The organism is Aquimarina rubra (assembly GCF_042684305.1).
Classification (GTDB): domain Bacteria; phylum Bacteroidota; class Bacteroidia; order Flavobacteriales; family Flavobacteriaceae; genus Aquimarina; species Aquimarina rubra.
The window spans coordinates 2,128,677-2,186,347 of record NZ_JBHULE010000019.1 but is presented as its reverse complement, the minus strand read 5'-3'; the positions used below and the strand labels follow the sequence as shown (position 1 = coordinate 2,186,347).

48 protein-coding genes (2 of these 48 cut by a window edge) are annotated in these 57,671 nt (G+C 33.2%); 18 read left to right on the top strand and 30 right to left on the bottom strand.

Features of this window, described 5'->3' with window-relative positions:
* The 11 genes from ACFSR1_RS18210 to ACFSR1_RS18160 all read right to left on the bottom strand — a co-directional run.
* On the bottom strand, positions 1-1,584 hold the 5' portion of the coding sequence (locus ACFSR1_RS18210) for an amidohydrolase (protein WP_378294445.1). Its footprint begins 48 nt before the window's first position; the window shows 1,584 of its 1,632 coding nt (coding positions 1-1,584); it begins with the start codon at positions 1,582-1,584; its stop codon lies beyond the left edge, outside the window.
* Between the two features lie 185 nt (positions 1,585-1,769).
* A complete protein-coding gene (locus ACFSR1_RS18205) occupies positions 1,770-2,381 on the bottom strand; it encodes a BglII/BstYI family type II restriction endonuclease (RefSeq protein WP_378294444.1) in 612 nt (203 codons plus the stop codon).
* Positions 2,381-3,943 carry a DNA cytosine methyltransferase gene (gene dcm / locus ACFSR1_RS18200; RefSeq protein ID WP_378294443.1) on the bottom strand — a complete coding sequence of 521 codons (1,563 nt, stop codon included), beginning with the start codon at positions 3,941-3,943 and terminating at the stop codon, positions 2,381-2,383. The genes ACFSR1_RS18205 and dcm overlap by 1 nt, the downstream gene beginning before the upstream one ends.
* Before the next feature lie 391 nt (positions 3,944-4,334).
* On the bottom strand, positions 4,335-6,041 hold the full coding sequence (locus ACFSR1_RS18195; protein WP_378294442.1) for a serine hydrolase domain-containing protein: 1,707 nt from the start codon (positions 6,039-6,041) through the stop codon (positions 4,335-4,337).
* Between the two features lie 231 nt (positions 6,042-6,272).
* A complete protein-coding gene (locus ACFSR1_RS18190; protein ID WP_378294441.1) occupies positions 6,273-7,085 on the bottom strand; it encodes a helix-turn-helix domain-containing protein in 813 nt (270 codons plus the stop codon).
* A gap of 262 nt (positions 7,086-7,347) precedes the next feature.
* Positions 7,348-7,938 (bottom strand): SRPBCC family protein, encoded by a 591-nt coding sequence (locus ACFSR1_RS18185; protein ID WP_378294440.1) that lies wholly within the window; start codon positions 7,936-7,938, stop codon positions 7,348-7,350.
* A 116-nt stretch (positions 7,939-8,054) separates the two neighbouring features.
* Positions 8,055-8,867 (bottom strand): M23 family metallopeptidase, encoded by an 813-nt coding sequence (locus tag ACFSR1_RS18180; RefSeq protein WP_378294439.1) that lies wholly within the window; start codon positions 8,865-8,867, stop codon positions 8,055-8,057.
* 96 nt (positions 8,868-8,963) lie between these two features.
* Entirely contained in the window at positions 8,964-10,718 is a 1,755-nt protein-coding gene (locus ACFSR1_RS18175; RefSeq protein ID WP_378294438.1) for a TonB-dependent receptor, read from the bottom strand.
* Positions 10,719-10,744: 26 nt separating this feature from the next.
* Positions 10,745-13,762 (bottom strand): tetratricopeptide repeat protein, encoded by a 3,018-nt coding sequence (locus ACFSR1_RS18170; protein ID WP_378294437.1) that lies wholly within the window; start codon positions 13,760-13,762, stop codon positions 10,745-10,747.
* A 179-nt stretch (positions 13,763-13,941) separates the two neighbouring features.
* A complete protein-coding gene (locus ACFSR1_RS18165) occupies positions 13,942-14,838 on the bottom strand; it encodes a hypothetical protein (RefSeq protein ID WP_378294436.1) in 897 nt (298 codons plus the stop codon).
* A 32-nt stretch (positions 14,839-14,870) separates the two neighbouring features.
* Positions 14,871-16,094, bottom strand: a complete 1,224-nt coding sequence (locus ACFSR1_RS18160; RefSeq protein WP_378294435.1) for an MBOAT family O-acyltransferase — start codon at positions 16,092-16,094, stop codon at positions 14,871-14,873.
* A gap of 328 nt (positions 16,095-16,422) precedes the next feature.
* Between ACFSR1_RS18160 and ACFSR1_RS18155 the strand changes: the two genes are divergently transcribed.
* Together ACFSR1_RS18155 and ACFSR1_RS18150 are read left to right on the top strand one after the other, a co-directional pair.
* Positions 16,423-17,106, top strand: coding sequence for a cell division ATP-binding protein FtsE (locus ACFSR1_RS18155; RefSeq protein ID WP_378294434.1), 684 nt, complete (start codon positions 16,423-16,425; stop codon positions 17,104-17,106).
* A gap of 20 nt (positions 17,107-17,126) precedes the next feature.
* A complete protein-coding gene (locus tag ACFSR1_RS18150; RefSeq protein ID WP_378294433.1) occupies positions 17,127-18,107 on the top strand; it encodes a class I SAM-dependent methyltransferase in 981 nt (326 codons plus the stop codon).
* Between the two features lie 4 nt (positions 18,108-18,111).
* On the opposite strand, the gene ACFSR1_RS18145 is transcribed toward ACFSR1_RS18150, so the two are convergent.
* Positions 18,112-18,942: a 2OG-Fe(II) oxygenase gene (locus ACFSR1_RS18145; RefSeq protein ID WP_378294432.1), complete on the bottom strand. Its 831-nt coding sequence runs from the start codon at positions 18,940-18,942 to the stop codon at positions 18,112-18,114.
* A gap of 59 nt (positions 18,943-19,001) precedes the next feature.
* Here ACFSR1_RS18145 and ACFSR1_RS18140 point away from each other — a divergent pair, with 59 nt between their 5' ends.
* Together ACFSR1_RS18140 and ACFSR1_RS18135 are read left to right on the top strand one after the other, a co-directional pair.
* The gene (locus ACFSR1_RS18140) at positions 19,002-19,886 is read left to right on the top strand and encodes a glycosyltransferase family 2 protein (protein ID WP_378294431.1); all 885 of its coding nucleotides are present in this window, start codon (positions 19,002-19,004) and stop codon (positions 19,884-19,886) included.
* Between the two features lie 4 nt (positions 19,887-19,890).
* Positions 19,891-20,835, top strand: a complete 945-nt coding sequence (locus tag ACFSR1_RS18135; protein WP_378294430.1) for a glycosyltransferase family 2 protein — start codon at positions 19,891-19,893, stop codon at positions 20,833-20,835.
* Here the strand turns inward: ACFSR1_RS18135 and ACFSR1_RS18130 are convergent.
* Positions 20,818-21,213 (bottom strand): sugar 3,4-ketoisomerase, encoded by a 396-nt coding sequence (locus ACFSR1_RS18130; protein ID WP_378294429.1) that lies wholly within the window; start codon positions 21,211-21,213, stop codon positions 20,818-20,820. The genes ACFSR1_RS18135 and ACFSR1_RS18130 overlap by 18 nt on opposite strands.
* Before the next feature lie 6 nt (positions 21,214-21,219).
* A complete protein-coding gene (locus ACFSR1_RS18125) occupies positions 21,220-22,065 on the bottom strand; it encodes a glycosyltransferase family A protein (protein ID WP_378294428.1) in 846 nt (281 codons plus the stop codon).
* Positions 22,066-22,154: 89 nt separating this feature from the next.
* Here ACFSR1_RS18125 and ACFSR1_RS18120 point away from each other — a divergent pair, with 89 nt between their 5' ends.
* On the top strand, positions 22,155-23,057 hold the full coding sequence (locus tag ACFSR1_RS18120) for a glycosyltransferase family 2 protein (protein ID WP_378294427.1): 903 nt from the start codon (positions 22,155-22,157) through the stop codon (positions 23,055-23,057).
* Here the strand turns inward: ACFSR1_RS18120 and ACFSR1_RS18115 are convergent.
* The 6 genes from ACFSR1_RS18115 to typA form a co-directional block, all read right to left on the bottom strand.
* Positions 23,038-24,459 carry an ArnT family glycosyltransferase gene (locus tag ACFSR1_RS18115; RefSeq protein WP_378294426.1) on the bottom strand — a complete coding sequence of 474 codons (1,422 nt, stop codon included), beginning with the start codon at positions 24,457-24,459 and terminating at the stop codon, positions 23,038-23,040. The two genes, ACFSR1_RS18120 and ACFSR1_RS18115, sit on opposite strands and share 20 nt — an antisense overlap.
* An 83-nt stretch (positions 24,460-24,542) precedes the next feature.
* Entirely contained in the window at positions 24,543-26,021 is a 1,479-nt protein-coding gene (locus ACFSR1_RS18110) for an oligosaccharide flippase family protein (protein ID WP_378294425.1), read from the bottom strand.
* A gap of 1 nt (position 26,022) precedes the next feature.
* Positions 26,023-27,039, bottom strand: coding sequence for a hypothetical protein (locus ACFSR1_RS18105; protein ID WP_378294424.1), 1,017 nt, complete (start codon positions 27,037-27,039; stop codon positions 26,023-26,025).
* On the bottom strand, positions 27,027-28,136 hold the full coding sequence (locus tag ACFSR1_RS18100) for a DegT/DnrJ/EryC1/StrS family aminotransferase (protein ID WP_378294423.1): 1,110 nt from the start codon (positions 28,134-28,136) through the stop codon (positions 27,027-27,029). The genes ACFSR1_RS18105 and ACFSR1_RS18100 overlap by 13 nt, the downstream gene beginning before the upstream one ends.
* Positions 28,133-29,080: a GNAT family N-acetyltransferase gene (locus tag ACFSR1_RS18095; protein ID WP_378294422.1), complete on the bottom strand. Its 948-nt coding sequence runs from the start codon at positions 29,078-29,080 to the stop codon at positions 28,133-28,135. Before ACFSR1_RS18095 ends, ACFSR1_RS18100 begins: the two co-directional genes overlap by 4 nt.
* A gap of 550 nt (positions 29,081-29,630) precedes the next feature.
* Positions 29,631-31,430 carry a translational GTPase TypA gene (typA, locus tag ACFSR1_RS18090; RefSeq protein ID WP_378294421.1) on the bottom strand — a complete coding sequence of 600 codons (1,800 nt, stop codon included), beginning with the start codon at positions 31,428-31,430 and terminating at the stop codon, positions 29,631-29,633.
* Positions 31,431-31,713: 283 nt separating this feature from the next.
* On the opposite strand from typA, the gene kdsA reads away from it, so the two are divergent.
* Positions 31,714-32,532 carry a 3-deoxy-8-phosphooctulonate synthase gene (kdsA, locus tag ACFSR1_RS18085; RefSeq protein WP_378294420.1) on the top strand — a complete coding sequence of 273 codons (819 nt, stop codon included), beginning with the start codon at positions 31,714-31,716 and terminating at the stop codon, positions 32,530-32,532.
* 321 nt (positions 32,533-32,853) lie between these two features.
* Complete coding sequence (locus ACFSR1_RS18080; protein ID WP_378294419.1) at positions 32,854-34,254, top strand: insecticidal delta-endotoxin Cry8Ea1 family protein; 1,401 nt, start codon at positions 32,854-32,856, stop codon at positions 34,252-34,254.
* Between the two features lie 27 nt (positions 34,255-34,281).
* Here ACFSR1_RS18080 and ACFSR1_RS18075 read toward each other — a convergent pair whose 3' ends face one another.
* A complete protein-coding gene (locus tag ACFSR1_RS18075; RefSeq protein WP_378294418.1) occupies positions 34,282-34,644 on the bottom strand; it encodes a DUF1801 domain-containing protein in 363 nt (120 codons plus the stop codon).
* Positions 34,645-34,697: 53 nt separating this feature from the next.
* On the opposite strand from ACFSR1_RS18075, the gene ACFSR1_RS18070 reads away from it, so the two are divergent.
* The 8 genes from ACFSR1_RS18070 to ACFSR1_RS18035 all read left to right on the top strand — a co-directional run bounded on the left by ACFSR1_RS18070 (position 34,698) and on the right by ACFSR1_RS18035 (position 40,983).
* Positions 34,698-35,969, top strand: a complete 1,272-nt coding sequence (locus tag ACFSR1_RS18070; protein ID WP_378294417.1) for a PD-(D/E)XK nuclease domain-containing protein — start codon at positions 34,698-34,700, stop codon at positions 35,967-35,969.
* Positions 35,970-36,028: 59 nt separating this feature from the next.
* On the top strand, positions 36,029-36,634 hold the full coding sequence (locus ACFSR1_RS18065; RefSeq protein WP_378294416.1) for a hypothetical protein: 606 nt from the start codon (positions 36,029-36,031) through the stop codon (positions 36,632-36,634).
* 30 nt (positions 36,635-36,664) lie between these two features.
* Positions 36,665-36,958 (top strand): winged helix-turn-helix domain-containing protein, encoded by a 294-nt coding sequence (locus tag ACFSR1_RS18060; protein WP_378294415.1) that lies wholly within the window; start codon positions 36,665-36,667, stop codon positions 36,956-36,958.
* A 124-nt stretch (positions 36,959-37,082) separates the two neighbouring features.
* Positions 37,083-37,550 (top strand): hypothetical protein, encoded by a 468-nt coding sequence (locus ACFSR1_RS18055; RefSeq protein ID WP_378294414.1) that lies wholly within the window; start codon positions 37,083-37,085, stop codon positions 37,548-37,550.
* Positions 37,541-37,843, top strand: coding sequence for a hypothetical protein (locus tag ACFSR1_RS18050; protein WP_378294413.1), 303 nt, complete (start codon positions 37,541-37,543; stop codon positions 37,841-37,843). The genes ACFSR1_RS18055 and ACFSR1_RS18050 overlap by 10 nt, the downstream gene beginning before the upstream one ends.
* A 12-nt stretch (positions 37,844-37,855) precedes the next feature.
* Positions 37,856-38,509, top strand: coding sequence for a DUF1361 domain-containing protein (locus ACFSR1_RS18045; RefSeq protein ID WP_378294412.1), 654 nt, complete (start codon positions 37,856-37,858; stop codon positions 38,507-38,509).
* Positions 38,510-38,539: 30 nt separating this feature from the next.
* The gene (gene creD / locus ACFSR1_RS18040) at positions 38,540-39,901 is read left to right on the top strand and encodes a cell envelope integrity protein CreD (RefSeq protein ID WP_378294411.1); all 1,362 of its coding nucleotides are present in this window, start codon (positions 38,540-38,542) and stop codon (positions 39,899-39,901) included.
* Between the two features lie 587 nt (positions 39,902-40,488).
* Positions 40,489-40,983 carry a DUF192 domain-containing protein gene (locus ACFSR1_RS18035; RefSeq protein WP_378294410.1) on the top strand — a complete coding sequence of 165 codons (495 nt, stop codon included), beginning with the start codon at positions 40,489-40,491 and terminating at the stop codon, positions 40,981-40,983.
* Positions 40,984-41,086: 103 nt separating this feature from the next.
* Here the strand turns inward: ACFSR1_RS18035 and secDF are convergent, their stop codons facing one another.
* The 6 genes from secDF to gyrB form a co-directional block, all read right to left on the bottom strand.
* Positions 41,087-44,110 carry a protein translocase subunit SecDF gene (secDF, locus tag ACFSR1_RS18030; RefSeq protein WP_378294409.1) on the bottom strand — a complete coding sequence of 1,008 codons (3,024 nt, stop codon included), beginning with the start codon at positions 44,108-44,110 and terminating at the stop codon, positions 41,087-41,089.
* 227 nt (positions 44,111-44,337) lie between these two features.
* Positions 44,338-44,958 (bottom strand): hypothetical protein, encoded by a 621-nt coding sequence (locus tag ACFSR1_RS18025; RefSeq protein ID WP_378294408.1) that lies wholly within the window; start codon positions 44,956-44,958, stop codon positions 44,338-44,340.
* A 92-nt stretch (positions 44,959-45,050) separates the two neighbouring features.
* Positions 45,051-46,004 carry a SecDF P1 head subdomain-containing protein gene (locus tag ACFSR1_RS18020; RefSeq protein WP_378294407.1) on the bottom strand — a complete coding sequence of 318 codons (954 nt, stop codon included), beginning with the start codon at positions 46,002-46,004 and terminating at the stop codon, positions 45,051-45,053.
* 76 nt (positions 46,005-46,080) lie between these two features.
* Positions 46,081-47,007: a malate dehydrogenase gene (mdh, locus tag ACFSR1_RS18015; protein ID WP_378294406.1), complete on the bottom strand. Its 927-nt coding sequence runs from the start codon at positions 47,005-47,007 to the stop codon at positions 46,081-46,083.
* Positions 47,008-47,198: 191 nt separating this feature from the next.
* Positions 47,199-48,200, bottom strand: coding sequence for a DUF6588 family protein (locus ACFSR1_RS18010; RefSeq protein ID WP_378294405.1), 1,002 nt, complete (start codon positions 48,198-48,200; stop codon positions 47,199-47,201).
* Positions 48,201-48,381: 181 nt separating this feature from the next.
* Positions 48,382-50,322: a DNA topoisomerase (ATP-hydrolyzing) subunit B gene (gyrB, locus tag ACFSR1_RS18005; protein ID WP_378294404.1), complete on the bottom strand. Its 1,941-nt coding sequence runs from the start codon at positions 50,320-50,322 to the stop codon at positions 48,382-48,384.
* A gap of 511 nt (positions 50,323-50,833) precedes the next feature.
* Here gyrB and ACFSR1_RS18000 point away from each other — a divergent pair.
* Positions 50,834-52,000: a M12 family metallopeptidase gene (locus ACFSR1_RS18000; RefSeq protein WP_378294403.1), complete on the top strand. Its 1,167-nt coding sequence runs from the start codon at positions 50,834-50,836 to the stop codon at positions 51,998-52,000.
* A 122-nt stretch (positions 52,001-52,122) separates the two neighbouring features.
* Here the strand turns inward: ACFSR1_RS18000 and asnB are convergent, their stop codons facing one another.
* On the bottom strand, positions 52,123-53,808 hold the full coding sequence (asnB, locus tag ACFSR1_RS17995; RefSeq protein WP_378294402.1) for an asparagine synthase B: 1,686 nt from the start codon (positions 53,806-53,808) through the stop codon (positions 52,123-52,125).
* 256 nt (positions 53,809-54,064) lie between these two features.
* Between asnB and ACFSR1_RS17990 the strand changes: the two genes are divergently transcribed.
* A complete protein-coding gene (locus ACFSR1_RS17990; protein ID WP_378294401.1) occupies positions 54,065-54,598 on the top strand; it encodes a DUF2911 domain-containing protein in 534 nt (177 codons plus the stop codon).
* 1,368 nt (positions 54,599-55,966) lie between these two features.
* Here the strand turns inward: ACFSR1_RS17990 and ACFSR1_RS17985 are convergent.
* The gene (locus ACFSR1_RS17985; protein WP_378294400.1) at positions 55,967-56,596 is read right to left on the bottom strand and encodes a 7-carboxy-7-deazaguanine synthase QueE; all 630 of its coding nucleotides are present in this window, start codon (positions 56,594-56,596) and stop codon (positions 55,967-55,969) included.
* 128 nt (positions 56,597-56,724) lie between these two features.
* Positions 56,725-57,180: a RidA family protein gene (locus tag ACFSR1_RS17980; RefSeq protein ID WP_378294399.1), complete on the bottom strand. Its 456-nt coding sequence runs from the start codon at positions 57,178-57,180 to the stop codon at positions 56,725-56,727.
* Positions 57,181-57,334: 154 nt separating this feature from the next.
* On the opposite strand from ACFSR1_RS17980, the gene ACFSR1_RS17975 reads away from it, so the two are divergent.
* Positions 57,335-57,671 carry the 5' end (the start) of a helicase HerA-like domain-containing protein gene (locus ACFSR1_RS17975; RefSeq protein ID WP_378294398.1) on the top strand. 1,199 nt of this gene lie beyond the right edge of the window, so the window shows 337 of its 1,536 coding nt (coding positions 1-337); the start codon lies at positions 57,335-57,337; its stop codon lies beyond the right edge, outside the window.

The following is a 57,671-nucleotide window of genomic DNA, read 5'->3' as shown; positions in this document are numbered from 1 at the left end:
GATATTCGGAATCTTATCTTCCTCGATTTCCATTATATTTTCTTCCAGAATCACAAAGTCTGCAAATTTACCTTTGGTAATACTTCCCTTTTCTGTTTCCTCGAAGTTACTGTAGGCTGCCCAGATCGTCATTCCTTTAAGCGTTTCTTCTCTGGTTAATGCATCTTCTTTTTGGAAACCTCCTTCTGGATATTGTTTTAGATCTTTACGAGCCACCGCAGCATAGAAAGTATAAAACGGACTTACATTTTCTACAGGATAATCGGTTCCCAAGGCTAATTTACCCGTTTTATTCAATAATTGTTTATACGCATAGGCACCTTTGATACGTTCTTCACCCAATCGCTCATCTGCCCAGTACATATCACTGGTGGCATGTGTTGGTTGTACACTCATCACCAAATTGTCATTGAGCATTTCAAACTCTTCCGGAGCCACTACTTGTGCGTGCTCCACCCGCCATCTTCTGTCGGATTTATCTTTTAACACCTCATAATAGGTATTCATCACCACTGCATTGGCAGAATCACCAATCGCGTGGGTATTCATCTGAAAAGGAGAACCTGCCAGTCGTTTTGCTAAGGCTTTAAACTCTTTAACGCCAATTACCATTGCTCCGTGATGATTCTCCTTATCAGAATATGGTTTTTTTAATACCGCTCCCCTAGATCCCAGCGCACCATCTGCATATACTTTAAAAGAAGATACATTAAGTTTGTCGGTTTTATGAACTCCTTGCTTTAGATACTGATCTACATACGCAGGTACATTGCTCACCATCGCATACATCCTGATTTTTAACTGATCTGCTTTTTGTAAGCTATCAATAACCGTGATTACATCCGGACTTAATCCGGCATCATCTACAGTTGTTAATCCATAACTAAAATTAATCTTTTCTGCATCTTTTAGTGCTGCCACTTGCTCTGCAACCGTAGGTTGCGGAAAGATGGCTTCTACCAACTCCATTGGATTATCGATCAGCACTCCTGTTAGTTTTCCATCTTTTTGAATGATTTCGCCACCGGACACCTTCGTGTCTACCGCTATTTTAGCAAGATCTAGTGCTACCTGATTCACCAGCATCGCGTGACCATCTACTCTAGTTACTGCCACAGGAGTTTCTGGAAACAAACTATCCAGTTTTTCTTTGGTTGGAAATTCTTTGATCTCCCAATCATTCTGATCCCAACCACGACCGGTGATAAAAGATACTTTTTTCTTGTTCTGAAAATCAACGATACGCGCCAATACTTCATCATAACTGGTAGTACCGGTTAGATCTACTTTTTGTTGTTGTAATCCTAATCCATAAAAATGACAATGCGCATCAATCAAACCGGGTACAATAGTTTTGCCTTCTGCATCCACAGAATCTGTAAATGTATAAGTTTTGCTTAGCTCTCCTAAACTACCCACCGAAATAAATTTATCATCTTTGACAGCAAAAGCTTCTGCTTTGGGTTGTGTATCATCTACGGTATATACATTGGCATTAAAAACCAGTAAGTCTGCTGTTTCTTTAGGTTTTTGACAAGAAATGAATAGGAGTGTACTAAGACTAATAAAAAGTACTTTTTTCATGAGGTGTTGAGTTTGAAATGTGTTTACCCAAAATTAAAGATAAAAATGATGATATCAGGTTTTTATCTTTTTCTTAACTTTTTGGATGGATTGTGGGGTGGTTTTTTGGGACGTTTCATGTATGTTGCGTTTGCTTCCTGAAGGGGGAGAATTTACAATGTCTACATTGTTAGAATTGGTTCCTATTATGGTTCGATCCCAACAAGAACAAGAGGAACTGCCGGTACTCCTCTTCCTTGTCTTGCTAGATCATACAAAGCTCCTTCATAATAACCAGGTCCTGAAGACATTTCGGTTTGCATTGATTTCATTGGCAAAATTTCTATCCCTACATCAATAGTATCTCCCACATAAAAAGCTAGATGTTTAACGAACAAGTCGTACGCAATAAAACTGTATTTACCGAACTGCACTTCTACTGCTATTCTATTTTTTACAAAATCTGTTTGATTATATGATCTAATAGGAGTTTTTCCTTCTTGTTCCATTATATTTTTTTGATCTTCAGCTTTAAGATGCATTGTACGACTGATTAAATTGTAGTCATCAGTTACCCAGTAGTTTGTTCTACTTTCATACCAACCTAAAGTTTCAAAATCATCCTTCATTTTCTTGTTCAAATCAGTTGGGCTGAAAAGTTTTTTACCTTTCATTGTCTTTTCTTTGCTAACTTTAGTTCTATAGTCTTCGGCTTTTATTGTATTAATTATCTGTTCTAGTTCATCCCACATGGCTTTCTGATGGTATTGAATCCATTCAAAGCCGTTGAGATGAGAATACATTGCACCTATTTTCATTAATTAAAAAGTTTATTATTTATACTTGAAAGAAAATAGAAGCCAGTCAAAACACTTTGATGATGTTCTTTAAGTTTCTTATTGTCTTCTCGAACTATTGCACTAACTAGACTAGAATCGACATCACTAAAATCAGCTTCGTTTAAGATTTTTTCTACACAGTTACCAATCTCATCTAAAAAATCAAAAACACTATTATTTAATTCTGAAGAAGTCCATAATTCTTGGAGGTTTGATGAATCTATAGAATTGAATGATTTCTCAATATCATTTATACAATCATTAAATATTTCATTTTTTGTTGTATTTACAATTGGAGCTAAGGTGTTTTTAATATCTGAATTTAAAGGTATTTCTTTTATACTTTTTGAATTACCATAAAAGAATTTAAATGACCAAGGTATATTATCCATTTTTGGATCATTTGAAAGTTCAAATCTAACACCACTTCCATATCTCAATGATGGAACTGCAAATTTAAATTTTCTATTTGCTGGAAACTTCCTTTTTGGCAATCCCAAATTTGAGTCATATGCCTTGAACGGGGGATGGTTATGATAGTAGTCAGATTCTTTAGGGTGCTTTAATTCATCAAGCGGGGTTTCTAACATACTTTGGAATATATAATAAGTTAAAATAGGGGGTACCGCATTACCTATCATTTTGAACTTAGCATTTAAAGTTCTTCCGTAAAACTGATAAGTTATTGGAAACCCTTGAATTACACCTCTCTCTCTAACATTTAGTCTTCTAAAACCATTGTTAGACTCAACAATTATACTTTCACGGGAAACTCTAGTACAAGTAGCTGTAACAGTTCTACTTGGCCTATCCAATCTATCAGGGAATGACATTTTATTATAAATTGGATGAAATGTTTTAGCATCTCTATTTATACGTTCTTCTTGTGAAGTCAAATTCACCTCGTTTTCAAGTTCTGTTATATCATTACGAGAAATAGAATAACCATAATTTGGATCAATAATTACTTCTTGCTTTAAAGAGTTTAAAATTTGTCCAAATGTGACTTCATTAATTTGTTCTTTATATGATTCAAATAAATCTAAAGGAAAATCACCAGCGATCATTCGTTTTCTATTTTGAGGAACGCCGTAATCTGCTGAGTCAACAATTTTTATAACCTTAACTAGTTTCTTAAATTTTTTTAATGCACCTCCATTAATTTCCTTTTCTAAAATACTTGCAACTCTAGGAACATTTTCCATTGCCCAATATTTTGGTTTTAAATGCTCTACTATTTCAAGAAACTTATAAATATCAACTAGGCCATCTTTTAAATCTCCATTACCTCCTTTATTTGCAAATGAAAATTGTGTACAAGGAGGACTTCCTACAACAAAATCAATTTTATTTTCAAAGTCTAAATCATTAGGATTAATTTGTCTTATATTGATTTCCTTATGATTTGTATTGAAATTTAAATTATGAGTTTGATTAGCCTCATTCCACCATTCATACGAAGCTACATTATTTATTTTTGACAATTTCATTCCCATTGTCCACCCTCCTATACCACTATATAAGTCTATTGCATATTTCATAATAAACAAATATAGTATTTGTCATTTAGATTTTATTTTTGATCAATATCTTTTATCAAAAACATATTAACTTTTAAGATGATGTTAGACAACGTTGAGCAAATGAAAGCCGACATGCTCGCATTATGAACGTATTATATTATTTCTATACTTTAATTTTACGTTTGTTACTCCACCACCAAACCCTAGCTTAAACAAATTCCAACTACAAACGAGCCTTAAAAAAACGTAAATTTCCCCAAATAAAAAAACCAGCAAGATGTGTCTTGTTGGTTTTGGTGTGTGACTCACCCTTTGAGCACTTCGACAGGCTCGGTGTGACACCTCAGGGTTCGGGATGTCCGAGAACTGTACTTCGACAAGCTCAGCAATCGCGGAGTCGAAGTCCGATTTATTTGATGATTGCTGGAAGAACGTATCGCTCCAGAATGTTTTCGGGTTGTTGTAATAGTTTTCGGTTTCTGTAATTACCGGAAGTGATTACTACCACGGACTCCAATTCTGGAATCACACAAATATATTGACCACCTGCACCTCTTGCTTCGATCGATGCAATCTTTTTACTTCCTACCGTATAGGTTTTATGCCACCACAAATAACCATATTCATTTTTATCTTTTGCATCTTGCAGTCGTCTGTATTTTTTAAAGGATGCTTCTACCCAGTTTTCAGAAATGATTTGTTTTCCTTTCCACTGACCTTTATCCAAATATAATTGTCCAAACTTCAGCATATCTCTTGGAGTTAAATACATACCGCCTCCAAAATAAGGTGTAGTTGCTGTATTCTCTGTCTGGATGATATAATTGGTAATACCCAACGGAGCAAATAATTTTTCTTCCATATACAATTCTAATGGAGATTGTAACTTTTGATCTAAACTTACACCCAATAAAAATGGATTAGCAGATCCATAATTAGCATATGTTCCCGGATCGTGTATCATTTTTGCTTCCAACGTAGTTTTTAACCAATGATCAGAACTCTGATAGTTATTCTCTGATGCATCACCATCCACATCTAATCCAGAACTCATGGTCAATAAATCTTCAAAATTGATCTTTGCTTTTAAAGAATCTTTGGTATAGTGAAATTCCTGAGGTATACAATCATATAGTTTTTGGTCTACACCTGCTAAGATCTTATCATCAATCGCAATACCTATCATAGCAGAAGAAATACTTTTGGATGCGGATCGCTGATCGTGAGAAATATCTGGATTGTGTCCATCAAAATAAGCTTCGAAGATCAGTTTCCCTTCTTTGGCAATAAGCACACTATGAGTATTTGGCAGTACTTTTTTATTTACTTCATCAATCAACTTGGATAGCGAAACGCTTGATGCCCCAACATCTTCAATACTTGCAGTAGCCCAACCATCATTCAGCTGCACTGGTCTATTTGCATTCTGATTTTTAGGACCACTAGGTTTTAAGGATGACAAATCAATATCAGAACGTTTAAAATTAGTGACCGTTACTGTTTGCTTGCCTAATAAAGTTTCTAGTTCAATAGTATCTTCCGTGAGCTTAGCTCTAAATCTAAGACCTGTTTTATAATCTTTAAATACGATAACATTCCCTTCTTTTTCACTACCATTCACCCAAGTTCCTGTGAATCGTTGATCCCCAAAAAACGGATACATATCAAGACTACCATCTCCATTATTTTCTACACCTAAATACATAGCTTGTGATTGCAAGTTATCTACCATAAAAGGATTCCAAATACCTTTATATACCTCATCAGTCTTTCGTAAAATAACCTGATACATTAAAATACCGGATTTTATAAATCCAGTGACTGCCGTTTTATCCTCTGTAAAAGAAAGATCTATATGAATATCATTATCAATACTTCCCTCCAGACGATTAGTATTGGTCACAGTTAGCATTTCGCTTATCGTTGACTCAGGATTCGTAATTGTGAGCTGACACAAATTAGAAGGCAACTCTTCTAAAACGAGATCAAAGTTTAAGGTATTTGTATGTGCTAATTTGCCTTCCCAGTTTCCTTCATAGGTGCTCACTCCTTTTTGCGAGCAACCTGTTAGTATGGCTGCAAAAAGAAGCACTACCGTCATTACATTTTTAAACATAGTTTTTTACTTTTTATGAGATTCAAAAGTACTTCCTTACTCCTTCAAAAAATTGTATCAGATTAACATGATACCAATTTTATTATAAAATAACGTATTCATGCTTGTTCATTCTTCGCGCTATTTTCTTATTCTAAATTTCCCTAGCTAAGGCTATGCAAATTCATCACGGCGGCATAGCACAAAAAAGCAGCTTCGTTTTCTATACGACATTTTACAAATAAATTGGTATTACAAATTTTTATTCAGGTTTTTTCTATAAAAACTGGGATTCATTTCAAAATAGGATTTGAACACACGATTAAAGTGACTCTGGTCAGAAAAGCCTGTTTGATAGGCAATCTCGGTTAAGGAGTTTGACGAATCCAAGATCAGAGGAATTGCTTTTTTGATTTTATGTTGCCTGATATATTCGCCAAGACTAGCGGAAAGGTATTTTGGTGCTGCTCTGGAAATATGTACCGGATGTACATTTAATTGATCAGAAAGATATTGAAGACTAAGCTCCGAAGTATCGTAATGTAACAATTCTTGTAATCTAATAATCCAATCAGGAATGTTTTTGGAGTCGCTTTCTTTTATTTCTCCTAACGCTTCACTGATTTGTAACAATAATAACTCTACCGAGACTTCGCTATATTGATCTGAAAGTACAAATTCACGGTATAGTTTTGCAAAAAGGAAATGTATTCTTGGGTTTTCGATTCGTTGACTTCCTTCTAAGAGATTGATAGTTATTCCATTATTTTGGAACCAGTCCTTCTGAAACTCTAAATGAAATCCACTTGCTTTTTCAGAGTGTTTAGATCCGTAATGAGGTTCTTGCCAATTATTAAACATTATGCTTCCGGATGGACATAAGGTTTTTGTTTTGGTATTACAATCCATCATATTACCTTGTAGCACAAACATAAAATAAGGATTCTCGTGATAGTGCCAGGCTGTTTTTTCTACAGTATACTTATATTGAGATAGTAGAATACCATTAAAGGAAACTTCTGAATTTTGTTTTCCATAATATGTTCCCTCTTTTAATATTTTCATTAATTGTTAGACTTTCTGGTCAGGTTATATCTCAGTATATAGAATACAAAATTCTGTAAAATTCTAAGATAGCAAATTACGCCGAACTCAGCGCTTATTATAAAAGAAGAATCTATTCATGCTAGTTATAAACCATTGAGAACACCAAACCCTTCAACTTTACTCAGGGTTCGGAATACACGAGGGCTGTACTTCAACTGCGCTCAGCATTCGTGAAATCAGAGGACTGAGGCTCTCGAAGTCCGGTTTATGATTCTTATTGTTATTCCTCTAAAGAAACTGCTGTGGTATCAATTACAGTTTGAGTTTCTATTTCCGGCTCAGGAAAATAGTTCTTGGTGTTTTCTTCAATTACTCTTTTCAGATTACTTAAGTTCTTATCCTCTTGTTCCTTCATAAATCCTTTCATAAAAGAAATCAAGGATTTAGAAAAAATACCATTTCCCATTGTGGTTGATTTAGAAGAGATGTTAGTTTTTCCGTCGTTTTCTTTAAAAAGTATTTCATAGTCCATATCCATAAAATCCATGGTAAAGGTCATTGCCATATGTTCATTGGGCTTCAGCGCTGTGATGGTCTCTTCCATCATCATTTCCTGACCGTTATCTTCTACATATACATTAGAAATGGCTCCGACCGTATTTGCAGTACCACTTACTAATTCGGTTCTTTTATATCCTTCAATCCATTTTGGTAAATTGGATTCATCAGACATCACTGCCCAAGCTTCATTGGCAGGTTTATTGACTACTATTTCGCTTTCATAAGACACCGATGGTGTTAACATTCCTTTTCCAAAGAATATCAGTGCGAGTACTATTATTAAAAACAGTAAATACTTTAAATATTTCATGATTAAGAAGTTTTGTGTTCCTATAAATTTAATAATTTTCTCCTAAAGAAGAAACAGTTTTTATTTGGAACAAAACCAACCAAAAATATTAAGACACACTATTTACACGTAAAATATTAATAGGATTTATTGTACCTTTTCTTTTCTTCTAGCCGGGTGAGCTGTTTACCATTACCCACCAGGAACTTTGTCGGTAATGTCTCTCGATCATTAAATCGCTGTAGAAATACGATGAAATGCAGATGTGGACCTGTAGACCATCCAACATTACCGCTATATCCAATATGTTGACCTTTTTTTATAACATCACCTGGCTGTACTTTAGCACTATCTTTTTTGATATGTGTATATTCTGCAAAGGTTCCATCAGAATGGTATACCAGAATATAATTATTGAACTTAGCGCAATCAGCATCTGTACAAGTTTTATTAAAACTTTGTTCTACCAGCACTACTTTGCCATCTCTGGATGCGTATATAGGTGTGCCAACCGGCATTCTAAAATCCAGCGCATACTCATTGGCATGTGAAATCTTACCATTATATCCTTGGGTCACCATATGCTCTGTTCCTTTTTTAAAAGGTAAATGATATGCATAATCGGTATCATAGGATTTCTGTAAATGATTGCCGTGATTATAGCGCACACTAAATCCTAATCTGATGGCTTTTTTTCTATCGACTACGGTTAGGTCTGCAATATAGAATTTGGTCGTCTGTTCCGGAACTTCTATAATTTTGATATCACCAATACTAGAGGTAAGATTCTCAATTTTGAAATCAATCTCTACAGAAACCGGGCAAAACTCACCATTATCTGCATAGATGGTATATCCGTTATCCGTTTCTTCATAATATACCTTAAAGTTTTCCTGGGCAAAAGTGGATACTGTTAGTAGACCTAACATCCAAAAAATAACGCTCTTCATGTTCAATGCATTTCCAATTACAAGGATAAAATAGGGTTTTTTAATGTATTATCCTTAACCAGAAATATTTTTAACTAAATCTCCTTATAAAACTTGTTAATAATTAAACTTATACGTCACACCACCTAATACTTGTATTCCCTGTACCGGGAAGTTTGCCCAGCGTTCGTAGTTTTGCCCGGCAAGGTTATTTCCTTTTAGAAAAACAGATAACTTATCATTAAATCGATATCCCAGGTTTACATTGGCATCAAAATAACTATCCAAGGTTATCGTTGCTTCCGGAGTTGGTGGTGCAAAAGCAATAGTTGTATCGATATCATTTCGTTCTCCTACATAAAACAATTGAGCACCGGCAAACCATTGATCTGTGATCTGATAATCTAATAAGGCAGATGCTTTTAGCTCCGGTAAATTCCAAGCTTCCTGCTCATCATCAGTATTATAACTAAAATATTCTGCAGAAACACCGAGCTTAAACTTTTTATTGATATTAAAATTTAGTTCTCCATATCCACTCAGTGTTAAGATATCATCATAGCGATAGGCAAAAGAATTTCCGAAGTCATAGCCTTCTAATTGTATGGTTTGTGGTCTATTATTAACGAATAAAGCTTTATCATCTTCAGAGGCATAGCCTCCTCTAAAATTATAGCTTACTACATCAGAGATTTTTCCTTTTAATCCTACATAGGCATCAAATTGATTGTGCGTGGTCGTTAAGAACAAGGTTGGTGAGACGTATGGATTAGCCTGTACTGCATCTCTATAGGTATTTTGCTTTAATCCTCCTTCTAAACCACCGTACGCAATTACAGCTTCATCCAGCAATCGATACGAAGCAGTAACTTTTGGATAGATAAAAAAGTCGTTATCATTATTCTGACTATCAATACTATAAAATACAGCTGCTCCCAGGTTTAGAGTTAAGTTATCTCTCAATACAACCAAACTAGGTTGTATTCCCAAATTAAGAATGCTGAAATCATTAGGTGTTTGTAATACCAGGTCCAGTGGTCGGTCAAAGCTTCCTCCTAAATAATCAATAATAAAATCAGTAGTAATCAATTCGTCTGCAATTTCAAACTCGAATGTTGGTGTAAATACCGCGTGATGTTCTGCCGTACTCAATGCATCTCCAAAATAACGATAATTTAGAGAAGCTCGTTTAAAATATAAATCATCAAACTGCAATTTGCCTCCCAACTTGGCCCCAAAATAATTCTGTTGGGGGTCAATTGCATCAATTTCTGCTTGTGTCAATAAAGGAATTTCGGTCAAGCCATACCAATTATACAATTGGTGCTCTGCTCCTACTTCTATTCCGTATGTAAAATCCTTAGTACGTGATGTGTAATTAAGATCTAAAAAAGTATCATAAAACTTATCATCCAGTTGTACGTCTTCAATCCCCCCTTGTGATGAATTATGATGTAAATACAACCCCATATTATCCGTTCGGTTGATCTGAAAATTACTATAAAATTCTGCTAATACCGAGGTGAAATTACCGAATCCTAAGGTTGCATAATTATCATACAACGGTATTTTTTTGGGTCGATCTATATTAGCTGCTCTACCTTTTGCAGGTGTAAATGTAGAAGCCACAGGAACTGAAAAAATACTATATCGTAGCTGTTTTTTCTTTTGGGTAACAGAATCATTAAGTATCGGCGTGGACTTTACTTTAAACGCATCACTAATTGTTGGTGTATACGTTTTTACAATAACCACACGCTCTGTTTCTATGGTTTTCTCTTCTTCTTTTTCTTTTTCCTGAGAAGTAATTGTAGTAATACCACACGCAAAAACACAGGTAAAAGAAATTAATTTCTTGATATATCTGGACATAAATATCTCGAGTTTATAACTGATTATTATTGTTCGGTTTGGATGGATGAATTAGTTTTTGCTTCTTCGGCTTTGATTTTTTTCAATTCGGATCTAGCCTCATCAATCACATCCGGATAATCCGTGAAGTTTTTGATAACACTTTCTAAAATATAGGTGGCTTGATAGGCATCTTCTAATCCATAGAAATTTTTAGCCATTAGAACTAAGCCTTTGGCTCCATATAATTTATAACCCGAATAATCTTTGGCTAACTTTTGCACCGTTTCATTAGATGCTTTATAACTGCCTTCTTTGTTTTTAAAATAAGCATCATAGTACAAAGCTTCTGCCGCGAGTTCTCCAGTAGCAATTTTTCTAACCTCTGTGTAGGCCCTTTTGGCTCTGGCATCATCTGCAGTTTGTAATGCTGCACGTGCAATAAAAATCTGCGCATCGCTTTTTACATCATTCTGTATTTTTGGATTCTGCAATACTTTTTCAGCATATGTTATGGTCTCCTGATAGTGTACTAATTGATAATGTGATTTCATCAAATTAGACTGAGCAAATATGATATTCTGCGGAAAATCAGCAACCGTTTCTAGTCGTTCTAACACAGGAATCGCTTTGTCATAATTACGATTCTCTAGATAGATCTGAGATAGTCTTGCCAATGCTTGTTCCGTGAATTCTGTTCTATCTTTTTGTAACACATATTCATAATGCGGAATCGTAGCTTGCTTATCTCCTTGTTTGAAAAACAATTGCGCGAGATAAAAATGACTCTTTAATGCGTGAAGACCATTAGGAAACTCATCCAGATATTTCTGGAAACCTGTAATAGCTGCGCTATTATTATTCTCTAAAAATTGTTTTTCTGCTGCTTCATAAGATGTATTATCCAGATCTGCATCGGTTACATCCACAAAGCTCAATCCTTTTACCCAACTAGAATACTCATCTGTTCTGCCTAAATCTACATAGATCAATCTAGCTGTATTCACTGCTTGTATCGCTTCATCGGTTCCAGGATAATCTGCTACTACCTTTTTAAACTTTATTAAAGCTTTATTTCCTTGATCTCCATTATAATAAATCAACCCTTGTTTTAACAATGCTTTGGGCACATACGAACTCCTTGGCACTTCTTTAACCAATCGATCATAGGCCGCAATCCCTTTTTGGGTTTGATTTTCTGCTATATAAGTATTTCCTAAAGCAAACATGGCATCATCACGATACGTGGATCGTGTATATTGTTTTAAAAACATCTCCAAATCACTGATCTTCTTATCATTCTTTTTTACAAAACCATAACTAATTGCTTTCTGATAATGTGCATAGTCAGAATCTGCTCCCCCATTTTTAATTGCTTTGTTATAAGCTTCCATCGCCGGCCAATACTTACTGGAAATAAAATGACTGTCTCCAAGTCTAAGATATGTGTCCGTTAGTCGTATCTCATCAACACCTCTTTTTTTAGAATAGGTATCAAAGAAGTCCACAGCTTGTGTATATTGTTTTAGTTTGAAGTAGGTATAGCCTATATTATAATCTATTTCTGAATACTCTGTAGTAGCTGATGCACCTTCACTTCCTTTAAACTGTTTGAATCCAATCAGAGCTTCTTCAAAATTACTCTGTAAATAATCGCATTCTGATTTCCAATAAATAGCTTTAGCCGTAAATTTTGGATCTGTTTGTTGTATCAACGATTTATCAAAGTATACTTTGGCATCCGTATAATTCGCTTCGTTATATAATTCTACTCCTCTGAAATAAGCAACTTTTTGATATACCACTTTATCATCAAAATTTCGACTACCTTCTAACAAGTCCATTGCCTCTTTATAATTCTTGGATGTGATATATGAACTGATCAATAATTCCTGTATCTCTTCTTTGAATTCGGAATTGGGATATGCTTCTGCATAAGACAATAATACTTTTGGCGTACTCTCATACGAATTACCAATCTCATAACTCAACTTAGCATAATTATACAATGCATCTTCTTTAATCTTAGCTTCAAAATTCATTTCTGAAGCATTCTTAAACGCATTTAAAGCTTGTTGCTTTTGATCTGTTTTTAGGTAAGATTCTGCTAGGTGGTAATAGGCATTCTGGGCGGTTGCATTGCGCCCATCCACTATTTTATTAAATTCTGAAATGGCATTGGTATAATCACCTCCTTTATAATAGGCATATCCTAATTGATAATAATCTGTATTATTCCATTTGCCCTTTCGGCCTTTATAAGCCTTCAAATGAGGAATTGCTTTATCATATAGTCCCAGGTTAAAATAACTCTCTCCAATGATTTTATTCAATTCAGATTTTTCTGAAGGTTTTGATTTAGGAAGCTGCCCTAATCCATCATTAATAGCCTCCTGAAACTTTCCGGATTTAAAATTCATATCACTCTGGAAATACGATAAATTCTTATTGTATTTATCCAAATCCTTTACCTCATCAAAAAGTTTATCTGCTTCCTGATAATTATCTCCTTCATAAGCTATAAAACCAAGATAATATTTTGCCTGAGCACCGTATTTATCGGTCTCTTCTACTTTGGTTAAGAACTTTTTTGCTTCATTAAATCGCTGGATTTTAAAATATGCATACCCATTATTGAAGTTAAATTTTTCTTTTTCAGAACGGCTCATATTACCTTCATCAACTTTGTCATACCATTTACGAGCGTATGCATATTTACCGTTATCAAAATAGTAATTCGCTACATCCAGATATGCAGCGTTACGTTTAATACTGGTAGGATATTGTACTACGAATTCTTCCATCAATGCATCCGCTCCTTTTTGATTAAGCCATACCGCACAATTGGCAATATAATAGGTACATTCTGCATCAATATTCTCATCATCTACGGCATCCCTAACTTTATCAAACAAATTCTGAGCGGCCAGAAACTGTTTATTATTATAAAGCTCTAGTGCCTGATTATACAGTACTAGTTCGTTTGTGTAAATTGCCGATTGTTGCGCAGAAATCTTTGAAGATAGGATCGCTACAAAAAGCATCAAAGTGATGTATTTGTTCATGTAAATATTTCTTTCAAAGTTTAGATTCCGGATGATACCAGAATACCGGTTTAATAGAAATTTCAAGGTTTCCCTTGACCAATTTTTCTTAAAGTAAATATCGTTTCCCGTGAATAAATTTTGTGTTAAAGATACCCTAATCTTCATCTTAATAACGAAATATTTTGGAGATAATTACATCAGAAGCCATTTTTTGGATCAGATATAATTTCATTGATAATCTGTGTATATTTTTTTGCGCCTTTATGGTTTAGATGATCTGCATCATACAAATCTGAATCTTCTAATCTGTAATCTTCTCTTAAATTGATGTAAGTGGTATTCCTGTTATTGGATTCTAGTGTCTTACAGACAGATTCAATTTTATTCCATTTTTCGGGATTCAAGGCAGTAATGTAATCTTTATGAACTGGCATTTCAACTAAATAAACTTTGCAGCCTATCGTCTTGCATCGGTCAATTATAGATTGAAGTTTTATAGTATTTTGGCTAAAGTCCATCAAACCATCCTTGTGACCTTTTGCTCTTTGCAAAGCATGCTTTTGTAAAGTTAACTTTCCCTTATCAATATAATAATTACCCCATCCATTTTCATCACAGCTAACAATAGTACCATCTTGGATATATTTTCTAAGTAGATCAGTGGACCAACTAAATCTTCTGCAAAGTGCCAAACTGTATTTTCTAATATCAAAATCAGAGACAATAGGCGCTTTTATATCCATTTGATTATAATAAAAATACTTACGCCACGTATCACCTTTCACATTTTTGGGCTGACTCAAAGTATAATAACCAATAGTTAGCACCAAATTCTTAAGGTTTTTAAGACTGTCCTGATGTTTACTAAAAAGTAATTCATCAAAGTATAAGGATTGACTTATAAGGGATAAATTGAAGGCTTCTGAAGTTATGAATTCCGGGTTAATACCAAAAAAAGCGTGAGAGTCTCCCAGTACCAGAGTTTCTATTTCATCATAATGGGTGGTAACCATTTTATGCTTATAAGAATAGTTTGATTCCACATGTCGATAAAAATATTCTAATGCACCCCAAGCAAGTACTATGGGTATCAAAAATAACAATATTCTTTTCAGAAACTTTTGCATCAAAATTGAAAATAAATAAACGTTTGTAGCTCTGCACCAAAATTAAAAATCATAAAAACAGTAAGATAATAAATAAGATATTTTATAGGCTTAAGTTTTATATAGGATATGTCTAACAGATGGCTTCTATCTCTTTGAATCCACTCGATAAAAATGTATAAAATCAAAAAAAATAAAAACTTTTTATTTCCTTGAGGCATTGAGAATAATGATTTCGAAAAGATTTGATCTAAATATCCAAAAGCTTCTGTAATTGTTTCTGCTCTAAAAAACACCCAGGCTATGGTAACTGTAAAGAAAGTAATTCCGATTCTTAAAAAATCAATAAAAATCGATTTTTGGGTTTCAAGTAAGGCTTCTAATTTTGTATACTTACCAACAAAAACAGTAACTATCAATACAATTCCATGAATTAACCCCCAAAACAAAAAAGTAAGATTGGCACCATGCCATAGACCACTTACTAAGAAAACAACCAAGACATTGAAGATCAATCTGGAATTTGAAACTCTATTACCTCCTAAAGGTATATACACATAGTCTCTAAACCAGGTAGAAAGTGAAATATGCCAGCGCCTCCAAAACTCTGTAAGGTTCTTTGATAAATACGGAAAATTAAAATTTTTCATTAAGTCAAACCCTAGTAATCTTGCAGTACCAATAGCAATATCTGAATAGCCTGAAAAATCTCCATAAATCTGAAAGCCAAAAAATATGGCTCCACAAAACAATGTACTACCCGAATAATCTGTATAATTTTCGAAAATATTATTGACGATCAGCGCACAGTTATCTGCAATCACCATTTTTTTAAACAAGCCACCCAAGATTAATCGCAATCCATCTACACTTTTGGTATAATTAAAGATTCTACTTTTCTGAAACTGTGGTAAAAGATTCGAGGCTCTTTCTATAGGTCCGGCTACCAGTTGTGGAAAAAATGAAACAAATGCAAAAAATGAAACCACATCTTCTGTAGGTTGGATTCTCTTTCGATATACATCTATAGTATAACTCAATGTCTGAAAGGTGTAAAAACTTATCCCAACAGGAAGAATAAGCTGTGCGGAACTGTAAGATATGGGCCTGCCGAATAACAAAAAGACCTCTGTAAACGTTTCTATAAAAAAATTAAAGTATTTAAACACAAAAAGAACACCTAGATTAAAGAATAGACTCACTCCCAAAAGTAGCTTCCTCTTAATACCTAAAGTAGTTTTCAATTGTTTACCGACTATAAAATCAATAATCGAGCTTAAAAAAATTAAAGATAAAAACCGCCAATCCCAAAAAGAATAAAACAGGTAACTAACTATAAGAAGAAAAACATTTTGAATTTTAATGGAGCTGTTGAATACAAACCAATACAACACAAAAACGATTGGAAAAAATAACGCAAAATCAACAGTATTAAATTGCAAAATGTATGGTGATATGAATTCTTTGGAAAAATACTTAAAATCAACGTGGATAAAAAAACATTTTTAATAAATACATTGTAGCTTAAACTTTTTACTTTTACTAAAATTAATAAACTCAGAATTTCATACTATGTCGGATCCGGTTTTAAGCCTTAAAAACGCTTCAATTTACCAACGAGAAAATTTAATCCTGTCGGATGTTAACGTAGAAGTTAACAAAGGTGATTTTGTATACCTAATAGGAAAAACAGGTACCGGAAAAAGTAGTTTTATGAAAACGCTTTATGGCGACATTCCATTGATAGAAGGAGAAGGCAGCATTGTAGATTTTGATTTAGCTGTACTAAAGGAAAATCAAATTCCTTTTCTAAGAAGAAAACTAGGGATTGTATTTCAGGATTTTAAATTACTAAATGACAGAACGGTAAAGGATAATTTACTATTTGTTTTGAAGGCTACCGGTTGGACAGATCAAAAAGCAATGGACAGTAAGATTGAAGATGTATTGGATAAAGTAGGTATGAAAACAAAAGATTTTAAATTTCCGTATCAACTATCCGGTGGAGAACAGCAACGTATCGCCATTGCTAGAGCATTACTCAATGATCCAGAATTAATCCTGGCAGACGAACCTACCGGAAATCTGGACCCACAGACTTCTGTAGAGGTTATGGAAGTACTGCAAGACATTAACAAAAATGGCAACACCATCTTAATGGCTACTCACGATTACGCCTTACTACTTAAATACCCATCAAAAACATTGAAGTGCGAAGGCAATAAAGTTTTTGAAGTAGTACAACGAAAAGGGTAACATCTAAAATAGTAAAGATAATGCGTTTAATCACTCTTGATGATATTATAGAAACTTATACCAAGTTCAGACAACGTGGACTGCCATTTATTGTATCCAAACTTAATCTAAATAATACAAAAAGAACCAAAAGTGCTTTTAACGAGTTAAACAAGCAATCATCTAATTGGTGGAACATTCCTAAAGTTAGAAAAAGATGGAATACAATAATAACCGGAAACCCTAATACAGAACCAGAAGAATTTGTAATGAAACGTTTTTTTAGAGAAGACAAAAACCTAAAAATGCTTTCTCTAGGTAGTGGCTTGTGTACCCACGAACTTGCTTTTGCTACATATCATAATTTTGAAGAAATACTATGCATTGATATTAGCGACCGCCTACTCAAACAAGCAAGTATCAAAGCATCAGAAGAAAATCTAAAAAATATTTTCTTTAAAGTTAAAAATTTATATGATTATGAATTTCCGGAAAATTATTTTGATATTGTTTATTTTCACGCATCTCTACATCACTTCAAAGACATCGATCAACTTTTAAGAGAGCAATTAAAAAATACATTAAAAAACAATGGGAAATTAATTATTGATGAATTTGTTGGGCCTGATCGATTACAATTTCCTAAACATCAAATAACCAAAATAAACGAAGCTCTTCATTTAATTCCAAAACCTTATAGAAAAAGATTTAAATTGGATTTATACAAGAACAAAGTTTATGGTTCCGGTATTATTAGAATGATCCTTGCGGACCCTTCAGAATGTGTAGAATCTTCACAAATCACACCTTCAATTCATAACAATTACCAAATATTGTATGAAGCTTCATACGGTGGTAATATATTAGCAAATGTTCTTAAAGATTTAGCGCATCACTTTATGGAATTGGATGAGGAAAAAGAAAAAGTACTTAATCGGCTTTTTGAATTTGAAGATGAGTACTTAAAAAACAACCCTAGTGATTTTGTTTTTGGAGTATATCTAAACAAAAAAAATGAATAATCGTTTAAGAGTCATCTTTCTTATATACATGCGGGTTTTCTCGAATCCCTTTTTTGAATATTTTTCTCACTCCCATTCGTAAGAACGAATCCAGCTTTAGAATTTGATTTTTAAAATATTGGCCAGGTCTACCTCTAAATGTAGTCACATGAAAAGATTTCTTAGCATCTAAAGGCTCCGAAGAAAAATAATAATTAGAAACGCAGCAACGCACCCCTTCAACCCTAACCTTACTAACAGAATGCCACGAATTTTTATGAGTTGTCATCACCACCAACCTATTAAATTTCGAGTTTATTGATAAGGGTTCAGTTTTTAATCCTTTTGGCCATAATTCTAGATTTCCACCATTTTCAGGTATCCAATCCGGTGTCACATAATATAATAAATTAAGTACACGCCAAAGTTTTACATCTTTATCATGAGAATTATCTAAATGAGGATTTAAATAATTTCCTTTGCCCATCATAGAAATTCCACCCGCATACAGGTCTTCATCAGGTTTAACATTTCTATAACTGCATATCCTAGCTATAAGATCAACAATTCTCTTATCCTGAAAAGCGTAAATAACCTCCTCTAATAAAGGATGATACTTGTCCATTTGAGCAGCTACATATTTGTATTCTCTTATGCTCTTCTTAACCTTTGTGTCTTTTATCTCAGGAAACTTTTTAAAAATTTCTTCAGCCAATTCATTCGGTAGCAAGTCATCCAAATAAAAAAAACCAATACCTTCACGCGTATGATCAAAGTGACTCTTTAAAACTTCTTCATTATCTTTGAGTTTTAAAAAAATAAGATCGGCAATTTTATCTCTACTTGGGTGGTTCATCGATTCAATTACAAATTTGTCCTAAAAATAATTATAAACTTCTAGTAAAACATCCATAAATGTTATCAATTTTAATTCCTGTTTATAATTATGATGTAACTCCCCTAATACACGAACTCACTGATCAACTAAAAACATTAGATTGTGCTTATGAAATTATTATTCTTGATGATTGTTCGACAAAACCTGAATTGATCAATGCTAATCAACTAGAAGTGATCCCCAACTGTTCTTATATCATTCAATCCAACAATCTTGGAAGAACAGCTACCAGATTGAATTTAGCAAAGATGGCAAGATACGATTGGTTATTATTTCTAGATGCTGATGTAATACCGAAACGAAAAGATTTTATAAGAAATCTCCTAAAAAACATCAATGCTAATGTTGATATTATTTTTGGCGGTGTTGATTATCAATCCGATGAACCCAATGCGGACATAAAACTTAGATGGTTATATGGTAGAAAAAAAGAAATAAACAGTGTAGACAAAAGAAATAAAAACACCTATACTTCTATTATTTCTCAAAATTTTCTTATTCAGAAAAATATGTGTTTAGAAGTTTTAAAAGAGATTGATTTAAACAGATATGGATTAGATATTTATTTCTCTTATCGACTAGAACAAAGAGAAGCTAAGATTTTACATATTGACAACCCTACTATACATTTGGGACTTGAAAAAAATTCTTCCTTTGTAACAAAATCAATGCTTTCCATAGAAACAACCCTGTTCCTTCAAAAAGAATTAAAGATTCCTAAAAACTATAGACCTATACAAAGAGCTTATACGGTTCTCAAAAAAACCTGTACTTCTGGTTTGTTTTTTTTGTTGATTAAAAAATTTGAAAACCGTATTGTTACTAATATAAAATCAGATAGACCAAGCATATTTCTTTTTGATTTGTATCGTTTGTATTATTTTATCAAAATTCAAAAATAATTATATGCCTCTCTTTTCCATCATTATTCCTCTATATAATAAAGAAAAGCATATTGCTAATACTATACAGTCTGCACTTGATCAAATTTTTACTGATTATGAATTAATCATTATAAATGATGGTTCGACTGATGGTAGTGAGAAAATTGTGAAAAGATTTAATGATAATAGGATACACTATTTTTATACAGAGAACACTGGTGTTTCTAATACTCGAAACTTGGGGATAGAAAAATCAAACGGAAAACTTATAGCCTTTCTGGATGCGGATGATTTTTGGTATCCCAATCATCTTGAAATACTATCTAGATTATTCAAAAAATTTCCAAACGCTGGATTATACAGTACTTCTTATGAAAAAAGATTTAACCAGAAATCTGTTCTTGTAGCCAGCTTTAAAAATGTTAGTGCGACTAGTAAATCTTTTAAAATTCTTGATGATTTTTTCGAATCAAGCAGTATTGATTCTATTGCCTCTTCTTCTGTATCTGCTGTGCCCAAAAATGTACTTATATCATTAAACGGGTTTGACCCAAAGATAACACATGGAGAAGATACTGATTTATGGATTCGTATTGCGCTAAAACACAAAGTTGCTTTTGCCACTTACATTACTGCTGTTCATAATCTAGATGCCAGTAATAGATCCAAACAAGTACAAGTTGCAGAAAAAAAATTCTTAAACTTTTCTAAGTTTAAGAAGGAGGAGCTAACGAATCCATCATTAAAAAAATATCTTGACTCCAATAGACACTCAATTGCCTTGCAATACAGAGCGGCTGGAGATTTTGGTACTGCCAAAAAGTATTCTAACAACATCGATTATAAAAACCTTAGTTGGAAACATCGATTTCTAATTAGACAACCAAGAGTTATTTTAATAATCTTAAAAAAAATTCAAATCACGATTACCGATTTTTTTGGAATTCATTTATCTAGTTTTAAATAAGACAAATTTATCAAAGTCTCTGATATAATCATCTTCTTGATAAACTTCTGAAGCCAATACCAAACAAATCGCTCCAGATGAAAAATTTTCTAATTCTCGCCAAATTCCGGGCTTGATTAGAAGACCTTTATCCGGTTTATTTAAGGTTACTTTTTGTTGTTCTTTACCATCGTGTAAAATCACATCAAAACTGCCGCTTAACGGAATCAAAAACTGTGATAACTCAATGTGTGCATGTCCTCCTCGTGTAGCATCACTGGGCACATCATACAAATAATACACTCGTTTGGTAGTAAATGGAATCACATCATTCTCTATTACTGCAATATTTCCACGTAAATCTTTTATTTTAGGAATTTCTATGATCTCAATTTCCATATATCTTTAAATTTTATCACTAGCCTTTAGCTCCTTATACTTTTGGATCCCTTTGATACCTTGTAAAAACTTATGCGGGACTTCTCGTACAGATATATATTTTTTACGAACTAAAAAGAATATATATTTTACCAACCACAAATATGTAAAAAACCCGGTATACCTATATTTAACAGCACTTCGAGAAAAAATTATATCATCATTTCCTTGTAATTTTCCCGAAGTTTCTTTAGGATGAGAAACAATAACGATAGGTACATGAAAAATTTTGACCCCTTTATCATATGCTCCTCTTAAAAACACATACTCCTCGCCAGTATTGAAAATGGTATTCAGTCCAAAATACTCATTGTATAAGACATTAGCTTCTAGTATTTTCGTTCTTTTAAATGTTATTACCAATGTGTAAATTGATTGTAATGTTTTTTTAGAATGTAATCCCGTTTTTGGATACACCGTAAAAGGGTTTAGTTGTTCATCTACAGCTTCAAAAGAAATAAAACCCATGTCTGGATATTTTTGATGGCTCTCTATGATGATATTCTTGATGTTAGAAACGTATTTTGTATCGTCATCTGCCATTAAGCAAACATTTCCAATGGCATTTTTTAATGCAAGATTTCTGCTTTTCGTAGTACCTCGTTCGAAAGAGTTAATAACTCTTATATTCTGCAAAGAAGAAACCAAAATTTTATTACGATCTGTTTGATTAACAATAAGGATATTATAATTTTTATAATCATCCCTTTTTTCAAACATATCTTCAAGAAATTGTAAAGTAGTCCGAAACATTGTAGAAATCAATATCTCAAAATCAACAGATACCTCCTGATTATCTTTTGGTAAATTCATATGCAAATAAATAGCAATAATAAGTTTTAATTTTTGTTAAAACCATATTTTTTCTTTTATCTTGTTTTTAATAACTATTACTTAAAAAAATGCATAATTCTAAGTTAGTGTCCGTAATATGCCTTTGTTACAATCACGAAAGATACATTGAAGAATGCTTAGATTCTGTTATTAATCAAACCCATTCCAATATAGAAATAATTATCGTTGATGATTTTAGCTCAGATAATTCGGCAAGAGTTATTCATAACTGGATTAAAAAGAATCCTAATGTTATTTTCATTGAGAATAAACAAAATTTAGGCAACACATATTCTTTTAATCAAGCCTTAAAAAAAGCAAAAGGAACCTACATCATCGATTTAGCGACAGATGATGTTTTGTTACCGAATTTTATTGAGACACACTTAAACAATTTTTATATCAAAAAAACTTCAAATCCGGGTATTTCTTTTTGTAATGTAGAATTAATTGATGAAGATAGTAATCACATCGGATATCATTTTGAAATAAATACAAAAAGAGAAGCTATAAAAAAACCAAAGGAAGGAGATTTGTTTGCATCTTTATTGGATTCTTATTATATCAACCCGGTGGGAATGATGACAAAAAAAGCAGTCATGGATCAATTATGTGGTTACGATGAATCATTAGCGTATGAGGATTTTGATTTTTGGATTAGATCTTCCAGAAACTTTGATTATATATATCTTGATTCGGTTGCTATAAAAAAACGAGTTCTAAAAAACTCACTTAGTTCGTCATTCAAGTATGGAGGAAAACAACAAAGAAACATGGATTATTCAACCTATTTGGTTTGTAAGAAAGCTTTTAATCTAGTAAAGACGGATGTTGAAAAAAAGGCTTTATCAAACAGAATAATTCATGAATTAAAACTAGTTACAAAAAACTTTAATTTTCCTTTATCCTTTAAATATTGTTTTCTGTATTTCAAAACTAAATTTTTAAAGTTTACTTCGGTTTCAATCTAAACAATCGATAATTCTCTAAGGATAATTCCAACTCATCATACTTTTTAGATATGTTATTCAAAACAATGTCATCCTGCGTTAAGAAATAACTATGAACTTTTTGGATATCAGCATCCAGACTAATATTGGCATATCTGGCAAAATATCCGTGTAAAGGCCACTGATTATAAAGATTAGGAGAAATACTTATTGTAGAGTTTACAGGCACAACTTTTATAATTTCCTGCACATCCTTAACTATATTAATATCGCTATTAATCGCTCCAAAATTTTTATTTATTTGAAATATAGCAAGGATCAAGGCACAAGTGCTAGCTAGCAGTATACCATTAAAAAGTTTCTTTTTTGTATTCACATACTCCATCATTTTTAAAAATGAAGGTTCCATCATTGAAGCTAATCCAATTGAAAAGATTGGATACACAGTAATAATGTAGATATAACTTTGCTTAAGACTAATCATAATAGGAAATACTCCAAAAAAAGATACCACTAAAAAGGGAAGAGATTTTCGTATTTGTTTTCTGGAAAAATGAATTTTTGAAACGAATAGTCTTACAAATAGCAGTAACGAAACAAAGACAATTATTGGCTCACGAATTGCAACAATAAAAGATTTTATTATGTGAAAACGACTATCTACAGTAATCTCATTGTTCAAACTATTTATTATCTGAATTTCTACATATTTGGTGAGACTATCAGCTGCTTCACTAGATAAAAGATATAATAAAAGTATGGGCAAAATTGTAACACTTACCAAAACTATCGTATCTCTTACAATGTCTTTAAACTTTAAATCATTTTTAAAAACTCCAATCCAAAAAGGAAAAACCCAACAATAAAGACAAGTCAATCCTTTGCTTAGAACCCCTGCAGATAATACCAAACCTGATAATATTATAAAAAAGTAACGATGTTTTTTCTGGCTTTTTAGATAGAATACTATCGATAGACAGACAAACAACATCATTGTATTTTCTAAAACATTGTTAGATACAGCCCATCTTACAGCATAAATTGAAAACCACAATAAAATAGGAACCCAAGAAGTACTTTTATCATTCCCAATTTCTTTCCAAATTGCTACAATACATAAAAGAACCAACATATGAATCCCTAGTCCATAAAAACGCTCTACAAAAATACTATCTCCGAAAATATTAAAAAAAATGCTCTGCAATCCTAGTGCGAGTGGAGGATGCCCGTGAAATTGGGGAGCAATTGTTTCTGTAAAATGAGGATACCAAAATGTGCCTATATTATTTGATAGATTTTTAGAAATAGTAGCATAAATAGATCCATCCATAAACATGCCCTGAGAGAACAAATTATCCGCAATAATGATAAGAAGTAACAATATTACAAGGGTATGGAAAACTAAATATTTTCTATTACTCATATGAGATGAAATTTTGTAAATAATACCACTCGCCCTAATTCAAAAAAGATAATAAACAAAACATTACTAATTTTATTAACTAATTACAGCTTACTTCGCACAAAATCAAAAAAATTAATTCTTTTATTTAACAAATAACCTGAATATAAGATGGAAATAGCAAAAATTACCAAAGAACCCCAATGCGAATATGAAAAATTGGGGTCTAATTTAAGAAAACACCCTAACCCTCCAAGAATAAAAGAAACAATAACAGTTCTGGCTGAAGATATCATATTAAATTTATATTGTTTATGTATATAAAAATATACAATAACTCCATATATCAAATAATTTAACCCTAAAGCAGCACCGATACCTAATAACCCATAATGCTCATAAAATACAACCGTAACTACAACATTTAAAAAATCTCCTAAAACTTCTGAGAAAAAATAATATTTCCGATCGCCTTTTGCTAGCAATACAAAGCCCAAGGGCCATATAACTGCCCTAATCAACACTGACAGCAATCCTATTTTAAGTATCTCCACAACTTGCAAAAGATCTTTAGTATATAAAATTTGAATTAGCCATTCATCAAGCCAGTAAAAAAGAAGAATTGCCGGTGTAACAATCAAAACGGCGATTTCTATCTGATTATTAACAAATTTTCTCAATGCGTTATGGTCTTCCTTAATAGCAGTTAAACGCGGATAAAAATCAATAGTCATTGTGGAGAAAATAATACCCAAATAGGAAATTAGAATAATAATACCCGCCTCATAATACCCTAAAACTGATGAGTCTTCTGTAGTATTTAAATAAACTTTTATTACATAAGAGCATAATTTTCCAAGTATTACATTTATCGATAATAATAAGCCTAAGGATAATAAAGGTTTCATTTTTTTCCATAAAACCTTTCTCTCCATTTTGAATGTACCCGTGGTAAAAGTTCTTGTATAATACCAACTGATCATCCATTTAATAAAACTACCAAGTACGATAACGGGAACTATTCCATTTATCCCTAACAAAAAGTATAGTAGTACGGTGATTAGAGCAATAAATGCACTAGATATCATATTAACTATTACAATTTTGCGCATTAACCTATATCCCTGTAAGATTGATTCTCTATAGGTTATCATATTAACTATAATATAATAACCAGAGAGCCCTATAAACCAAATGTAATTATTAGAAGATTCAAACGTCCACTTACTCAGGACACCACTAAGAATAATACTTAATACTGCTCCAAAAAGTCCCGTATAGAACGCTATTTTTCTAATAACATATAAGGTTTCAATCTTATCATGATTATCATTAGAATCTATCGAAGAAATTTCGCGAACAGCAACAAGATTTAATCCAAAACTAGAAATTGATCTAATTATTTCTAATGTATTTTTAATTAAACCCAGAACTCCTAATCCTGATGCCCCTAAAAAAATAGCTGTAAATTTTACAGTAAGGACATTTAACAGCATATTAAAAACATGAGTAGAACCAAAAAGCGTTAAGGTTTTCAGGATAGTTTTATGAGAGGTATCTATCTTTTCTTTGGATGAATTCATATTAATCAATTTTACACCCAAAAGAAGTATAGTGTTCTTTAAAATTATTACTCCAAGTTTGCCATTTGGTAAACGAAACATCGGAGCTAGACAAAACACTTTTTATTTGTGAAGGCTGAATATCTTTTGTTAAATCTCTAGAAACGTCAAACACACCATTATACCAGGCCTCATTAAGAATTTTATTAAAGGTAAACATATCAAAAACATCAGTATGAGTAGACTGCTCATAGTTATTGTTGGTGGCTGAAGAAACAAAACCTGTTTTTAACATTTCTGAAGGAGTATTGGCAAAGGTAACTTTTTTATGTTCTTTTTTAATATACTTCAGCGCATTATAAATTTGCAACCTTTCGTCAACAATACTTTGATGATTATCCCAAAGAGAAAGAAAATAATCTCTTTTAAAAACCGCTCCTGCAACTGCATAAATAGTATAGTAAGGAAGATGCTTTTCAAAATTTGGGGTTTTTAAAAGTTTCAAGATTTTTCTAAAATACCTATTATTAAACCCATAAAAAACCATGTTATATACCCAGGGCTGTTTAGAAAACAATTTTGGTTCATAAAAACAAACTCCATTCTTCTGCTCAATAAACTCAGTAGAAACTAAATCAGGATTCCCCAACCAAAACAACTTCAAAAACAAAGTAGACTCTGATACTAGCAAGTTACTCAATTCAGAAATATCCATAGGTTTCACAAACCAATTATCGTCTTCTAGTAAAAAGAAATATTCAGATGATTTTTTTACCTCTTCAACCCAAAAATCAATAGGAATATTCCATTTATAAGGTTTAATACCTCCTTCACAAAAAGCTGATTTTTCCTGATAATTAGAAGAAAATGCTATATCAATTTCAGGATGTTTTTGTTCTAAATAATCCAGATATTTTTTAGGAGTACCATCATCTAGTACTTTTATATTAACCGTAGAGTTTTTTAGATATTTTTTAATACTCTGTATGCATCTATCCAGATAATAAGGACGATTAAATGATTTTATCAGGATGTCCATTGGTTAATCTTTTGAATTACATATTGAATCTCGTCTGCAGTTAGACCTGGAAACATAGGTAAAGAAACTACCTCTTCACTTATTCTTTCGGTAATTTTAAACCGATTTTTTTGATTCACCAGAGACGCTTGCTGTTGATGGGGTGCAATAGGGTAATGCAACAAATATCCGATATGATTTCTCTCCAAATACTTGCAAAACTTTTCACGCTGCTGAACTCTTACAACAAAAAGATGAAAAACATGATTACAGGTCCCATCCCAAAAAGGAGGTCTAACTAGATCATTATGAATACCATCAATATATGCGCTTGCTATTTGTCTTCTTAATGCATTGGCCTTATCCAAATCTGTCAATTTCTCACTTAAAAAAGCTGCTTGTAATTCATCAAGTCTGGAATTATAACCAATAAGTTGGTGTTCATATTTATTGACTTTTCCATAATTTCTTAATTTTTGAATAAGTATAGCTAGAGCGTTATCATTTGTAGTAACAGCTCCGCCGTCACCAAGGCAGCCTAGGTTTTTGGTAGGATAAAAGCTGAATATTGTTGCATCTACCAAGTTTCCCGCTTTTTTACCTACATGATCTATGGCACCGTGAGCTTGAGCAGCATCATCAATTAAAATTAAATTATTTCGAGATGTTATTTGCTTGATTTTTTCCACATTTGCTAACTGCCCATAAAGATGGGTTACAACCACAGCTTTAACATCTGTTGTCAGTGCTTCAGAAATTGTATTTGGGCAAATTGTAAACGTTTTTTCGTCTGGTTCCACTAACACAGGCTCTAGTCCTGCATGCTTTATAGATAAGATTGTTGCTATAAAAGTATTGGCCGCCACAATTACTTTATCTCCTTCTTTTAGTTTACCCAGCTCTATATATCCCTTAAGTACTAATGTAAGTGCATCTAATCCGTTTCCGGTTCCTATGCAATACTTAGCACCACAATACTGTGCAAAAGCATTTTCAAAAGATTCTACATTTTGTCCTAATATATACTGTCCTGAATGTAAAACATCACCAAAAGCCTCTTCCAACTGTTTTTTATAAGGAGCATTAATGCGCTTTAGATCTAGAAATGGAACTTTCATAAATCACTTAATTTTAAATTCAACTTATAAAAATCCTGTGTATAAATTTCACAACCTAATTCTTCTTTTTGCTTCAGTAATCCAAAATTACTCTCAGTTACTGTACCCATATCAAAGAATTTATATCCCTCTTTTCTATATTTATTAATTAGGCATATAAAAAGAAAATCAAGTGCTCTATGTTTTTCTCCTTTATTAGTAACAGCACCGTATTGAGATTTTACAACCTCTTTAGTTTTAAAAACAGTGATTCCTGCTAAAATTTCATTATCCAAACGAATAACAAATTGTTCTATACTTTCGGAAAAATTCTTTTTAAGTGTATGTATCTCTTCTAGCGTGTGCACTGGTTTCGTATCATGTTTTTCTTCTAATCTCGGAATTAACACCTCATTCCAGAATTCAGAAAAATCGTCCACTTCCTCTACGACAAAACCTATGTTTTTTCTTTTTTCGTAATGCTTCAATTTACTTTTATGAATAGAAGTAGGCAAACTATAATCTATCGCTAAATTGAGGTCTCGACGATAAAGTTCTGCGCCATATTCTGATAAGAAAAAAACAAGTTCATTAGATGGTTTTTGATGATAAAAAACCGGAATAGACTTAATGTATAAATCACCGATTTGGTGAGAACGGAGAAACTCCATAATCGCAGAAAGCACATTTCTTATCTTCTCTCCACCGATACTCTTCTTTAATATCAAGCCCCCATAGGTTAATCCTTGATGAGAGTGTATTTCTGTATTCTTAATATTTGCCGGAAAAACCGCTACTAATTTCGCTTGATTATAGACCAATAGAGAAAAATCCTCGAATCTATCCGAATGATATTCCATAAAGTCTCTATGAAAAAGGAATGTTCCGTTTTTGGAATCATCTATAAAACTATTCCATATAGAGCAATCATCCTTATGATATTTCTTAATCGTATACGTTGGCAAAATACTAATTTATGAAAGTGAAAATAGCTAATTTGTTTGAGTATATGGAATATAAACCTTACTTTTAATTTTTGAGATATGGGTTACGCCCATTTTCTAAAAAAAAAAAGGTAATAAAAATTTATACCTGCAATTGCTGTGTTAGTAACGATTATTGGTAACAACCAATTGAGTAGCACCCCATAAATTACAAAAGCCATACACCCCACAATATTTATTAGACGAAGTTTTTGATGTCACGCATTAGAAAGGATACAAGCACCATAAATGATGCGAAATACCCCAATAGTTCTATTATAAAATTTTGATCAGAAAGCACAAATAAATGTATTTTGTCGATAAAAAATGTTTTTTACCGATATTTTAAAAGATTTTACAAGTTTTCAATAGGTTTGAGTAATTACATTTGCCCAAGGTAAAAAACACTAAGAATAAACAATTTACCCCTCAAAAACGAATTGATCCCAAAACCATAATTACCCCAAAAATTTGACAAAAAAATCCCGAGTTTCCTCGGGGTTTTTTATTTGTATATAAATCAAAAATTAGATTATACGATCTTATTTCTTTTACGTTCTACTTCTGTTAAGAATACTTTTCTTAATCGTAAATGATTAGGAGTTACCTCTACATACTCATCTTTCTGAATATATTCTAAAGCTTCTTCTAAAGAAAATTTAATTGCAGGAACGATCTTTGCTTTATCATCTGCACCGGATGAACGTACATTACTCAACTTCTTTGTCTTCGTAATATTCACAACCATATCATCTCCACGAGAATTCTCTCCGATCACCTGTCCTTCATAAATATCCTCTCCCGGATCTACAAAAAACTTACCTCTATCTTGTAATTTATCTATTGAGTATGGTATTGCAGAACCTTTCTCCATAGAAACTAATGAACCATTAATACGACCAGGAATATCTCCTTTAAGCGGTTGATATTCTTTAAAACGGTGTGCCATAATCGCCTCACCGGCGGTTGCAGTTAGTAATTGGTTACGTAATCCAATAATACCTCTAGATGGAACTAAAAATTCACAGACCATACGATCGCCTTTAGCTTCCATGCTTAGCATTTCTCCTTTACGCATAGTTACCATTTCTACAGCCTTACCAGATACATTTTCTGGTAAATCGATCGTCAATTCTTCAATCGGCTCACACTTAACACCATCAATTTCTTTAATGATTACCTGTGGTTGTCCGATCTGTAATTCATATCCTTCACGACGCATTGTTTCGATCAGAACAGATAAGTGAAGTACACCTCTACCAAATACTAAGAATTTATCAGCACTATCTGTCTCATTAACTCTAAGTGCTAAGTTTTTCTCTAATTCTTTCTCTAACCTTTCCTTAATATGCCTTGAAGTAACAAACTTTCCGTCCTTACCAAAAAACGGAGAATCGTTAATAGTAAATAACATACTCATTGTAGGCTCATCAATTGCAATTGTCTTTAATCCTTCTGGATTTTCGATATCAGCAACGGTATCTCCAATTTCGAACCCTTCTAAACCTACTAAAGCACAAATATCTCCAGCTTCTACTTTATCTACTTTCATTCTTCCCAAACCTTCGAAAGTATGAAGCTCTTTAATCTTGGATTTCTTGATGGTTCCATCACGTTTCACTAATGAAACCTGCATTCCTTCAGTCAATGTTCCTCTTTGTAAACGACCAATTGCGATACGCCCGGTAAACGAAGAGAAATCTAAAGATGTAATTAACATCTGTAAAGTTCCTTCTTCAACTTTAGGAGAAGGAATATGTTCCATCACCATATCTAATAATGGTTCTATATTATCCGTTTCTTTCTGCCAGTCGTCACTCATCCAGTTGTTCTTAGCAGAACCATATACTGTAGGGAAATCTAACTGCCACTCCTCTGCTCCTAATTCGAACATTAAGTCAAAAACTTTTTCGTGCACCTCATCTGGAGTACAGTTTTCTTTATCCACTTTATTTACAACTACACAAGGCTTTAAACCAAGATCAATTGCTTTTTGTAGTACAAAACGTGTTTGCGGCATCGGCCCTTCAAAAGCATCAACCAACAATAACACTCCATCAGCCATATTCAATACACGCTCCACTTCTCCTCCGAAATCGGCGTGACCTGGTGTATCAATTATGTTGATTTTTGTTCCTTTATAAGTAACAGAAACATTCTTAGAGGTAATTGTGATTCCTCTTTCGCGCTCTAGATCGTTATTATCCAAAATCAAGTCTCCTGTATTTTCGTTTTCACGAAACAATTGACAGTGATACATAATTTTGTCTACCAAGGTAGTTTTACCGTGATCTACGTGAGCAATAATAGCAATGTTTTTTATAGCAGTCATATACGCCTGAATTTAAGGCTGCAAATGTACGTTATATTTTAATAGGTTGTATGTTAAATTAAAAATATTAAAAAACCCTCAAAATCAGACACTTAAAACCCTCTTTTGAAGCTATGTATATTTTTAAGTATCATACTGGATAAATAAGATTATTTGCCTATAATCCAAGCTAATGAAAAAGCCTACACAACACTATACATTACATTGATAACTAAACTTCTTGGTGGATAATCTTTTCATTCAATTATTAAAACAAGTATCTTTGCGTTCTTAAAATATCAATATGGAACTTTCTAAGATCAAAAACTTAAAGAATCTTGATGCTAATAATTTTTTCCTACTAGCCGGACCGTGCGCGATTGAAGGAGAAGAAATGGCATTGCGAATTGCTGAAAAGGTGGTAGAAATCACATCTAAGCTTAAAATTCCATATGTATTTAAAGGTTCTTTCAAGAAAGCAAATCGTAGCCGTATTGATAGTTTCACCGGCATTGGAAATGAAAAGGCATTAAAGATTTTACGTAAAGTTGGAGAAACTTTTGAAGTTCCTACCGTAACAGATATTCACGAGAATGATGATGCTGCAATGGCGGCAGAGTATGTAGACATTTTACAAATTCCTGCATTTTTAGTTAGACAAACAGACTTGGTCGTAGCCGCTGCGAAAACCGGAAAAACCGTTAACTTAAAAAAAGGACAATTTATGAGTCCTGAAGCAATGCAACATGCTGTTAGAAAAGTAAAAGATAGCGGTAGTGACTTAGCGATGATCACAGACAGAGGAACGATGTTTGGATACCAGGATATGATTGTAGATTTTAGAGGAATACCTACTATGCGAGAATATGCTACAACAGTTCTTGATGTAACACATTCATTGCAACAACCTAATCAGTCTAGTGGTGTAACCGGTGGCAGACCAGACATGATAGAGACGATTGCACGAGCAGGTGTGGTTACCGGAGTAGATGGACTCTTTATGGAAACACATTTTGATCCTGCTAATGCAAAAAGTGACGGAGCGAATATGCTAGACCTTCAATATTTAGAAAAACTATTAAGTAATTTGGTTGCTATCAGACAGACTATAAACACCTTATAGTTCCTTCTCCCTGAATTACCCAATTCTGCCTACATTAGTTATTTAAAATCGATTGATATTTAACACTCCTGTTAAATACCTCGTTAGTATTTTACATAGAATTCATCCCAAAGGATGATAATTTATAGACATTAGTTCTCAACTAATGTTAGAAAAATCGATTTCCACTTTCAATCTTTACGTGTTGATAAATTCAAAAATCAAACAAATCATTTAATTCGGATAATCAACAGATTAGCTATAAAATTAATGTATATTTATAGTAAGCAACAATGTTGTAACATTTCATTTTCAAGGTAATTTTTAGCAAAAAACAACACCATGTCCAGCAAAGTTCATATCGTATTTAATACTATAAGTGATAAAGATAATCTCGAAGGTTATATTAACGAGAAAATATGCAAAACCGTGCATTTTAAAACAACCGCTTTTTCTAACATCGATGATCAAATCAGAGCCTCAAAAATCAAAGAGATTGCACAAACACTCTCTTCTGAACGCAGAACAAGCTCAGAACCAAAGGTTGCCACTACAGAAAATATTCCAAACGGACTGGAGATACAACAAAAACTAAAACAACAGATTGATTGCTTTCTTCAAGAAACTGATGCAATCTTACCATTGGGTATAGGTGAAGAAATAATACCGAATGGCCAAACCGCTTCTTACTTGGTAGAAGATTGGAAAAACTACAAAAAAGGAACTCCTTTTGTAAAGCGAGTGACTAATAAATCTACTCTCTACTTTTTTAGACCAGATTTGATTATTGAAAATGGGGAACTAAAAGATATTTCTGTAGCGGATATTGAAATGCCATCAGATTTAATAAACTTATCTCTTTTATCAGGACAAACTTACGCACAAGATGTAGATTGGACCAAAGGAGTGAAAGTTTTGCTTGATTCACTTAATGGAGCAGCTCCTCCTCCATTGAATATATTAGGAGCAGCCTTGCTTGCAATGGTATGGCCAAATGGTGGTGATACCGATTGGGAAGTAATTTATGATAATATCCGTAAAATTATCATTGAAGAGTTAGATAAAAAAACGCTTACAGACACGTATGCAGAACTTAGCGGAGTATTGGATTATATTTCGAGCGAGTATAGGCATCTTGCTGACGATCCTAAGACACCTAAAGAAACTCTACAATCCAAACTAGAATTCTATAATCATACATTGTATACTAAAATCCTGTCTATTTTTCAGGATACACGTTATGCAAATGCGGCATTAGGAAACTTCTTAATTGCGGCAAGTACGCATATTGCTTTATTCCAAGAGAGAGCACTACAAGATCCTAATCATCTCACAGACCCTTCTAATTCTCCTTATGCGAAAACATTATCCCAAAAAGCTAAGGAATATGCCAATCATGTTGACGCCGTGATCCCTAAACTTGTGGAGTCCAGAGCTAAGGAGATTGGTGGACTAAAGGTTAAAAAAGATTGCACTGTATCCAGTATTGGGGATTTAATTTGTTCTTATAGTTATTATTATGCTGACAAAAAAACCGGCAAAAACTCTAAGGACATAGGTAGAGAAGGTGGAGAAAAAGCGCTAGAAAAAAAATGCAAAAGCAAAGCCGAAAAACACAGAAAAGATTACATAAAACAGGTTAAAGACGGTACCAATAAAAAACTACAAGAAACTGCCGGAGAGGTAGCTAAAAAATGGAGAACCTTAGCAGAGAATCCAATCCCAACAATTGAAGCTATTTAATTATGCTTTAGATAAATAAATAAACAATTAATTAGTTATAAACTTTTCGTTTCTGTAAGTATACGCTTGATTTAGAATTGATACAACAATGTTTTCCTCAATTTCTTCTGGCTTATGATATCGTAAAGATTTTACATATTTTCTTTTGTCTGCCTCTAATTTATCCAAATGATCTGTAAAATACTGAGCTCCCCAAAAACCAACATCTACATACCCTTTTGTTACATTTAGATAACAAATAGGGCTTTTGCCTACATAATAAAAAGGTACTCTCCATTTAAACAACAACTCAACTTCTGGTAGTGTAGCTTCAATAATTACTTGTAAATGAAGTAACATAGACTTAAACGGTTCTGGTTGTTTTAGAATATACTCCTCTGCTGGTTTCATCAGAATCTTTTTGTAAAATTAAAGTAACTTAGATCAAATAGAAAATTGAAATGATGAATAAACAAAAAAATACAATATTAATAAACAGTCTAAATGTAAGATTAAGACGAATAAAACTTCTCGGTGATTTGTTAAAAACATCCAACGATAAAATTAATGTGCTTAATTTTTATAAGGAGGTTTCATTCTTTTATCATTATTTATGGGAAAATCCCGAAACCCGATCGATACTTGGTAAATTGTTTAACTTTCATCACGATTTGGACAAAAATTCCGATTTTATAAATTTCAAAAATAATAGCAAAAATATTATAAAGTCAATTGTAGACACCCTTCTTTCTGAATCGAAATCAAAATTGGCTAATTTACCAGTAAAGAACTTTCGCGGAACGAATGAAATTTCAGCAATTCAGTGCTTAAATAAATTAAGGAATGAAGAATTTCTAGGAAATAGTTCACTTAAATCAACTTTTGATGATGTATTTATTTCATTAAGGGATATAATTGGAAAAATAGAGCCAAACCTTAATTCCCAGCTTCACCAAAAGCTTAACAGTTTTTGTTCAAATTTAACGGAGATTGATTTTTATTTAACTTATAAATATGAATATCACTATGGAGATTCTATGAGAAAGTTGAAGGACATTTATGAAATATTTTGTCCAAACTATAGAAATACATCAGCTACGGATTACTTAGGTTACAATATTTTATTCGAAAACAAATTTTTAAATTCTCAAAATAAAGTCTTCGAGACTATCAATGATTGTGATAAGATTCTAACTCATATTCAGGATAAATTAGAAACGACAGAATCTATCGAAATGGTGCTTCAAAGGTTTGCTAATTACATGACACTTTATTATGATTTTGAAATAAAAAACAAAAGTAAAGCTGAAAAACATTTTCAAAGGAGATTTGAAGAGTTTGTATTCCTTTCTGGCTATTATCCAATATCTGAAGCTCAAATTAATAACGGAAGAATTGATAATCTAATACTAACTGAAAAAAATTCTTTCCTCTGCGAATTAAAGCAGTTAAACTTAGGCAGTACAAAAAGTACAGATGAAAGTTTTCTAAGAAAAATACAATCCGCTAAAATTCAATCGCAGGTGTACCAAGAGAGATTAGTTGAGATAAATAGTTTTTCAAAATATGTCTACATTATAATTTTCACAGATAGAAGAACGAAAATTATCAACAAGAGTAATGTCATAGTAAAAGATGATATCAATTTCGTCTTTAAATTTATACATATACACAAAGAAACACCATCAACTATTCACTCTGAAATTAAAATTGATCTAATAGACTTATTTAAATAATCCAAAACTTGCACAATTCAATATTTTGATTTTACTTTGTATTTCAAAGTACTTTTAATATGAGCACAGAAGATTATTTAAAAGATATCACAGAGATTAAGGATATGATGAATAAATCATCTCGTTTTTTCTCTCTAAGCGGTTTATCAGGAATCCTAGCCGGAATCTATGCAATCATTGGCGCAGCAATTGCCTATTACTTAGTAAGTATAAGCGGAAGGGAATACCTAATTCTGGATGGAAAAATATTTAATTACATCTTAATTGATTTGGCTGCTATTGCATTTTTAAGCATAATAACTGCAGCAATTCTGAGTAGCAGAAAAGCTAGAAAAAATAATGAAACTTTATGGAACGGTGCTTCTAAAAGATTACTAACTGCCTTTTTGGTACCGTTGGTTACCGGTGGAATCTATATTATGATTAAAATCTTTAGCAATCATTATGGATTAACAGGCTCGTTGATGCTTATCTTTTATGGGTTAGCATTAGTAAATGCCTCTAAATATACTATTGGCAACGTAAAATATTTGGGATATGTAGAAATTATATTAGGTTTGATCTGTGCCATATATCCAGGCTTTGGGTTTTGGTTTTGGGTGCTTGGATTTGGGGTGATGCATATCATATATGGTAGTTTAATCTATTTCAAACATGATAGATAAAAAGGATTTCCAATTTTGTGGAAATAAAAGATGAAAAATATAATAGACGACATAAACAAAGCATTTGATCATCGGATTCGATTAGGAATTATGTCGATTCTGATGGTTAATGAATATGCCGATTTTAAAATGTTAAAAGAATTGCTTGGTGCAACCGATGGCAACTTAGCGAGTCATACCAAAGCTTTGGAAAAAGAGGAATATATTTTAGTCGAAAAATCATTTATCGGAAGAAAACCTAATACACGCTATAGCGCCACTAAAAAAGGTCGCGAAGCATTTAAAAAACATGTAGAGGCTATTGAAAAATTATTAAAACAGTAAAACACACCCAAGAAATACTAATGCGGTAAACCGCATCGTATTTCTATCCCTCTCTAGAGGGAGTCAACAAACCTATTTTTTTTATTAATTTACTTTGAAATTCAAAGTACTTTTAAAATATAAAATGAGATCAGTTTTATTAGAAATTTTATATGAATGGAGTAAAATTCCATATCAAAAATGGTTCAAAAAAGAAGAACCTTGGGATATATCCATATCCCAATTATTGAAGTACCCTAAAACCAGTCTTGGGTTTCATTTGGGTAGCTTTTTATTACAACACGATTTTACACCTCAGCCTAAACTCGAGAACCACGATGTATTTCACGTGTTGACCAAAACAGGAATTACGGTCCCCGAAGAAATATCCATGCAGTATTATCTTTTAGGCAATGGCAAAAAGAGCTTATACCTCTATACCGTAATTACAATTGGCACCCTACTCTATCCGGATAAATTCAGAATGTTTAGAACCGCATTTAGAAAAGGCAGCGATGCATATACATTCCATCAATTGGAATTTAAAAAATTATTAGATCAACCATTAGACACTATACGAACCACTTTTTTAATTTCTACATCATGCAAGTAACACAATCCGTTAATAGAAACGCCTTAATGATAGCTATGTTTAGCTTTTTGTTGGGCACCATACTTTTATTACTTCATCTCGTCACAGCTTGGGAGCCAATAATCATGACAGGGCTTTTCTATGTTATGATCGCAATAGTTCTTAATGGTATTACTTTCATCGGACTATTAGCCAACTCCATCATTAACTATCATTATTATAAAGAAAACCTTACCACAGTATTGGTATTCTTACTCAATATTCCGATCGCTATTGGATACTTTCTTATTGTAGTTCACAACCCCCTTTCCTAATACTATCTAATAATGAACACTATCTATAAACAATTACCTTTTATTAAAGGTTTTAGCATTGCTGTCACATTTAGCATCATACTTCTTTTTATAAGAATAACGAAGGTGGAATCTAATTTTTTCCTATTCTTGGTTTGGAATCTGTTTTTAGCCTGTGTCCCATATGGAATAACTACGATATTAAGTTTCAGCAAAATACACAAGAATAGATTTTTGTTTGGAGTAGGATTTATCTTTTGGCTAGCATTTCTCCCTAACGCTCCCTATATCCTTACTGATTTACAACACATACGTCTTAGCACTTTGCATTCTGTATGGTTTGATGTATTGTTAATTCTATCTTTTGCCATTAATGGATTAATCGTAGGATTTGCCTCTTTGCGAACTATGCAAGAACTCCTTCAGAAACATTTTTCCAGAAAGACTACATATTTCATTACACATCTCACCCTTTTATTATGTGGATTTGGGATTTATATGGGACGAATACTTCGGTGGAACAGTTGGGACCTTCTGCAAAATCCTATGGATATTCTAGGGGATATATTCCAACGAGTCATATTCCCGATAGAACACATCAATACTTGGGCATTTACCATAGGCTTTGGTGGTTTTTTAATCATCACCTATCATTTAATTCATCATTACCGAAAAGAAAATAATTAAAAAATATAAACACTATAAATTTCAAATACTATGGAAACTCAAAAACAAAAAAAGTCCTTTGGACAGTGGATAAAAACTTCAATTACCGTTCGTATGTTAATGGTGGGGATACTGATTTTGGTTTTATTAATTCCGCTATCCTATATCAAAAACCTTATACAGGAAAGAGCCTACAGACAAGAAGAAGTGGTAAGTGAGATCAACCAAAAATGGGGAAACGAAGTATTGTTATATGGTCCAATTCTTAAGATACCGTATCAAACCCATAAGATTAAAAAAATATGGGACGAAAAAACCAAATCCTATCTTCAAGAAGATATCATTTCAGTTCATCAAGCTTTTTTCTTTCCTAATACATTAGATATCAGCACTAATGTGGAATCAGAAAATTTAGGAAGAAGTATTTATGAATCTGTTGTATACACTGCTGATATGAAAATAAAAGGTTCATTTACTACTCCTAATTTCGATATTAGAGACATCAAACCTGAAGATATATTATGGAATAAAGCTACCGTTATCATAAATTCCACAAATTCTAAAGGAATTAGAAGTAATCTGGAATTAAAAATGGGTTCCGAAAATTATCCATTACAATCCAGATATACCCAAAATTCAAATACCAATAGATTTGAAACTAAATTTCTAAAGGAAATCTCTTTACCCAAAGAGAACATAGTCCATTTTGAAATGGAATTAAAAGTAAATGGTAGCGAGCAATTGCGATTCATACCGGTAGGGAGAGAAACCAATGTAGCTATGACCTCTAACTGGGCTTCACCAAGTTTTAATGGCAATTATCTACCGGATACAAAAACTAAAGAGATCTCTGAAAATGGTTTTAAAGCAAACTGGAAAGTACTGCAAATCAACAGAGAATTCGAGCAAGAGTTTTTTGGTGAACTACCACACATCAATTCATCAGCGTTTGGAGTAAAATTACTAATCCCCGTAGACGAATACCAAAAAAGTGAACGCGCTACTAAGTATGGGTACCTTGTAATAGCATTGACTTTTTTAGTATTCTTTCTCATCCAAACAGTTAGTAAGGTTCACATTCATCCTTTCCAATATTTAATGATCGGATTAGCCCTAACCATGTTTTATACTTTATTGATCTCTATTTCTGAACATTCTAGCTTTTTATATGCTTATGGAGTAGCTGGAATTGCGGTAGTTTTACTCATATCAATTTATTCTAAAGCAATTCTGAGAAGTTTTAAGTTTATGGGATTAATTGCTGCTTCTCTGATCGCATTGTATACGTTCATTTTTGTAATTATTCAATTAGAAAATTATGCACTATTAGTAGGAAGTATAGGATTGTTTTTAATTCTTGGAACGATTATGATGGTATCCAGAAAGATTGATTGGGGAAATGATGGAGCGTAACTAATAATAAATATTGAATTAAGAATTAGGATTGGAGAATAAATCAACATACTATATAAAAAGGAATACTATAAAAATAAGATTATTACATATCGTTATTGGATCATCAATGGCATTAGCATTAAACTATTTCTTTATAGAAGAAATTTTGATTCCCGATTCGTGTTATTACTATTCACATAGCACTTCAAAATTGTTCGATTTATTCTATTCATTTCCACCAGCTGACGGTGGACATCCTGCCCCTAGTTTATTCAATTTTGTGTGCACAGTTCTTTTTGGAGGAATTATGGGATTAATTTTTTACAAATTACGGATTAGAATTTCCCTATAGTCATTCTGAAACAATCAACTATAAAGTCAAATTCGTAATTCTTCATTCATAATTAAAAATAAATGCTGGTTAGTTAGTTGAGAGAAGTCGTGCTTCAAGTTTTTGAAGTGCGGCTTTTTATAATAAAGATTTGTCTGTTTCCGAAATTGCGTTTCAGAAATAAAACTAGTACTTTCCGATTCTAAATTTATTCCAATCTACCTTCGCCAAAGTTACGGTAGACAAGTACATTATAATGACAAAAAAAACAATCATGAAAAAGAACATTTTTATAACACTCATAGCAGCTTCTACCCTATCAATTTTATCCTGTAAAAAAGCGACCGACAAGAAGATTATAACAGAAGAAATAAAATTCACAAAAGAAGGAGAACTTTCTATTTATAATTTACAAGATTCCATTCCTAAACCCATTGTTGCCTTAGATATTGAAATTGCCGATAATGACTATGAAAGAGAAACAGGTTTGATGTACCGAAAGTCAATGGAAGAAAAGAGAGGAATGCTATTTATTCAAGAAAATCTGCGACCTCAGAGCTTCTATATGAAAAACACATTGATAGCACTGGATATTATCTATATAGACGATCAGTATAAAATTGTAAGTTTCCAGAAAAACGCAAAACCATTAGATGAAACTTCGCTTCCTTCTGTAAAACCAGCAAAATATGTTTTAGAAATCAACGCAGGATTATCAGATCAATGGAATCTTAAAGAAGGGGATTCTATTTCATTTAAAAAGATGTAATTTCATCTGAATGAGTTAAGTTTTAAAACCTAAAAAACATCAATAAAAAAATCCCTGTACTTTTTAGCACAGGGATTTTTTAATATCTAAAATTTAAAGATTCTTACTCTTCAGTTTTCTTCTTTTCTTTTAAACCTACTTTCTTCACTGTATCATACATTACAGGAGTTGCAATGAATAATGAAGAATATGTACCGACTAGTACACCAATAATTAGCGAGAACATAAATCCTCTTAATGGCTCTGCAAAAATGAAGATTGCAATCAATACTAATAAAGTAGTTAACGAGGTATTTAACGTACGACTTAATGTACTATTTAATGCTCCATTAATATTCTTGTCTAACGTCCAAGTCGTATGTTCTGCAAAATACTCACGAATTCTATCAAATACAACCACCGTATCATTCAATGAGTATCCAATAACCGTCAATATTGCAGCGATAAATGCCTGATCTATTTCCATATTAAATGGCATAAATTTCCAAGTTAATGAGAATACACCTAGCACCACTAATACATCGTGGAATACCGCAGCTACGGCACCTAAACTAAACTGCCATCTTCTAAATCTTAATAAGATATATAAGAACACCACGATTAACGAACCTATTACAGAAATATAAGCCGCCTGCTGAATATCATCTGCAATTGTTGGTCCAACCTTCATAGAACGCATAATCCCCTCTTGTTTATCTTCATCTCCATCAGAGAATGCTTCATAAGTCATTCCATCGGTTAAATAAGGTTTTAATGCTGTAAACAAAGAATTCGAAATTTCTGAATCTACTGCCTCACCTGTTTCATCTACCTTATATTTAGTAGTAATCTTTAATTGATTATTAGCTCCTAAGGTTTTAGCTTGTGCACTACCAAAGACAGCTACCAAATCCTTTTCTACATCAGATGGAACTACATCCTTAGCAAAACGAACCGTATATGTTCTACCTCCAACAAAATCCACACCTTGATCTAAACCTTGCGTAAACAAAGATCCTAAACCTGCTAATACAATAACCGCAGAAATAACATAAGCAATCTTTCTTTTTCTTAAGAAATCAATATTTACATTCTTAAACAAGTTCTTAGTTGCAGCCGTTGAGAACGCTAATTCCTTACCATTCTTACCATATCCATCGATAAATAATCTTGTGATGAAAATCGCAGTAAATAACGATGTAAGAATACCTATTAATAAAGTAGTCGCAAATCCTTTAATCGGTCCAGTACCGAAGAATAATAAAATTAAACCTGTAAGACCTGTAGTAATATTCGCATCTAATATAGATGACAATGCATTATTGAAACCATCTTTGATCGCATCTACCTGAGATTTACCCTTAGCTAACTCTTCTTTAATCCGTTCGAAGATAAGTACGTTCGCATCCACAGACATACCGATCGTTAATACAATACCGGCGATACCAGGTAATGTTAATACCGCTTTTAATCCGGCTAACACTCCAAAAATGAATAAAATATTCACTACCAATGCCACATCAGCAAAGGCTCCTGCTTTACCATAGTAAAAGATCATCCAGATTAAGATCAATACTAATGCGATCCCAAAAGACATAACACCACTATCGATTGCTTCTTGACCTAAAGATGGCCCTACAACTTCACTCTGAATAATATCAGCAGAAGCAGGTAATTTACCAGCTCTTAAAACGTTTGCTAAATCCTGTCCTTCTTCTACTGTAAAGTCTCCAGAAATTTCACTTCTACCTCCTGTAATCGCTCCTTTAGAAACACCAGGTGCTGAATATACGATGTTATCTAATACAATCGCAATCTGACCTCTGGTTTGAGAAGCTCTACCAGTCATTTCAGCCCATTTTTTAGCTCCTTTACCATCCATTTGCATGGTAACCACTACATTGTTCATTTGGTCATATGATTGGGCAGCATCTGTAATTACACCTCCACTTAATTCTGGAGTATTATCACGATTTCCTTTTAAAGCATATAGATCTACTCTTTCTCCTTCTTTCTCCGGCTTACTCCAAGCGAATTTTGTATATCGTAAAGATTGTGGTAGTAAAGATTGAATATCTTTTCTGTTTAGATATTCATCAAATTTTTCAACATCTTTAATCGCAACAGAAACTAAAGCTCCAGGAACCGATGGAGGTCCGACTAAGTCATTTATAGGGTTTACCTGTGCTTCAACATCAGTAGAATCTTCTGAATCTGCTAATAACTTTTCGATTTCTGCATCTGCATCAGTTTTTGTAGTATCTGTCTGAACAGTATCTAATACTTTTTCTGATTCTGTAACCTCATCAGCTACTTCTTCCTTAGTATCTTTCCCTTCTTTAGCTTCTAATTCCTTTTTAAGCTTTTCATTCATTCTATTTAAGAAAAGTCCAAGTTCTTGAGCATTCTCTACGTCCCAAAACTCTAACTGTGCAGTACTCTGTAAAAGCTTTTTTACACGGTCTACATCTTTAGCTCCAGGCAATTCCACCAAAATACGACCAGACTCTCCTAAACGCTGGATATTAGGCTGTGTAACACCAAACTTATCGATACGTTTACGTAATACTTCGAAAGCTGAAACTACAGATTCGTCAATCTTTCTTTTCAGAACCGGTTTTACAACATCATTCGTCATATCAAAAGTGATATCATCACTTAAGTTCTTATTTGCGAAAATATCCGGAGATGCTAATTGTGCATCCGGGATTTTTTCGAACTCGATAAAAAAGTCTTCTACATAAGTATTTTGACTATTCTTTTGTGTTTGATCAGCTGCATCTAAAGCCTGAACAAAAGCAGGGTTTTTAGAATTATTAGCCAACCCTTCTAAAATATCTCTTACCGAAATCTGGAGAATTACGTTAATTCCTCCTTTAAGGTCAAGTCCTTTATTCAGCTCTTTTGACTTAGCATCATTATAACTGAAATTCGCAAAAATCGGATCCTTACCTATAGAATCTAAATAATCACGTTGTGCAGTTTCTCTCTTCTTCGAGTAGTTTTCTACGGTCTCGGGAAATTTATTCTCAGCATAAACTTCAGCCTCTTTTTCTTTTGTATATGTTAAGTATGTGAACGATAATTGGTAAATACATACCAATCCAAATAAAATCGCAAATACTCTAACAAGTCCTTTATTTTGCATTGTTATTTATTTTGGTCGAATCTTATCAAAAAATGATTCTTACAATCATTTAAGACCCGACAATTACTAGTTTATTAATATTCTGTGATTAGTGAGCTTAGTCATAGTTTTGACATTAGCTTCATATAAAAATTAAAACAGTCGGGATAATCAATAATTATCCTTCATTTCTTCAAATTTTATAATGTTTAGATTTTAAGGAATTCTACAAAGCTTAATTCCTCTTGTTAGGAAAATGGCCCAGCTCTTACCTCTGGAATTTTATAAGAAGTATTATCAATTGCTATGGCTATTGCGCCATTTACTTTTTGAGCCGATTTTAGTAACCTATCTAAATGATGAGTACTATTTGTAGTTACAAAACTATAGGCATAAGAACCAGAAGCTCTGTCTTGTTTTTGCTTTATTTCTAGAACATAAATCCCATTAAAGTCCGTATCAAGATCTGTACTCTTATGGATTTTATAAACGTCTAAATTGTAATGTGAAGAATTGTTATCTGAAGGTGATTGATCACCTGTATTGCCCTTATCATAAAGAATATGATCTAGTGCTACCCTCTGTTCTTTGGAAAATATTTTTTTGATACTCTCTACATCAGCATCACTATAATAAGCAATCTTAAGTTTGCCGTTATGAAGTTCCTTAGATATTCGAGTATTTTTAACCCCGATTGACTCTAATTGCTTTTTTACAATTGTGATCGCGTTTTGAGCTTCTAAAGAAGTTACTTCAACATCTGTGAACTCCAGAACTATTTCCTGGTTAGGCACAACGGTTTGTTGCTGCATTACAACTAGTAGTGTAAATGCAGTAATCAAAATCTTGAAGTACCATTCTTTCTTCATGCCCGCAAATATAGAAAAATTAAAACTTCGTTGCTAAAGTCTTTTTATAAATAACTATTAGCATCATACTGATAAACTCTTTAGCTCTATTTTTATTTTATTTCTCTTACTTTAACTTCGATTATACTCATTTTAGGAATTGCTCCTGACATTAGGATATTTGCAAAGTCTTGAGCTTCTTCTGCCGTAAAATCTCCAGATATTTCAGAACGACCTCCATGTATCGGACCAGCTGACACGCCAGGAGCGCTATATACCTGATCATTCAGAACTATGGCGATATTAGATCGTTGTTGGTACGCTTTCCCCGTTAAACTCTCCCATTTTTCGGCACCCTCTTCATTCATTTGCATTGAAATCGCTGGCATATCCAATGCATTATATGTTGGAAAAGCATTCATCACTACATCTCCACTAAGAGCAGGCTTACCTAGTTTGTTTTTTTTAAGAGCATATAACGGAATATATCCTGTCCCTTTTTCTTTTATACCCCATAAAAACCTTACGTATCGTTTCTTTACAGGTAAGGCTGATTCAACTCCCTTCATAGAAAAATATCTATTTACTGTGGCTGTATCCCTTTCTTCTACAGAAAACAAAATAGGCCCTCCCGGATATCCAGATTCTTTGATTAAATCTTGGAAAGGATGTACAATAGAATCCTTATTTTTCACTCGCTCATAAACCTCCGCAAGAAACGAGAACATTTCTTCATTTTTGTAGGTTTCATAAAAATCCAATTTCCCTGGATTAACGATATACCTATTGAATCTTTCTGTTTTATAATGAGTAGCAACCGTGATTTTGATTTGATTTTTATCGGGCAACGCCAATACTTCAGCATTTGTCGTTACTTTTTGCAGTCTTTGACGTAGCTTTTGAACAATTCTATTCATTTCCTGATCAGAATCGACAGCTTCATTTGGCTCTAAAGTCATTTCAATGACCTTATCTGACTTTGGCCCAAAACTACAAGCACTTACTAACAATAGCAGCATAATGATTCTTACTGATATCTTGAATATGCTTAAGGATTTTTTGAACATACATATTTATTTAAAGACAAAGAGCTACTATTTAAATAGCAGCTCTTTTATCATATTTCTAAAAGGATTCAATGGACTACAACTCTAACAATCCATTTGTCTTCTTCACTCCTTCAGCACTTTCTGCAAGTTTTGCTTTTTCAGCATCGCTAAGTTCAATTTCTACTATCTTTTCGATACCGTTTCTGCCTAACACTACAGGTGCTCCGATACATAAATCATTTAAACCATATTCTCCTTCTAGTAAAGTAGAACAAGGGAATATCTTTTTCTGGTCACAAGCTATAGCCTGTACCAAACCAGAAACTGCAGCTCCTGGTGCGTACCAAGCAGAAGTTCCTAATAAACCTGTAAGTGTAGCTCCACCTACTTTGGTATCAGCAGCAACTTGCTCTAAACGCTCATCAGAGATAAATTCTGAAACCGGCACACTATTTCTTGTAGCCAATCTTGTCAATGGCACCATACCTTTATCACTATGTCCACCGATCACCATTCCGTCTACGTCAGAAATAGGTGCTCCTAAGGCCTCAGCTAATCTATATTTAAAACGTGCACTATCTAAAGCTCCACCCATACCGATAATCCTATTCTTTGGAAGATCTGTAGTTTTATGCACCAAGTATGTCATAGTATCCATAGGATTACTGACAACAATGATGATTGCATTTGGAGAATGCTCAATCAAACTAGAAGAAACCGTTTTCACAATTCCTGCATTAATACCAATTAATTCTTCTCTTGTCATTCCTGGTTTACGAGGAATACCAGAAGTAATTACAGCAATATCACTTCCTGCAGTTTTAGAATAATCATTGGTAGTTCCTGTTATTTTGGTATCAAAACCATTTAAAGAAGCGGTCTGCATCAAATCCATTGCTTTACCTTCTGCATATCCTTCTTTGATATCTAACAACACTACTTCTGAAGCAAAATCCTTAATGGCAATATATTCTGCACAACTAGCACCTACTGCTCCTGCTCCTACTACTGTAACTTTCATTATCTATATTTTTGAATGTTAATTAATATTTTTTGCACCGCGAAAATACGAATTCTTTACCGATTTTTTAGCTCCAGAAAATGGTTAATTATCGATAAATGATATTGGTCAGAATTCAAATAAAAATCATTCTTTTTCTCACAAAAAAAGGCTCGTAAAATTACGAACCTTGCAATGAATTTCTTTTCATACTACCATCCAAAATTTAACCCAATAGACAGATTTTGGTAGTTCTGAAGTGTGTAATCTAAATTCGCTCTAAAGAACCCTAATTTTACGTTAGCACCAATAGTTGCTTTTAGACCTGAAGTTTTATTATCTACAGAGATCGGATCCTCTACCGTTTGCGAAGACAAAGGACCATTTTCCACTTGGTAAGTTCCTAAAATATCTGCTGTACTATTTCCTGTATAATACCCAAAACCTCCATAAAAATTAAACTTTGGAAGCTTTGTAGAAATGATACCACTCACCAACCAGGAATTAGATTTTAAGCGGATTTCCTGATCTGCTCCATCTATCCCACTGTCTGCTGTAAAATCATAAAATCCTCTTACATTGGTATACCCTATTAATCCAGAAAACCTAAAAGGAAGCCTTTTCCAAGAAAAAATCCAATCTGTCAATTCGTGTTGCACTGCCAATCCGTATAAAAAAACTTCGGTGTTTTCTCTGATAGCAATTTTAGGTAAAAACCTTGCCTTAATTTCTGTACTTCTTGATATCCCCATAGATCCCTGAAGAAATCCTGTAGGCGCTATATTCACTTCTTGTCCACCAATACCATCTGGTAACGTAACTTCTACTTGAGCTAATTGACCTTGGTTTAATACGACAACTATATCACCACGATTCCCACCAAATGCATTCGCAACAACCTGGCTTGATGGCCCTTCCCTAAACTCAACTCCATCATATTCAACAGTATTCAGGACAAATGACTGTTTTTCTTCCCTTACAAAAGACAGGTTTCCGATAAAGCCTACCTCAAAACGCCATAGCCTCTTCACTTTAGCGGTTTTATACCAACCATTAGACATACTATTTACCAAAGCTTCTCCGGCTGGAGCAAAGTAATCCGAACTAAAACGTTGTGCGTTCTCTATACCTAATTCTAATAATTGATCTACATTGGTTTGAGCATATGACACTTTAAGTATCAGCATCATTAAGAGTAGGATATTTTTTTTCATCTGTTCGTTTATATCGTTTTTTCAATAATCAGATGGAATTCACATAACCAAATAATCGTATAGCAATACTTTGGTGTGTTCATTTCACAAGATTTGGGTGTTATAGGCGGAACAATATATAAAAAAATCCGCTATACATTGTACAACGGATTTCAATCTAAATTATTTAGCGACACTTAACCTAAGCATCAATATTCGCATATATTGCATTTTTCTCAATAAATTCTCTTCGAGGTGGCACCTCATCACCCATCAACATAGAGAAAATTCTATCCGCCTCTGTTAAATTATCTATGGTTACCTGACGCATTGTTCTAAATTCAGGATTCATTGTAGTATCCCACAACTGTTCTGCGTTCATCTCTCCAAGACCTTTATATCGTTGGATCTTGGTATTTTCTCCAAATTCCTTAACGATCATATCACGTTGATCATCATTCCAGGCATATTGTTTCTTAGCTCCTTTTTTAACTAAGTATAATGGCGGAGCTGCAATATAAATATGACCTGCTTCTATTAATTCTTTCATATATCTAAAAAAGAACGTAAGAATAAGTGTAGCAATATGACTACCATCCACATCGGCATCACACATAATTACTATTTTATGGTAACGTAATTTTGAAAGGTTTAATGCTTTACTATCCTCTTCTGTACCGATAGTAACTCCCAAAGCTGTAAAAATGTTTTTGATCTCTTCGTTCTCAAAAACTTTGTGGTGCATGGCTTTTTCAACATTTAGTATTTTACCACGTAAGGGAAGAATTGCCTGAAACATTCTATCACGACCTTGTTTAGCCGTTCCACCTGCAGAATCTCCCTCTACCAGAAACACTTCGCATAAAGCAGGATCCTGTTCAGAACAATCTGATAATTTACCAGGAAGACCACCTATGCTCATCACCGTTTTACGTTGCACCATTTCACGAGCCTTCTTAGCCGCGTGACGCGCTTGTGCAGCAAGAATTACTTTCTGAACAATGGTTTTAGCATCATTCGGATTTTCTTCAAGATAGTTTTCCAACATCTCCGAAACCGCCTGAGAAACAGCAGAAGTAACTTCTCTATTTCCTAATTTTGTTTTGGTCTGACCCTCGAACTGTGGTTCTTGAACTTTCACAGAAATGATAGCCGTAAGACCTTCTCTAAAATCGTCTCCTGCTATTTCAAACTTTAGTTTATCCAACATTCCAGAAGCATCGGCATACTTCTTTAAAGTAGAAGTAAGACCTCTTCTAAATCCTGAAAGATGAGTTCCACCTTCGTGAGTATTAATATTGTTCACATAAGAATGAAGATTTTCTGCGTATGAATCATTATAAATCATAGCCACTTCTACCGGAATGTCATTCTTTTCTCCCTCCATAGAAATCACGTGACCTATAATAGGACTACGACTTGTATCCAAAAATCTAACGAATTCTTTTAACCCTTCATCAGAATGGAATACTTCAGACACAAAATCTCCTTTATCATCTGTATGACGTTTATCTGTTAAGGTGATCGTTATTCCTTTATTAAGGAATGACAATTCTCTCATACGACTTGCCAGCGTATCGTAATTATATTCTAGTGTTTGCTGAAAAATAGTAGGATCCGGTCTAAAAGTAACAATTGTACCATTAAAATCAGTATCACCTGTAGACTTAACCGGATATAATGGTTTTCCTCTTTCATATTCCTGCTCCCAAACCTTTCCATCTTTATGAACAAGGGCGTGTAAATGATCAGAAAGTGCATTAACACAAGAAACTCCTACCCCGTGAAGACCACCGGATACTTTGTAAGAATCTTTATCAAATTTACCTCCTGCTCCAATCTTGGTCATTACAACCTCTAAAGCAGAGACACCTTCTTTTTTGTGAATACCAACAGGAATACCACGACCATTATCTTTGGTGGTTATAGAGTTATCTTCATTGATTGTTACATCGATAGTATCACAATGACCAGCAAGTGCTTCATCAATAGAGTTATCTACTACCTCATACACCAAATGATGCAACCCTCTTACTCCAACATCTCCAATATACATCGATGGACGCATGCGCACATGTTCCATTCCCTCTAACGCCTGAATACTATCGGCAGAATAATTATTTTTATTTGCTTCTTCGCTCATAAATCAGCTTTAATTAATTACAATTTTTGGTCAACAAACAAAGATAAAAAAAGAGTGAAATGTTCAAAGTGTTTTATAGGATATGATTTAAAGAGTTATCAACAATTAGTTAAGAAGAATACCAGAAAAATAAAAAACGCGCTTAAAAGTGATAAAAATGGTCTTAAATCGAATTTAAGATTAAATTAATAATTTTATTTCCCAACTAAAAGTTCATCCAACAATTTGTAAATAAACACATTAAAATATAAGGTAATCAATTGAAAAACTGAGCGCTATTTTTCAAAAAATCAAAAAGCATATCACAATCACAAAACCTAATTGCTAATGAAACTATACATGAAGTTTCTAACACCTACGCTTTCTCGATAAACTCTTACGAATACTAAAAGCCAACCAATTTAAGTACTTCACTTACAATATTATTGACGCTTCTCGTTAAAAAAGGCACAGTACTATTGCTGTAAACTTAATAAAAAATAAATCACACAATCAACTAATTTATTTTAAAATGAAAACTAAAAATTTAATGAATTTCGGAAAAGCAGTTGTTATTTGCTTAGGGCTTTTAGGAAGTTCTTGTACAAACGAAAGTTTTGAAGAAGTAAGAGGAACCCAAGAAATAGAACTCGTTAAAAAATTCTTTAATGATGACATAGTCTTAGTTCAGGATTTGGGAGACGGCACATATTTAGGAGGCGATATCATTTATGAATCCAGACAATTAACTGATCAAAGAATTGGATACGACGCAAACCCGGAACCAAATGAAGAACTAGAAGAAAGATTAGGTTTCTACAGAGGGGTTCAAAAATGGCCAAACAATACTATTATTTATGTGTTTGATAGTAGTCTTACCAGCAACCAAAGACAGGTATCCCTTAATTCTATGCAAGAATGGACCAGCAAAACAAACATTAAGTTCAAGGAAAGAACTACTGAAAACTATTATGTAACTATAAGAAATAACGGAAACAACTGTAACTGTGCAAGTGCTAATCTGGGTGTTAATGGTAATCGTGGACGAATCAATATGGGTGTAAAAACCAGTGAAGTAGTAATGATTCATGAAATAGGTCACACCCTTGGTTATATCCACGAGCAAACACGTTCGGATAGGGATAATCACGTAAGAATTCTTTTTGAAAATATACAAAATGGTGCTGAAAGTCAGTTTAGAAAAAATGATAATTCAGTAAACATTGGGGAATTTGATATCAAATCTACCATGATGTATGGAGCTTATACTTTTAGTAAAAATGGGCAGCCTACTATTGTTCAATTAGATGGAACAACACATCCAAGAAGAAGACCTGAATTATCTGCCGGTGACATTGCAGGAACTAATCAAATATACCCTGCTGGCGATGGAGATGGTGACGGTGATGGTAACGGAACCGACATATGTGACGGAGTAGACGAATGGTCCAGAAATATTCGATATAATGTTGGAGACAGAGTTACATATCAAGGGTCTTTATACGAAAGAGATTATTACAGATGGAATCGATTAGGAGAATGCGGAGATACTCAGATTTCGGATATTTGTGACGGTGTAGAAGCCTATAGTGGAAACAGAAACTATGCTGCAGGAGATCTAGTAACTTATAATGGTTATCTGTATAAAAAACTAGAAAACGGCGGATGGTCTAATCAAGGTAGATGCCAAAGCAACTAGATCTTACAACTTCAATATCTTAAAAAACAAAAACCCCGGGAATAATATTCTCGGGGTTTTACATCTCAATTAACTCAACTTTCAGCGACTCAAGCTGAAATCTTTAAATTCCTTGTTATTCTCTATTGTACAACTTCGTCTAGTGAATAAGCATCGTCATGAACATTAGCTACTGCTCTTCCACTTGGATCGTTCATGTTTTTAAAAGCCTCATCCCATTCTAAAGCTATTTTTGTACTACAAGCTACAGAAGGTTCTTGGGGCACACTTAATGCTGCAGCATCACTAGGAAAATGACCTTCAAATATAGACCTGTAATAAAATTCTTCTTTATTTTGTGGTGTTTGAATCGGGAATCTGAAATGTGCATTTGACATTTGTTCATCTGTTACCTCAGTCTCTACTACTTCTTTTAAAGTATCAATCCAGCTATAACCAACACCATCCGAGAATTGCTCTTTTTGTCTCCAGGCTACACTTTCTGGTAAATAAGATTCAAAAGCTTTACGAATTACCCACTTCTCCATACGTTCTCCATTGATCATTTTATCTTGTGGATTAATACGCATTGCTACATCCATAAACTCTTTGTCCAGAAAAGGCACTCTACCTTCAATCCCCCAAGCTGCAAGAGATTTATTAGCTCTCAAACAATCATACATATGCAACTTATCCAGTTTACGTACTGTCTCTTCGTGAAACTCTTGTGCATTTGGTGCTTTATGAAAATACAGGTATCCTCCAAATATCTCATCTGCCCCTTCACCGGAAAGTACCATCTTAACTCCCATAGATTTAATCACTCTAGCCATTAAATACATAGGAGTTGAAGCCCTAATAGTCGTGATATCATAGGTTTCCAGATTATAAATAACATCTTTGATAGCATCTAATCCTTCCTGGATTGTAAATTTTATTTCATGATGTATTGTTCCGATATGATCTGCTACTTTTTGAGCCGCGGCCAGATCAGGTGAGCCTTCTAAACCAACAGAAAAGGAATGTAGTTGTGGCCACCACGCTTCTGTAGTATCACCAGACTCTACTCTTTTCTCTGAATATTTCTTGGCTATTGCTGATGTAACAGATGAATCTAAACCTCCTGATAACAATACTCCATAAGGCACATCAGACATTAATTGTCTATGCACGGCATCTTCTAATGCCTGGCGCAACTCGTCAATACTTGTCTGATTCTCTTTTACTGCATCAAAATCCGACCAGTCCCTTATATACCATTTAGTCAACTCACCTTTCTTACTATCTAAATAGTGTCCAGGAGGGAACAATTCTATTTTAGTACAAACACCTTCTAAAGCTTTTAATTCTGAAGCTACATAAAAAGTTCCATTCTGATCCCATCCCATATACAAAGGAATAATACCCATATGATCCCGTGCGATTAAATATGAATCTTGTTCTGCATCATACAATGCAAATGCAAATATTCCATTGAGATCGTCTAAAAACTGAGTTCCTTTTTCTTTATATAAGGCCAAAATAACTTCGCAATCGGACTCTGTTTGAAAATTATATTTGCCTTCAAACTGTTTACGAATTTCACTATGATTATAAATTTCGCCATTAGCAGCTAATACCAGTTTTTTATCTTCACTAAACAAAGGTTGCTTTCCAGATACTGGATCTACAATAGCTAACCTTTCGTGAGCTAAAATTGCTTTTTCGTCTGCATAAATCCCACTCCAATCTGGACCTCTATGTCTTATTCTCTTCGACATTTCCAGCAACTGAGGCCTTAAAACCTCTGCTTTTTCTTTTAATTCAAAAGCGCAAACTATTCCACACATATTCTTCTTTTTCTATTAATTGAGAAGTCAAAGATGCGATTACAGTTACACTATTTAAACATTAAAACCATTATTACTTTCAATTTAAAACCATATTTAGGTATTTGACTACTATAAATAATTTTTAAAGCTAAAAAATCACACCAAAGTATCAGGTTGTTATTTGATTCTTTTAACAGAACTTAATGACAGGATTAACATTTCGTATATATCTTCACATATATCTTTACGATGGTTAAAAATTAAATTTCAAATTATGAAAAAATCACTCTTACTGGCGGTTATTATGTTTTTAGGAACTGTAACCTCTATCAATGCTCAAAAATTTGCAGGTCTACAGAAAAGCCCAACGGATATTTCGTATGCCAAAACAGATAGAAATGCGAAACCTGATATCAAGGTAATATATAGCAGACCACAGAAAAAAGGCAGAACCATGCTTGGAGATAAAGTGGCTTATGGTAAAGTTTGGAGAACAGGAGCTGATGAAGCCACCGAAATCAAACTTTTTAAGGATATGAAATTAGGAGATGCAACAGTAAAAGCCGGAACCTATTCTTTATTCACAATACCTGGAGAAAAAGAATGGACTATTATCCTTAGTTCTGATTTGGATGTTTGGGGCGCTTATTCTTATAATGAAAAGAATGACGTTGCAAGAATTAAAGTTCCTGCTGCAAAAGGAGATGAGTTAGAAGCATTTTCTATTGCCTTTAAAAAAGTAGACAAAGGGTATCATATGGTACTTGGTTGGGAAACAACCAGAGTAGAAGTTCCTTTTTACATGTAGTATAAAAACACCATAAAAAGTAAAACGAGGTTATTTATAACCTCGTTTCTTATTTTGTTTAAAGTACCTTTTGACTAGAAAGGTATAATTATTTCACTGAAATAATAACTATCGATGGATAGCGTGACTTGACGCTCCCGGTAATTCTTTAAGAAAGTCCATGACAATCCTAAAAGTTAATCTGAATTTAGTGTAAAATAGCCCCATAATATTTCCAATTTATTTAACAGCAAGATAATACCTAAAAGCCTTTAAATCAACATTTTTAACAAAAAATGTAAGAACTTTTAGACGTAAAGTAAAATTTAATCGATCAATAACATAAATTTTATTTATACTAGTAAAATCTATTCCTACGTATTCATCAGGTCCCAACGAAGATGTATAAAATCATTACTTCACCATTTAAAAATACAATCCTTAATTTATTTTCTGGATTAACTAATATAAGTATGATCTTATTTAGTATTTACCCAATTACTCTACTATCTATGGATAGCATTGCTACTGGCAGCAGGTAATTGTTTTAAAAAATTCTTTAATCCCTTAATATCTATTGTTAAAATACCGTAAAAAAACTTCATAATATTTTGATTTTTAATTAGTTATGCAAATATAAAACCCAAACCTCCTTGTCTGAAAAAATTTAACACACAGAAAATTAAATTTTAGATATAATTTCATAAACAATCGATATAAGGACACAATCAATACAATCGATGTTAAATGCTGAAGAAAAAACTTACAATAAAAGATGTTTTATCAGGGGCTTATCCCCCTGTTTTTTAAACTGTTACGAACAACCCTTACCTATATTTATGAGTTTTCTATTCCAAAGATCCTAATGAAAAGATATTCATTAGGTTACCCATATTACTTTGACTCCATTTTTTATTACATCAAACAAAAAAAGGGATTATCGAAATTGATAATCCCTTTTTACAATTTTGTAAAATACATAGAATTTGGGTTTATGTATTAAAATTTTCTAATGTCTTATAACGTAACTAGAAGCCGAAGGAAGCTCTTTAATAAAACTGATAACAGACTTAAATTGTAATCCTAAAATAGTGTAGAAATTTTTCATAGTATATTGTTTTAAATTATTTACATAAAATTAACAACTACTCTTATGATTTTCAAGGATATATGTTAAAAAAAAATACATTTTTGATGAAAATCATATATTACCGATTAAAAACATTAAATGTACGAATTTTACAATAAAAATTGTAGTCTAAATCCTACTTTTAAATATTTAAAAAAGGGGATATTTCCCTTATTTTTACGGTAAAACCGTAATTATCTATAAATCAATCTTTTAAAATCTATTGAAAAAAGCAGAAAACCGTAATCTAGATATGCTAATTATGGAATATTAAGGTACTTGTGTGTCTGTAAAGATACTTTCCACTTGGGGTTTTTCATTACATAGTCTACTATTAAGGGAATTACCTTATCCCGCACGCTCCATTCCGGTTGTAAATAGAGAACGCAGTCTTCAGAAACCTGAGCAGCTTGTTGTTCTGCAAAATCAAAATCACTTTTGTTGTAGACAATACATTTTAACTCGTGAGCTTCACGATATATTTCCTTATTAGGAAGTTTTACTTTTTTTGGTGAGAGGCAAATCCAATCCCATTGACCTGTAAGCGGATACGCTCCCGAAGTTTCTATATGAGTTTTAGCACCTTTACTTTTTAATCCTTTGGTAAGTTCTGTCATATCCCATGTTAGTGGTTCTCCTCCAGTCACTACTACAACATCACTATAATTTACCGCATTTTTTATAATGATGTCCGTAGCCGTAGGTGGGTGTAAATCTGCATTCCAACTTTCCTTAACGTCACACCAATGGCATCCAACATCGCAACCTCCGATTCTTACAAAATACGCCGCAGTACCTTTATGATACCCTTCTCCCTGTATGGTATAAAATTCTTCCATAAGTGGAAGCATCTTTCCCTCTTTCACCAATTTTTCTGTACTTTCTTGCATAAGGCTGCAAAGGTAGATAATAAATTACGAATGATGAACGACGAATTACGAATCTTAAAGCAAGGTAACTTACTTTTAAATTTTATATAGCCTCTTGACTTTGGTTAAAATTTTAATCTATAATCATCTTATTTAGATTTGGCCGCAATACACTCTATTTCAATTTTAGCGCCCACTGCTAAACCTTTAGCCGCGAATGTAGTTCGCGCCGGCTTCTGAGGAAAATACTCTTTATATACTTCACTAAACGCTGCAAAATCGTTGATATCCGATAGAATAACTGTACATTTCACTACATTATCCATATCCATATCGTGGTGCTTTAATACCGCCTTGATATTCTCCAAGGTCTGTTCTGTCTCTTTTTTTATTCCTCCAGTTACTAACGTACGACTGGTATGGTCCATTCCAACCTGGCCAGAAAGAAAATATAAATTCCCCACCTGTACAGCATCAGAAAATGGAGCATTAGCCTTTTTAGCTTCATGAGTTTTATGAAAAGTAATAGAAGTATTTGATTCAGAATTATTCGCGCAACCTATTGAAAAGGTAATTAAGATGATATATAAATATGATTTTTTCATTTTAGTATGGATTGTGATTTGTGAATTATAAAAGTAAACTATAATTTTTACAGGTCTGCTTATTGATTAAAAATTATAAATTTACCTAAAACAAAATCATATTCATTTCGATAGAATAGGTAAGATTGCTATTTTTATCAAAATTTACATCACTATGAGTAGTAATCAGGAATTCTTTGATCATATACAAAAAGGATATACGACTAAGGGTGACTTTATCACCTTAGGAGCAGCAATGCATAATGGAGAAACTGTGACTAATGCACATGTGAAGATCCCTTTAAAAACATTAAACAGACATGGGCTTATCGCCGGTGCTACCGGAACTGGTAAAACCAAAACGTTGCAAGTACTGGCAGAAAACCTAAGCGAACAAGGTATACCTGTACTTCTTATGGATATCAAAGGTGATCTTAGTGGATTAGCCGCTGCGAGTCCTGGTCATCCTAAAATTGATGAAAGACATGAAAAAATAGGCATCCCATTTGAGG

Coding starts and splice junctions, on each gene's coding strand:
- ACFSR1_RS18205 (WP_378294444.1), bottom strand. CDS start 2,381: ATGAAAATAGGTGCAATGTATTCTCATCTCAACGGCTTTGAATGGATT.
- dcm (WP_378294443.1), bottom strand. CDS start 3,943: ATGAAATATGCAATAGACTTATATAGTGGTATAGGAGGGTGGACAATG.
- ACFSR1_RS18195 (WP_378294442.1), bottom strand. CDS start 6,041: ATGTTTAAAAATGTAATGACGGTAGTGCTTCTTTTTGCAGCCATACTA.
- ACFSR1_RS18190 (WP_378294441.1), bottom strand. CDS start 7,085: ATGAAAATATTAAAAGAGGGAACATATTATGGAAAACAAAATTCAGAA.
- ACFSR1_RS18185 (WP_378294440.1), bottom strand. CDS start 7,938: ATGAAATATTTAAAGTATTTACTGTTTTTAATAATAGTACTCGCACTG.
- ACFSR1_RS18180 (WP_378294439.1), bottom strand. CDS start 8,867: ATGAAGAGCGTTATTTTTTGGATGTTAGGTCTACTAACAGTATCCACT.
- ACFSR1_RS18175 (WP_378294438.1), bottom strand. CDS start 10,718: ATGTCCAGATATATCAAGAAATTAATTTCTTTTACCTGTGTTTTTGCG.
- ACFSR1_RS18170 (WP_378294437.1), bottom strand. CDS start 13,762: ATGAACAAATACATCACTTTGATGCTTTTTGTAGCGATCCTATCTTCA.
- ACFSR1_RS18155 (WP_378294434.1), top strand. CDS start 16,423: ATGTCGGATCCGGTTTTAAGCCTTAAAAACGCTTCAATTTACCAACGA.
- ACFSR1_RS18150 (WP_378294433.1), top strand. CDS start 17,127: ATGCGTTTAATCACTCTTGATGATATTATAGAAACTTATACCAAGTTC.
- ACFSR1_RS18145 (WP_378294432.1), bottom strand. CDS start 18,942: ATGAACCACCCAAGTAGAGATAAAATTGCCGATCTTATTTTTTTAAAA.
- ACFSR1_RS18140 (WP_378294431.1), top strand. CDS start 19,002: ATGTTATCAATTTTAATTCCTGTTTATAATTATGATGTAACTCCCCTA.
- ACFSR1_RS18135 (WP_378294430.1), top strand. CDS start 19,891: ATGCCTCTCTTTTCCATCATTATTCCTCTATATAATAAAGAAAAGCAT.
- ACFSR1_RS18130 (WP_378294429.1), bottom strand. CDS start 21,213: ATGGAAATTGAGATCATAGAAATTCCTAAAATAAAAGATTTACGTGGA.
- ACFSR1_RS18125 (WP_378294428.1), bottom strand. CDS start 22,065: ATGAATTTACCAAAAGATAATCAGGAGGTATCTGTTGATTTTGAGATA.
- ACFSR1_RS18120 (WP_378294427.1), top strand. CDS start 22,155: ATGCATAATTCTAAGTTAGTGTCCGTAATATGCCTTTGTTACAATCAC.
- ACFSR1_RS18115 (WP_378294426.1), bottom strand. CDS start 24,459: ATGAGTAATAGAAAATATTTAGTTTTCCATACCCTTGTAATATTGTTA.
- ACFSR1_RS18110 (WP_378294425.1), bottom strand. CDS start 26,021: ATGAATTCATCCAAAGAAAAGATAGATACCTCTCATAAAACTATCCTG.
- ACFSR1_RS18105 (WP_378294424.1), bottom strand. CDS start 27,039: ATGGACATCCTGATAAAATCATTTAATCGTCCTTATTATCTGGATAGA.
- ACFSR1_RS18100 (WP_378294423.1), bottom strand. CDS start 28,136: ATGAAAGTTCCATTTCTAGATCTAAAGCGCATTAATGCTCCTTATAAA.
- typA (WP_378294421.1), bottom strand. CDS start 31,430: ATGACTGCTATAAAAAACATTGCTATTATTGCTCACGTAGATCACGGT.
- kdsA (WP_378294420.1), top strand. CDS start 31,714: ATGGAACTTTCTAAGATCAAAAACTTAAAGAATCTTGATGCTAATAAT.
- ACFSR1_RS18080 (WP_378294419.1), top strand. CDS start 32,854: ATGTCCAGCAAAGTTCATATCGTATTTAATACTATAAGTGATAAAGAT.
- ACFSR1_RS18075 (WP_378294418.1), bottom strand. CDS start 34,644: ATGAAACCAGCAGAGGAGTATATTCTAAAACAACCAGAACCGTTTAAG.
- ACFSR1_RS18070 (WP_378294417.1), top strand. CDS start 34,698: ATGAATAAACAAAAAAATACAATATTAATAAACAGTCTAAATGTAAGA.
- ACFSR1_RS18065 (WP_378294416.1), top strand. CDS start 36,029: ATGAGCACAGAAGATTATTTAAAAGATATCACAGAGATTAAGGATATG.
- ACFSR1_RS18060 (WP_378294415.1), top strand. CDS start 36,665: ATGAAAAATATAATAGACGACATAAACAAAGCATTTGATCATCGGATT.
- ACFSR1_RS18055 (WP_378294414.1), top strand. CDS start 37,083: ATGAGATCAGTTTTATTAGAAATTTTATATGAATGGAGTAAAATTCCA.
- ACFSR1_RS18050 (WP_378294413.1), top strand. CDS start 37,541: ATGCAAGTAACACAATCCGTTAATAGAAACGCCTTAATGATAGCTATG.
- ACFSR1_RS18045 (WP_378294412.1), top strand. CDS start 37,856: ATGAACACTATCTATAAACAATTACCTTTTATTAAAGGTTTTAGCATT.
- creD (WP_378294411.1), top strand. CDS start 38,540: ATGGAAACTCAAAAACAAAAAAAGTCCTTTGGACAGTGGATAAAAACT.
- ACFSR1_RS18035 (WP_378294410.1), top strand. CDS start 40,489: ATGAAAAAGAACATTTTTATAACACTCATAGCAGCTTCTACCCTATCA.
- secDF (WP_378294409.1), bottom strand. CDS start 44,110: ATGCAAAATAAAGGACTTGTTAGAGTATTTGCGATTTTATTTGGATTG.
- ACFSR1_RS18025 (WP_378294408.1), bottom strand. CDS start 44,958: ATGAAGAAAGAATGGTACTTCAAGATTTTGATTACTGCATTTACACTA.
- ACFSR1_RS18020 (WP_378294407.1), bottom strand. CDS start 46,004: ATGTTCAAAAAATCCTTAAGCATATTCAAGATATCAGTAAGAATCATT.
- mdh (WP_378294406.1), bottom strand. CDS start 47,007: ATGAAAGTTACAGTAGTAGGAGCAGGAGCAGTAGGTGCTAGTTGTGCA.
- ACFSR1_RS18010 (WP_378294405.1), bottom strand. CDS start 48,200: ATGAAAAAAAATATCCTACTCTTAATGATGCTGATACTTAAAGTGTCA.
- gyrB (WP_378294404.1), bottom strand. CDS start 50,322: ATGAGCGAAGAAGCAAATAAAAATAATTATTCTGCCGATAGTATTCAG.
- ACFSR1_RS18000 (WP_378294403.1), top strand. CDS start 50,834: ATGAAAACTAAAAATTTAATGAATTTCGGAAAAGCAGTTGTTATTTGC.
- asnB (WP_378294402.1), bottom strand. CDS start 53,808: ATGTGTGGAATAGTTTGCGCTTTTGAATTAAAAGAAAAAGCAGAGGTT.
- ACFSR1_RS17990 (WP_378294401.1), top strand. CDS start 54,065: ATGAAAAAATCACTCTTACTGGCGGTTATTATGTTTTTAGGAACTGTA.
- ACFSR1_RS17985 (WP_378294400.1), bottom strand. CDS start 56,596: ATGCAAGAAAGTACAGAAAAATTGGTGAAAGAGGGAAAGATGCTTCCA.
- ACFSR1_RS17980 (WP_378294399.1), bottom strand. CDS start 57,180: ATGAAAAAATCATATTTATATATCATCTTAATTACCTTTTCAATAGGT.